We start from the raw sequence: 54200 nt of genomic DNA, 5'->3' as shown, positions 1-54200 counted from the left end.
GCAGTAGAAACGGCGGCGGTGGCGATTAGGGCAAGGGCGATGATTCGGCGCATGGCACAGAGATTGGCGGGTTGAGGCACCGCTTTCAAGTCATACGAGACAGGGCGCGGCCGAAAAAAGGAACTTTTGCCAGTCCCTGCAAAAGCCTCAACCTGGTCGGCACAGTATAGTCGCGCAGCTTGGAGAAACTGATCAGTTCGGCAGTATAAACAGTTTCGCCATGCTGATTGACAGCGGCGATCTGGTTGAACAGGACACCCCAACCCGGAATGGAGTTGGAACGTCTCTTGCTGGTAACGGTCAGCGAGAATGTGACGGTGTCACCCGGACGGACCGGTACCTTGAAGGTCATGGCGTTGACGCCGGGCGACGGGCCGGCAACGCCAGGCTCTTTACCGAGGGCGCGAAGGCGTTCTGCCTCGGCCGATAGGGCGTCGACCATTTTTCGTTGCCCGATGCAGACCGTGTGCCAGCCGCTGGCGACGAGGCCGCCGAAGTGACTATGGCGAGCCGCTTCGGGGTCGATGTGGAAATATTGCGGGTCGTACTCGGTAGCAAAGTCGATAATTTCGTCGACGGAGAATTGGTGGCTACCCAGATCGAACGCCTCATTGAGGGTGATATCTTCAAACCAGCGGGTCATTGGGCGCGCACCTCGACCAGATTTGCCAGACGCATGGTGAGAACCGGTAGATTTTTTGATTTCGAACATCGAAATCCAGTGTGACAATGCCCCATTGCTGGTGGCTATCAGAGCGTCGCAAATTTGTAATGGTGATGGTGCCACCTATGGTGTCTCCGACCATGACCGGGTTTTTCCATTTGAGATGGGAAAATCCCAGTCCGCCTGCAGATGCAATGTCGGCGAGGAAACTATCAACCAGGGCCCGCAGACTAAGCGCACCGGTTTGCCAGCCACTGGCGGCCAATCCGCCGAGCAGTGACGCCTTGGCGGCTGCTTCATCGAGATGAAACGGCAATGGATCGAACTGGCGCGCGAAACCGGTGACCATCTGTTTGTCGACTTTGGTCTTGGCGAGCGTGATGATTTCACCGACGGCCAGGTCTTCGTAATGTCGGCGAGTCGCGGTTACAGGATTGGTCATTTGGCTGCCCTTAACGTCAACGCGACATTGCACGATTTGTCCTTTTTGGGCAAGCATTGGCCGTGCTATCGATCACGAATCGGACTGGCCGCGCTGTGGAACGCGCGTCCAGTCCGATTCAGGCGGCTAGAGCCAGCCCAGCAATACGCCGACGCCACCCACGGCGACGGCGCCGCCAACGAGTTGCGCGATCAGCTTGCCGCGCGTTGCAAAAATCCGGTTGGTGCCGGCTGCGGCGACAATGCCGGTGGCGTGGAGAAGTGCCGTAGCGCCAACAAAACCGGCGGCGTAGAGTGCACCGGCGCTGTTTGCGGGCATTTCGGCGCCGTGAGCCTGACCGTGAAAAATTGCAAAACTGCCGACCAACGCCATCGCGCCTGCCAGTGGCATCGGGCGCCCGAGGGCGGCGGCGGCACCGATGATGATGCTGGAGGCCGCAATCGCCAGTTCGACCATCGGCAGGTCAACATCGGAAACACCGAATAGAAAGCCGACAAGCATCATGGCGACAAGGCTCAATGGCACCAAAATCAGGGCCCGGCCGCCCAGAACATAGGCGAAAACACCTACCGCCAGCATTGCCAGTACGTGATCCACGCCACCGAGCGGATGAACAAAGCCGTGCATCAACCCAAGCGTGCCTGTCGTGTCAGGATGGGCGAAAGCGGTTGCAGGAAAAAACAGGGCAAGGCCCAAAGCCAGAAGAATACGCATAATGCTCCTTAATGGGACCCACCGTCCCGTGCGTGTTGGTTGGAATGGTCGGTCTCCTGACTCCAGACCAATCCTTGCCCGCCTTCCCAGCGCAAACCAGTGGTTGGATGTTCCCATCCGTGGGCAAAGTGTCGTCTGTTACAGTCGCGGGGGCGGCGCCGGTATCTCACCGGCTTCCCGTTTCCATTCACAATTGGAGGTGTTACAGAATTTGCTCTAATATGAAAGCGGTGGCCGCAATATTAGCGCAAAATGACAGGTATTTCGTCACACTGCGAGGGTGAGTGCCAGTTTGGTCCATGTGACATCAGGCTTACCAAAGTTGCTGGCCTGATCGAGCAGGCAGAGCGTCGGCGTCATGCCACAGGTTGCCGCGAGCGCAATGGTCTCGGTTGCAGTAACATCAAACATGCGACGGCCAGACGGGACAGGTCCATGGCGTAAGGACAGGATTAGAGTCGCTGCGGGCTTAAGCAGGCGCGCAATGACAGGCATAGCGGTTTGGCGTTCAGCCAGATCCAGATGCATCCAGACCGCCGTCATCATGATGAGATCGAATTTATGGGCACGACCGACAATTGTGGCAAGCTGTGGCAGGCCATCGTCGATCCAGGTAATGGCTGGATCAGGATGGAGTCTCGCGGCGAGGAGGCGGAACGCGTCAACCGGTTCTACGGCAATCACTGTATGTCCTGCGGCGGCAAAGCCTGCCGCATCTCTACCAGTGCCCGCACCAATATCCAGAATCATGGCGGGCGCCTTGGGGAATAGGTGCGCCATATGACGGTGGACGTCTGCGAATTCACGGCTTTCATAGCTGGCAGCAAGCGCTTCGGCGGTTTCGGAGTAACCTTGAGTGCTTGGAGATTTCATCTCGGTCCCGTTGCGTCAGATTGGATCGGCGGGCCTCTTCCCGGCCATGCAACCATCGCCCTTATAGCCCTGAAACCACAAATTGCTAAGCTGGAGCGTTTTTTTGCGACGAGCGCTGGTTCAAGTATTAAACTTGAACAACATGACGTCGCCATCCTTGACGACATATTCCTTGCCCTCGTCGCGGGCTTTGCCCGCCTCCTTGGCGGGTTGCTCGCCGCCCAGGGTGACGTAATCGTCATAGGCGATAGTCTGGGCGCGGATGAAACCCCGTTCAAAATCGGTATGGATGACACCGGCCGCGGCCGGCGCCTTGTCACCCTTGTAAATGGTCCAGGCGCGGGCTTCCTTGGGGCCGACGGTGAAGTAGGTTTGCAGGCCCAAAAGACCGTAGGCTTCGCGGATCAGCCGGTTAAGGCCAGGCTCATGCAGGTCGAGGCTCTCGAGATATTCAGCCTGTTCCGCGTCGGGCAGTTGGGCGAGCTGGCTTTCGATTTCGGCGGAGATGACGACCGTGGCGGCGTTATGTTGTTTGGCATATTCGGCCACTTTTTCGGTCATGGCATTGCCGGTCGCGGCGGCGCCTTCATCGACATTGCATACATAAAGAGCGGGCTTTGAGGTCAGGAGTTGCAGTTCCTGAAAAGCTTTTTCCTCTTCATTGGAACGCTCGACATGACGGGCGGACTTGCCCTCCTGCAGCAACAGAAGCGAGCGATCTATCAGATCGAGTGCCAGTTTGGCTTCCTTGTCATTGCCCTTGGCCTTTTTCTCAACGCCGGTGCGACGGCGCTCAAGACTTTCAAGGTCAGCCAGCATCAGTTCGGTTTCCACCACTTCGGCATCGGCCAGCGGATCAACGCGGTTTGCGACATGAATGACATTGTCATCTTCAAAACAGCGCAGCACATAGGCGACGGCATCACATTCGCGGATGTTGGCCAGGAACTGGTTGCCAAGTCCTTCACCCCGGCTGGCCCCTTTTACGAGGCCCGCAATGTCAACAAAGCTCATGCGGGCCGGCAGTTTGGTCGCCGACTTGCCGATTGTTGCCAATTTGTCGAGGCGCTCGTCAGGCACCGACACTTCGCCGACATTGGGCTCAATGGTGCAAAATGGAAAGTTTGCGGCCTGCGCGGCGGCGGTGCGGGTGAGCGCGTTAAAAAGTGTCGACTTGCCAACGTTAGGCAGGCCAACAATGCCCATTTTGAAACCCATGGGAAACTCCTAGAAATGTTGCCCCTGACATCGTTCGGATAGCGCCATATGTCAATGCGCCATGGCGCCATTTGGACAGATGGCAATGTTTGCTATTCAGTTGGGCCGAAGGGCGGTTCGGCGAGGGGAGGGCCAAAGCTCAGCATCCAACATTAGTCGGATTTGAAGAGTTTTTGAGCATTGACGCCATCGGCCCCGTACTCGGTATGAGCGTAGTGGGTTTGGCGGCGCGAGCCTGGCGGATATGGGATTGGGCTTTGGGGGCTGGTTTTGGTGACGCGTCGGGTCTGGTGGCCACAGCAATCTTGTTCATAAATCCAGCATCGTCATCGCGCAGCAGCAGGCCGATATTTTCGGCAATGGCATCGAGCATGGGTTCAAGCCAGTCCTGGTCGGCCTTGGCGAAGTCGCCGAGAACATGGTGGGTGACAAACTCCTTGCCTGGATGACCGATACCGAGCCGAACGCGCTTATAATCAAGGCCGAGCTGGGGATCGATGGAGCGCAGGCCATTGTGGCCCCCATTGCCGCCACCGACCTTGACGCGAAGCTTGCCCGGGGTCAGGTCGAGGCTCATCATAAAGCACGATGACGTCTTGAGGGGCGATCTTGAAGAATTTGGCCGCTGCGACGACGCTGTCGCCCGAACGGTTCATGAAGGTTTGCGGTTTGAGCAACATGGTGCGCTGGCCATCGATTTCGCCATCGGCCAGCAGGCCCTTGTGCTTGGAACGAAATGGCGAAAAGCTATGGTGGCGCGCGATCTGGTCTGCCGCCATGAAGCCGATATTGTGACGATTATGACGATATTGATCGCCGGGATTGCCCAATCCAACCACGAGTTTCACACGCGCTCTCCAAAATGAACGAAGGCGACCCTTGGGCCGCCTTCAATGAGCAAACTACAGACGGATCGGAACTATTCCTTATCGTCTTCTTCTTCTTCGGTTTCTTCAGGCGCTGCCTCGGTCTCTTCGACCTCGTCATCGCCAGCAGACTTAAGCGCCGATGGTGCAACGATGGTAGCGATGGTCGCGTCGTCTTCGTGGCTATGATCAAGAACGCCCTTAGGCAGCGTGATCGAAGACATGTGGACACTGTCGCCAATGTCGAGACCGGTCAGGTCAACCGTGATCTCTTCGGGAATATTGTCAGCGCTGACGTTCAGATCAAGTGTATGGTGGACAATATTGAGCGTACCACCGCGCTTGAGGCCTGGGCTGGCTTCTTCGTTGATGAAATTCACATGCACCTGGACATTGAGCTTGGTGCCCTTGCCAATGCGCAGAAAATCAACGTGCATTGCAAAATCCTTGACCGGATCAAGTTGATAATCACGCGGGATCACCTGGTGCTTTTCACCATCAACATCAAGCGTGAGGATGTGAGAGAGAAAGCCGCCCGAATAGATGCTCTTCATTGCATCCTTGTAGGCGATCGAAATGGTGACGGGGGGCTTCTTGTTGCCGTAGATAACAGCAGGGATTTTACCCTGACGACGCAATTCACGAGCGGCCCCCTTGCCGACAAGCGAACGCGCCTGAGCCTTGAGCTCTTTAGTCGCAGCCATGGAACTATTCCATTCTGGTTGGTGTATGGGCCATTACAACACCATACGCGCCGTCCTCCAGGGGTGACGAGCGCTTCATGGGCGGGCTATAGCCCAAAGCGGAACACTGGGCAAGTGGATGGTGAGGTTCGGCGGGCTAGTCGTCCCGCAGGCCATGCAATTGTTGATGCAGATATTGTCGCACAGCGTCGTCGCTCGACAGGCCAATGGCCAGTGTCAGGGCTTCATAGGCATCATCTTTGCGACCCGCCCGCGCGGCCAACTGGCCACGCGTGGCCCAATAGGGTTGGTAGGTTGCCATGCGGGGGTCGCCGGCAAGAGCCACGATCCTGTCATGGGCGACTGGCGCTCCCTCGGTTTCGGCAAGCGCTGCTGCGTGGTTCAGCGCCACGACCGGAGAGGCGACAATGGTCTGCAGATGCCCGTAGAGCGCGACTATCGCGGGCCAACTGGCCTGACCTGAAAGGCGGCGGGCGACGTGGGCGGATTGGATTGCCGCCTCAATCTGGTAGCGCCCACTCGGTCCGCCCTGGTTAGCCACGTGCAGGAGCGTTTCGGCGCGATCAATACGCGGGACATCCCAAAGACCAGTGTTTTGCTGCTCAAGCGGGACAAATGCGCCACTGCCGTCGCGGCGGGCGGGTCGGCGCGCTTCAGCGTAATGTATCAGGGCCAGCATGCCCTTGGCCTCGGGTTGATCGGGCAAGAGTTGCACCGTTAGGCTCGCCAAGCCACAAGGCTTCGTCAACCAGTTTTGGGGTGCTGCCGGGTTCGATTTCGTCCCAGCCCCTTGCATAGGCGGCATAAACCGCTTCCAGCACTGCGTTAAGGCGGCCAGACAGTTCTTCGCTGGGTGGGATAGCAAAGGGTATTGCCATGGATTTGATCCGCGATTTGGCGCGGACCAGACGCTGACTCATCGTAGAGGGCGGGATCAAAAAAGCCGCGGCGATATCGTGAGCGGGTAGGCCCAAAATGGTTTGCAAGATCATCGGCGCCCGCATCGGCTGATCGATATCAGGATGGGCGCACGCGAACATCAAAGCCAGACGGCGGTCTGGAATGTCGCCCGACGCGGTGGTAGCTGCTTCAAGTTCTTCGGCCAAAAGGCCAAGGTGCTCCATGGCTCGCTCGCGCGTTTTGTATCGGCGAAGCGCATCGGTTTGGCGGCGGCGGGCGACCGTTAGCAACCAGGCATCGGGGTTATCAGGCACGCCGTCGCGGGGCCAAAGACGCAGGGCGGCTGCGAAGGCGTCTGCCAATGCATCCTCCGCCCCGGGCAGGTCGCGCGTTCGTGCGGCAAGAAAAGCCACAAGACGACCGTAGCTTTGCCGGGCGATTTGCTCGGCAATGCGATTTGCGCCAGTGTTTTCGTGGCTCGACATCAGCCGACTATTCGGCGCGAGATCGGCCAGATAGGTCGCACTTCGATGGTGCCATGGCGCGCTGCCGGGCACCTGGCTGCCCATTGGATGGCCTCGTCGATGTCGGGTACGTCAATCATATAATAGCCGCCCAACTGTTCGCGTGTTTCGGCATAGGGTCCGTCGAGAACTTGAGTGCCGTCGTCGTTTACACGCACGCTGGCGGCTTCGGCAGTGGGACGCAGGCGTTCCCCGCCGACCAATATGCCCGCCTTGGCCATGGCACTGTTGTAGGCGTGGTAGTCGGGGCTCATGCCGGTTTCATCGGCAACAGTGGCGGCGTTCATCTTCGATTCGTCGCCGTGGATCAGTAGTAGATATTTCATCATAGTCTCCTTGATGAGCACGAGGCGACAGGCCCCGATACTACAATGACGTGGCAGAGGCGGCAATTTCGACTCGGGCGATAATTTATTTGCGCCTCTGGCGCATGCGCCCGGCGCGGCCACTTAAAGTCAATGTGCGTAAGCCGAAGCAATCTTAACCAGCGATAGCCGATATTGGCTGGCGACTTCGCCGACAGATCAATCGAGCAGGCTGGAGACGCTTTGTTCGCTAGCAGTGCGGGCGATGGCCTCGCCGATCAGCGGGGCAATCGGGACGCGACGGATATTGGGCGCGTCAGCGGTTTGTTCGGTTTCCTCAATGGAATCGGTGATGACCAGTTCCTTGAGTTTTGATGTGGCGACGCGCTCAGCGGCACTGTTGGACAGCACACCATGGGTAATATAGGCGGAAACGTCGAGCGCCCCAGCCTTGAGCAGGGCCTCGGCGGCATTGATCAGCGTGCCGCCCGAATCGACGATATCGTCAATCAGGATGCAGTGCTGCCCCGATACATCGCCGATGATGTTCATGACTTCGGACACGCCAGCGCGGGGGCGCCGCTTGTCGACGATGGCCAGATCGGCGCCAATGCGCTGGGCAATGGCGCGGGCGCGGGCCACGCCCCCAACGTCAGGGGAGACGATCATCAGGTTCGAGGTGTCGTAATGGTCCCGAATGTCGCGCGTCATTACCGGGGCCGAATAGAGATTGTCGGCGGGTATGTCGAAAAAGCCCTGAATCTGAGCCGCGTGCAAATCAAGCGTGATCACGCGATTGACACCCGCTTCGGTAAGCAGATTGGCAACGAGCTTGGCGGAAATGGGCGTGCGGGACGCAGATTTCCTATCCTGCCGCGCATAGCCGAAATAGGGCATGACCGCGGTGATCCGGCGCGCCGACGAGCGGCGCAACGCATCGGTGATGATCAGCAGTTCCATCAGATTGTCGTTAGCCGGGAAGCTTGTTGACTGGAGAATGAAGACATCCTCGCCGCGCACATTCTCGTGCACTTCAACATAAATTTCCTTGTCGGCGAAGCGTTTGACGGTGCAATCGGTCAGTGGAATTTCAAGATAACTGGCGACAGCCTGAGCCAGGGCACGATTGGAATTGCCGGTCACCAGCTTCATTGCACGATCCTGTGATCAAGTCGGGCCGGGAAAGACGACCCCTCCAGTTTCGAGGCAAGGCTCTATATTGTGTGGGCTGTAACCGCAATGTCACAATTGGTCGAAGGCTAACTTTTTCCAACCCAATCAAGGCGATCTGCCGCCCGGTGGTTTGTCCTGCATGAGTTGCGAAGCGATGCGAAAAGTAGCGCTCGGGCGCGCCATAGGTACATAGCGCCAAATCCTGGATAGTGCCGACGCCGCAGGCTGACAGTTGGCTGGCAACAAAGCCGGGCAGGTCAAAATGCTCGCGGCCATTTCGAGGGGTAATGAAAAACTCTTCTCCGTCGGGGTGTAGCGCCAGAAAATCGGCCATGAATTGCGGTCCGACTTCGTAATTGGCCTGACTAATGGTGGGACCGATAGCGGCCACGATGCGGGCAGGGATGGCGCCAAGCGCAGCCATGGCGGCTACACTATTGGCGATAATGCCGTCGGTGGCGCCCTTCCAACCGGCGTGTGCGGCGCCAATAATTTTCGCGACCGGGTCGGTCAGCAGGACCGGGGTACAATCTGCGGTCAGGATGCCGAGCAACAGGCCGGGCACATTGGTAACCAGCGCATCCGCGGCTGGTCGTTCGCCCGCAGGCTGGGTTTTGGACAGCGTGATGACCCGGTTGGAATGGGTTTGGCGCAGGCTCGCCAGCTGCGAGGGTGCATATCCCAATGTTGCGGCGGCGCGAGTGCGGTTCTCCACCACATTTTCGCGGCCGTCTCCAGCAGTTTCTGACACATTGAGGCTGTCGAATGGGGTGGATGAGACGCCACCCTGTCGGCCAAAATAGCCATGGCGGATGCCGACAATTTCGGCGAGGGCGGGGCTGGTGTCGTACAGGCGTGTCATCAGTAAAAGCCCGGTGGTGTCAGGCCGGGACTGGCGACGCAAAAGGCCTTGAACAGGGTGCCCATCCGGTCGGTGTCGGTCAGACGCGCCCGCGCCAAATCCAGATCGGTTGCCGCATTGGGGTTGGCGAGACTGAGCGCCTTGGTACGATCTTTAAGGCCGAGTCGATCAAGGAACTCGGCCTGGGTCGCCAGCGGGTGTACGCTCAAACCGGCCTTGGTGGCCACATTGGCCAGGGCCTCGAAATCGACGTGGGCGGACAGATCGACGGCGCCAGGGTTGCTTAGCACATTTGCGAACGCATGTTTGGCAACCCCTTGCAGGGTCTCGCCGGTTTGCGTTTGGGCGTAGCCGTAGTCGATGGCCAGAAGGGCGCCGCCCTGGGTCGATATTGATCGCGCCAGACGGGCCATAACCTCGCCACCGGCCAAAGCCACCTCAAAGACGCTGTGCAGTTCGGCGTTCTGGACTATATCGGGTAGAGCGGTGTTTGGAATTGGTGTCGGCGACAGGCCAAACACCAGTTTGTCGCCGTCCAGTCCAACAACACGCTCGTGCCAGCCCTTGTCGCCGCGAACGAATTGACGGATTGGCAAGGCGTCAAAAAACTCGTTGGCAATGACCAATAGTGGGCCGTCGCTGACTTTATCGAGCGCGTCGACCCATTGGGGACCATAGGGTTCGAGCCGGGCATGTTGCTCGGCAATCAATGCGGGATTAGTTTCAAACAGGCGCAGGTCAAGGCCATCGCGAAAGCCCTCCGCGCGGCATGCCACGCGCAAAATGTCGGCCATCAGCGTACCCCGACCGGGCCCCAGTTCCATCAGCGTGAAAGCCTTGGGCGATCCCATTTGCTGCCACAAATTAACGATGTAGAAACCGATCAATTCGCCGAACATCTGGCTGATTTCAGGAGCGGTGGTGAAGTCACCAGCTGTGCCGAGTGGATCGGCGCCTTTATAATAGCCCATGGCTGGATGGGTAAGGCAAAGGCCCATGTAATTGGCCACCGACATCGGACCGTTGGCGCGAATTTGCGTGGCAATCAATTCGTGAAGGGTGGGCCTGGTTTCAGCGGCCATGGTTTTTCCTCATGGCAAACAGTACCATCCCTATGCCTGCAAGCAGCAGCGGCAGGGAGAGCACCATGCCCATGGTGAGCCAGCCACCATAGAGGTAGCCCAGTTGCACATCGGGCAAGCGGACAAATTCTACGCCGATGCGCGACAGTGAATAGCCAATGGCAAAGATCCCGGCAACTAGTCCGGGTCGACGCAGGCCATAGGCGATGTGGGTCACATAACGAATGACAAGAAACAACAACAGGCCCTCAAGCGCTGCTTCGTAGAGTTGGCTGGGGTGGCGCGGCACCTGCATGGGATCGGTTGGAAAGATCACACCCCAGGGCAGGCTAGTCGGAGCGCCATACAGTTCGGCATTAATGAAATTGGCGATGCGGCCAAGAAATATGCCGATGGTCGCGGCTGTGCCCAGCAGATCCAGTGATGACAAAAGGTTACCGCCTTTTGAGCGGGTAAATATCAATACGGCCAGGCAGATGCCTATCATGCCGCCATGGTAGGACATGCCCCCGTCCCAAAGGGCGAAGGCTTCGAGCGGATTGCCCATATAGTACGGCAAGTTGTAAAACAGCACGTAGCCAATGCGACCGCCAATAACGATGCCCAATACGGCCCAAAAAGCAAAATCAAACATGTCGTCGGGGGCGAAGGGTGGTGCGTTATTGGCCCACAATGATTTGCGCGCGAGCAAGAAACGGCCATAAAGCGCACCTAGACCCACCCCACCAAGATAGGCGAGCGCGTACCAACGAATGACTAAGGGGCCGATGGCCAGGGCGACAGGATCAATATTGGGAAAGGGCAAGATAGGCTCCGCTGAACTTGCCGGACCATTGCCGCTTCGCCTGCTCTGGTCAAGTCGGAGATGCTCGCCTACATATTCGACACGGCGTCTAGTGGCGCAATTTTACATACAAGGTGTGCGATGAGCCAGAACAACAAAGTATTTGACGGCCTGGGCCGCGTAATGAACGAGGCGGCCGGGGTTGCCGATGGTCTGCGCCGCGAAGTTGAAACGGCGGTAAAGTCGCAGGGACAACGTATTGTCGCCGACATGGACCTGGTCAAACGCGCTGATTTTGATGCGCTGCGCGAGCTCGTGCAGGTTCAAAGCGAGGAAATTGATCAGTTGCGCAAGGACGTTGCCGCGCTTGGCACTGCCAAAAAGGCCAAATAGGTTTGCGTTTCGCTGTAATTTCGGATGTGCACGGCAATGGGCTGGCGCTTGATGCCGTGCTGACGGACATTGCCGTTCAGGGCGTCGATGCGACCCTGTGTCTTGGGGATCATGTCAGCGGGCCGTTGGATCCGGGCGCCGTGGCCGAGCGCTTGATGGGGCTAGGCGGATCAATGATCCGCGGCAACCATGATCGCTGGGTGTGCGAGACCGAGCCCGAGGCGCTTGATCCGGTGGACGCCTTCGCCCGCGAAAAAATGGCACCACGCCATCAGCTGTGGTTGGCCGGACTGCCCGAGACGGCTGTGTTCAACGGCGAGGTGTTTATGTGTCATGGCACGCCGCAGAGCGACACCGATGTGTGGCTGGATAATTACTGGCAGGGTCGCCAAACGACGTTGCCGGATCCAGATGCGATCCTCGGCCATGCGGTCGGCCTGGATTATCCGATCATTTTGTGTGGACATACTCACATTGCCCGATCAGTGCGCCTGCCCGATGGCCGCCGCATCATCAATCCGGGTAGTGTGGGGCTACAATTGGTCCATGGCTCGCCCGATGCGCGTTATGCCATCATCGAACGCCGCGCTGGCCGATGGCTGACCAGCATCCGGGTCGTTGAATATGATTGCGCCGCTGCGGCCCGACAGGCCGTGGCGAACGGCTTCAAGCAATGGGCACCGGCGCTGGCCACCGGATGGGTGGGGCCCGAAGGGCTGTTCTAATGGTCACACCGACCTGTTGATCGCTATTGCGTTAACCAAGCGTTAACCATAGCGGTCCGATCATCCACAAGAGATTAGTGTTCTTTGCTGGGTCTGCGTCCCCTGAATCAGTGGCGCAGTGTAGGATCAAAAAAATCAGGACGATTCGTAGGCTCACGGGCGTGCGGGGCGTTCAATTAGTATCCCATGGTAGGCCATTGAAGATGATGGCCTCAAACACGAATTGCCAGGACGGGTGTCGTCAATGTCACTTCTGCAGATCGAGCCCGACCGAATCGTACATCCGGTTGATATCATCGAGCACATCGCAAATATCAACGACTGGACGTTCGAGCGTCAGGGCGCTGACGAAATCTCGATTTCCGTTCGTGGCGGCTGGAGCGACTATCATGTGTCGTTCAACTGGATGGAGGATCTTGAGTCTCTCCACATCGCCTGCGCCTTCGATCTCAAGGTACCTGATGGTAGGCGCGCCGAGATAAAGCAATTGATCGCGATGATAAACGAACAATTGTGGATCGGCCATTTCGACATCTGGAACAAGGAAGGTGTTGTCCTGTTCCGCAATTCCCATCTACTCACCGGCGGCGCTGAAGTGACGCCACAGCAGTGCGAAGCATTGTTGCGCTCGGCCAGCGATAGCTGTGATCTGTATTATCAGGCATTTCAGTTTGTTGTGTGGGCCGGAAAGAGTGCGCCCGATGCCTTGAGCCATGTCATGTTCGAGACAGTCGGGGAAGCATGAGCGCGGTCAGCCTTAGCGATGTCGGCCCCGTCGTGTTGCTGGGGGCTGGCAAGATGGGTATGGCGCTGGTGCGCGGCTGGCTCGATGCTGGCTTGCAGCCTGAAAATCTGATTCTGGTGTCGCCGCGTCCCAAGCCGGACCTGATTGCCTATGCCGCCGAACGAAACCTGCGGCTTGTCCCTGCCATGGATGCCATTGTGCCGCGTGTACTGGTGTTGGCGGTCAAACCACAAGTATTGCGCACGATATTGGGCGAAATTGCCCCGAAAATTGACGCCAGTTCGCTGGTGTTATCGGTCGCGGCGGGCATTTCGATGCAAGTTCTGACCGATGGGTTGCATACAAAGCGCGTTATCCGCACCATGCCCAATACGCCATCGCAGGTTGGCCGGGGCGTCACCGGTCTGGTGCCGGCCGAAATTGACGATGCTGATCGTGATATTGCCCAGGCGCTGTTTTCGGCGTCCGGTGCCGTGGTCTGGCTAAAAAATGAGGCGGAGCTGGATGCCTTGACGGGTGTCTCGGGCTCCGGTCCAGCCTATGTCTTTCACCTTGTGGAGGCCCTTAGCGAGGCAGCGCGGCGACATGGTTTGAGCGATGAGGTTGCCGACCTTCTGGGCCGCCAGACCGTTATCGGCGCGGCGGCGCTCATGGAGGCCGATCCATCGTCGGCGACGCAATTGCGCACCAATGTCACGTCGCCAAAAGGTACCACGGCCGCTGCATTGGCGATATTGATGGGTGAGGGCGGTTTCGTTGATCTGGTTGACAAGGCCGTGGCTGCCGCGCGGGCACGCAGTGCCGAAATCGGGCGTGAATAGGATCTTTTGGCCTACATGTTCCTTGTGAGGCCGAGACGATCAAGCCTTGGGTGATCACTCGGTTCGACCATGCTGGCCAGAAAGCCGCGCACAATCATGTCGGATCCGGTTGGCAAGGAGGCTATGGCCGCTTCAATCCGGCTTGCCTGACTTTTTGACAGTATGGCAAAGAAATCGCGCCCCTTGTCGGTGGCGAAGAGCAGGCGTTGGCGACGGTCAGCGGGCCCTGTTTGCTGCTCGATATAGCCGTTGTCGATGAGTTGACGCAGAACGCGCGCCAAGCTCTGTTTGGTGATCTTGAGAATTTCGAGCAGGTCGGCTACCGGCATGCCGGGTTTGAGATTGACGAAATAGAGCACGCGGTGGTGGGCACGGCCAAAGCCCTGACGCTCAAGCAATGCATCAGCGTCGCCAACAAAATCGCGATAGGCGAAAAAGAACAGGCCCATGATATCTAGCGGCAATGGGCTGTCGGGGCCATTGTTCGTATTTATGTCAGGTATGTTGACATTTATTTTGTTCGCTGCCATTGTTGCCCCATAGAGATGTCGAAGGTTCTTATCTCGCAGCCATAGTGGTTTGCCAAGGGTCAGGGCGTCGGGCATGATCTAAGCAACGGGTTTTGGTGGGAAGCCGGCCCAAAAATTTTGCAATGTGGGAGAGGATCATGGCGGGCCTGCCAATGGATCAGCGCGAGGGTTGGATTTGGTATGACGGCGCAATGGTGCCGTGGGGCGATGCCACCGTGCATGTGCTGACCCATGGTCTGCACTATGCCAGCAGCGTATTTGAAGGCGAACGCGCCTATGGTGGCGAAATTTTCAAGCTTCGTGAGCACACTGATCGCTTGATTTTTTCGGCTGACACGCTCGATTTCAATATCCCCTATTCGGCCGACGAGATTGACGAAGCCTGTCGTCAGGTGTTGGCGAAAAACAATCTGGTTGATGCCTATGTCCGCCCTGTGGCGTGGCGCGGCTCGGAAGAGCTTAGCGTGCCGGCGCGCAACAACAAGGTACATCTGGCGATTGCTGCCTGGGTTTGGCCGAGCTATTTTTCGCCTGAGGAAAAACTCAAGGGCATTCGCCTCGAGTGGAGCAAGTGGCGGCGGCCAGCGCCGGACACTATTCCATGTTCGGCCAAGGCGGCCGGGCTCTATATGATCTGCACACTGTCAAAGCATGCGGCCATGGATAATGGCTTTTCTGATGCGCTGATGCTGGATTATCGCGGCTATGTCGCAGAGGCGACGGGCGCAAACGTCTTTTTCGTCAAAGGCAAGGATATCACCACGCCAAAGCCGGACTGTTTCCTCAATGGCATAACGCGCCGCACGCTGATCGATCTGGCCAAGCGCAACGGCTATACAATTACCGAACGGCATATGAAACCCGAGGAACTGAAGCAGTTTGACGAGTGTTTTCTGACCGGCACTGCGGCGGAGGTAACACCTGTGTCGCTGGTTGGTGATGTCGCGTTCACCCCCGGCGATGCTTGTCGCACCTTGATGGCGGCCTATAGCGCCGAGGTGCAGCCAAAAAAGGCAGCGGCTGAATAGATTTGGCCACATGACGACTGAAAAGCCGGGATCAGGTTCCCGGCTTTTTGACTTTCAGCTACTCCCAGCGGGCCCTGGCCCGATCGTCCGACGATTTGGACTCGATCCATTTGGTGCCGGCCGGCCCGGTTTCTTTTTTCCAGAATGGCGCGTCGGTCTTGAGATAATCCATCAGGAACTGTGCGCCGTCGAACGCGTCCCCGCGGTGGGGCGCCAGTGTCATGACCTGAACGATGGGATTGCCGGGTTTCATGGTGCCATAGCGGTGGATTATTGTCGCGGCGAGCAGGTTGAAGCGCGTCAGCGCCTCTGAGCGAATGGCGTCGAGCTGATTGACGGCCAGTTCAGGATAGCATTCGAGGGTCAGTGTGGTGATGGGATCGCTCGGGCTTGAGCGAACCAGCCCGGTAAAAGTGACGGCCGCCCCGGCGCCATGATGATCCTTGACGAAGGCATTGATTTGCTCGCCGGGATCAAAATGTTGGCTGATCACCCTGACGGTCACGCCTATCCCCCGGTCATTGGTGGAAACAACGCAATGGTGTGGGCGTCCGCAAGTGAGGCGTCGTGGCTGACGATTTGAGCGTTGATCGCGGCGCGAATCAGGCTGCGTTTCTCAACTGCCAGAGCAAAGGCTTCATCATTTTCAGCCATCCAATTGATCAGATCCGCTACCGTTTTGACCTGTTCAGGCGGCTCAACCTGTTGCTCGCTGCGATCCAGCCGTTCCCTGAGCCACGCGAAATAAAGGACCCTCATTGGGTTTCGCCCGATAGATGTGGCCAACTGGCGCGGAAATACTGGATGCCGGTCCACAGCGTCAACAAGCCGGCGAGCCAGATCAATGCCGTGCCGATCAGGTCGAGCGCGGGGAGGGTGGTCACGAGCAGCAGAATGGCGATGGCAACCAGCTGGGTGGTCGTCTTCCACTTGGCCAGCTTCGAAACGGGCAAGACGATCTTGGTGTTGCCCAAAAACTCTCGTAGGCCAGAAATGAAAATTTCGCGAAACAAGATTGTACAGGCCGGAATCAGGTCCAAGGCGCTAAGAGTATGGTCATAGGCCAGAACAACGAGCATGACACCGACGAGCAACTTGTCGGCAATTGGATCTAGCATCCGCCCCAAAGGGGATATCTGGTTCCATTTACGGGCCAGATAGCCATCGATCCAGTCACTGGCCGCCGCCAATACAAAAAGGACCAGTGCCAACAGGCGCAGACCGGGATCGGCGAGGATCACCAACCAGGCGATCAAGGGTATTGCCACAATCCGGGCGATAGTGATCAGGTTCGGAATCGAGGTGATTTGAGACGTGCTTGCCATGAGCGGAGACAATAGGAAGCGTAGCGAGCGGTCAAGGCGCGATTTCGTTCCGTGACTTCGGATGATGATATTGGATATATGACTTGCTAATAGTTCGGCTGCGACAAGTTTGCCCGCGATATTGGTAACTTGAGCAGCGTCTGCCAAATGTGCTGGCAAACATGGATCAGCAATCGCATGGCACGGGTTGATACCGTGTTGCGCGCCCATTCAACCAAACCAAAGGCAACAAGATGCAACTTGCAATGATCGGACTAGGACGAATGGGTGCCAATATGGTGCGGCGTCTGATGAAAGATGGCCATGAGTGCGTGGTTTATGACCTTGATCCAAAAAATGTCGCCAGCCTCGTTGGTGAGGGCGCCGTCGGTGCCAAGTCCATGGACGAGGTGGTCGCCAAGGTCGGCAAGACTGGTGCTGTGTGGCTGATGTTACCCGCTGCGGTGGTGGGCGGAACGGTTGATAAACTGGCCGATATGATGGGCCCCGGCGGGATTATCATTGATGGTGGCAATTCGTTCTATCATGACGATATCGACCGCGGCGAAGTGTTGGCAGCCAAGGGGATCAACTATCTGGACGTGGGCACCAGTGGTGGCGTCTGGGGGCTTGAACGGGGCTTTTGCCTGATGATCGGGGGGCCGAAGGAGGCGGTCAAGCGTCTCGATACAGTCTTTGCGACGCTGGCACCCGGACTGGACACAGGCGCCGTAGCGCCCACCGACGCGCCAAGTACGGCCTATCTGGGCTATTTGCACTGTGGACCGACGGGGGCCGGGCACTATACAAAAATGGTGCATAATGGCATCGAGTATGGGGTGATGGCCGCCTATGCCGAAGGAATTAACATTCTAAAAGCCGCCAATGAAGGCAAGGGTACCCGCGAGGCAGACGCCGAAACGACACCCTTGCGGAATCCCAAATATTATCAATTCGACATTGATCTGTCAGAAGTCGCCGAAGTGTGGCGCCATGGCAGTGTGATCGGTTCATGGTTACTCGATTTGACCGCGCAGGCACTCAAAGCCGACGAAGGCCTGTCAGGTTTTGGCGGTCGTGTATCGGATTCCGGCGAGGGGCGCTGGACCTTGCAGGCGGCGATTGAAACCGGCGTTCCGGCGCCGGTCCTGTCGTCAGCCCTGTTTGGCCGGTTCAGGCTCACGCGGCGAATCCGAATTTGCTGATCGGTTGCTTTCGGCGATGCGCCTGGCGTTTGGCGGGCATTTGGAAAAGCCGGAAACCGAAGACTGAGCATATGATAGCCGGGCGTTTGCCGCGCCCGGCTGGATCGGTGCTGATCAGGCAACCGCTTTGGCGCAGGCCTTGCGTCGTGCGGTAATCGCGTCGGCAAGATTGTTCAGCGCGTTCACGGTGGTTTTCCAATCGATACAACCATCGGTAATGGATTGGCCATAGGTCAGCGGTTGGCCGGGTACAAGGTCCTGCCGGCCGGCCACCAGATTTGACTCGATCATGGTGCCGATGATGCGCTGTTCACCAGCAGCCAGTTGGGTGCCAACATTAGCGAGCACCAGTGGTTGGTTCTCGGGTTTTTTGTGACTGTTGGCATGGCTGGCATCTATCATGATCGCCGGGCGTACATTGGCTTTGGTCATCTCTGCACCAACGGCATCGACGCTTTGCGCATCATAATTGGGGGTCTTGCCGCCGCGCAGGATGATATGACAATCATCGTTCCCACTGGTGGAGGCAATTGCTGAGCGGCCATCTTTGGTTACAGCAAGGAAATGATGGGGTTGGCTGGCTGAGCGCACGGCGTCGAGCGCGATGCGCACATTGCCATCAGTACCATTCTTGAAGCCGATGGCACAGGAAGTGCCCGAGGCCAATTCGCGGTGGATCTGGCTTTCGGTAGTGCGCGCTCCAATGGCCGCCCAGGAGACGAGATCGGCCAGATATTGCGGCGTGGTCATGTCGAGAAACTCGCAGGCGGCGGGCAGGTCGAGATTGTTTATTTCGAGCAACAGATTGCGCGCCAGCCGCAGGCCCTGATCAATCTGGAAGCTGCCATCGAGGCTGGGGTCATTGATCAAACCTTTCCAACCCACCGTGGTGCGGGGTTTTTCGAAGTAGACGCGCATGATGATTTCGAGGCGGTCGCCGAGTGTTTGGCGCAGTATCGCCAGCTTGCGGGCGTATTCAAGGGCGGCTTCGGGATCATGAATTGAACAGGGTCCAACAATGACCGCGAGCCGGTCATCATGACCATGGAGAATGTTGTGGACGGCGTGGCGGGCGCTGAGCACGGTGCGGGTGGCGGCGTCGGTGCGCGGGAATTCGCGCATGACATCGAGCGGGGTACTTAGTTCGCGGATATCGCGGATACGAAGATCGTCGGTGGATTTCAACACGGCGGTAGGCTCCTGGTTGGGGACCGACCGGCGACAAAAAAAGCCGCCAGTTGGGCTGGCGGCGGCTTTTTGGGATTATTGTGTGACTTGGTTGGTTAGTTCAAGCGCGTCCCTGCCTCCGCCGGTATCGGATAGCTAAAATACCAAAACGAAAATGTGGCGGAACGGGTCATGTCGCCTTAATAACCCAGCAGGATCGGCTTGTCGACTACGACTTTTGATTGAAATGATCGTAGATTAATTGCGCCATCTGCTCGGAGATACCGGGAACCGCCATCAGGTCCTGCAGCGATGCGCGCGCGGCGGCCTTTGCAGAACCGAAATGATTGAGCAGGGCGCGCTTGCGCGTTGGACCGATGCCGTCGATTTCGTCCAAGGGGTTCTTGATCTGGTCTTTTTTACGCTTGGCGCGATGCGTGCCGATGGCGAAACGGTGCGCTTCGTCGCGCAAGCGCTGGACGTAGTAGAGCACCGGGTCGCGGTGCGGCAGCATGAAGGCGTCGCGGCCCTCCATGAAGAATTTTTCTCGGCCCGCGTCGCGCTCTTCGCCTTTGGCAATGCCGATAAACACGACCTCCTTGGGCAGATTCATTTCAGCGATAACGCCGCGAACTGCACTCATCTGTCCGGCGCCGCCGTCAATGAAAACCACATCGGGCCAATCCGGCATGCCCGTCGATTCGTCTTCGTCGACGTCCTCGCTCTCGTTGGCGAGCCGCGTGAAGCGGCGCGTCAGTACCTCACGCATCATGCCAAAATCATCGCCAGGGGTGATGTCTGTCGATTTGATATTGAAGGTGCGATAGTGCTTTTTGGAGAAGCCTTCCTCACCCGCGACCACCATGGCGCCAACGGCGTTGGTGCCTGAAATATGGGAGTTGTCGTATATTTCGATCCGCCGCGGTGCATCGTTCAGACCGAACAGTTCGGCCACCCCTTCAAGTAGGCTGCGGTTGGTGGCGCTTTCCGCCAACTGTCGTCCGAGCGCCTCGCGCGCATTATTGATCGCGTGATTGACCAAGTCTCGCTTTTCGCCGCGTCGTGGCGTTTGCACGTAAACGCGTGAGCCGGCGCGGCTGGAGAGTGCCTCCTCCAACAGTTCGGTTTCGCTAAGCTGGTGACTGAGCAGGAGTAATTTTGGCGGGGTTCGGCTTTCGTAGAATTGGCTGATGAAGGCTTCGAGTACTTCGGTCTCGCTCAGGTCAGCATCGGCGCGCGGCCGAAAAGCATGGTTGCCCCAGTTCTGGAAGGCACGGAAGAAAAACACCTGAACGCAAAACTGCCCGCCGTCCTGATGAATGGCAAATATGTCGGCTTCCTCAACTGACTTTGCCGTGGCGTCGCCCTGGCTCTGGATCAGTGCCAGTGCCCCCAGGCGATCACGCAGAAGGGCGGCCCGTTCGAAATCGAGATTTTCGGCAGCGGTATTCATTTCGCTTTGCATATGATCGCGTACGCCCTTGGAGCGCCCACTCAAAAATTCACGCGCTTCGCTGACCAGTTCTCCATAGCCTTCAATCGATATTTCGCCGGTGCAGGGGGCGGCGCAACGCTTGATTTGATGCTGAAGGCAGGGCCGGGTGCGCGCGGCATAAAAACTGTCCGAACAATTGCGCAGTAAAAACGCCTTTTGCAGGCTGGCGATGGTGCGGTTGACGGCGGTGACGGAGGCGAATGGTCCGAAATAGTGACCTTTGCGCCGGCGGGTGCCGCGATGCTTCATCAATTCGGGCGCTTGGTGATCAGTGGCGATCAGTATGTAGGGAAAGCTTTTGTCGTCGCGCAGCAGCACATTGTAACGCGGTTTGAGGCGCTTGATGAGGTTGGCCTCAAGCAATAGCGCTTCGGACTCGGTTTCGGTGCGCACAAACTCCATATTCGCCGTAGCTGCGATCATGCGCTGGATGCGGGTCGGCAATCCTTCGGGTCGGGTGTAATTGGTAACGCGCGATTTGAGGCTGCGTGCCTTGCCGACATAAACCACGGTACCGTGGGCATCGATCATTCGATAGACGCCGGGCGCCGCAGGCAGGGTGCGCACGAAAGCCTTGATGATTTCGGGGCCGGTCGGAGGCGTTGGCTCAGTCATCGGCGAGGCGTCGGCGCTGCACGGGTAGGAAATTCGAGATGCTCGCCACCATCGAGCGCGAGCATCTGTCCGGTCAATGAGCCGGTTTTGAGCAACAGCAACACCCCGTCGGCGATGTCGTGTGGGCTCGCGTGGCGCTTGAGAGGCAGTTGGTCGACGGAATGGTCAAACTCGGTTTGACTTTGGCGGCTATGCGGCAGCACCGGTCCGGGGCCGATGGCATTGACGCGAATATTCGGTGCCAAGGACTGGGCCAGCGTCCGGGTCGCGGTCCAGAGCACCGATTTGGACAGGGTATAGCTGAAATAGGCCGGAGAGAGATTGAGCACTCGTTCATCGATCATATTGACGATATTGCCTTCGGCGCCGTCGGGCAATTGGGCCGCGAAATCGCGGGCCAAAAACATTGGCGCTTCGGCGTGAATTGCAAAATGCTTGTCCCAAACTGCTTCGTCCAGATCAAGAGCGCTGTCTGGATCGAAAACAGATGCGTTGTTGATCAACACTGTTAGCGGGCCAAATGGGGCTGCTGCTTCGGCGATCAGCGATGCGCGTTCGGTCCTATTGGTCAGGTCGGCGCCAATGGTCGCGGCGTGGCCACCTGACTTGCAAATGGCGGACTTGACCTCATCGGCTCCGGCGGGATCAGAGCGATAGTGAACAATAACGCTATAGCCACTGGTGCCAAGTTGGCTGGCGATTGCGGCGCCGATGCGGTCGCTGGCGCCGGTGACGAGGGCTACCGGTGGGTGAGAAGTTGGGGACATTGAGTGATGATTCGACTGGCCGTGACAAATTGGTTTGGCGGACGATACTGCGATTTGCTGCCTATCAGCAATGTTTGCGCCGTGAGGCGACGTGCCGACCGTGTGCGGTTGGGCAGCGCTATTGCCCTATTGTTGGCGTTCGATCGGGATTAGGCTTTGCTGGTGAGGGCAATCGCCGTGTTGGCGATTCGAAAAGGGGGACTAAATGGAAGCGTTATTACCACTGATCGTGCAATTGATCGGCGGCGGTGCGGGCGGCAATATTATCGCTCAAGTCGTCAAAAAAGTGGATTTGGGACCAGCAGGCAACAGTATTGTCGGGGCTGTTGGAGGGATCGCCGGCACTTGGCTGGCCGGTCAAATCCCCGGTCTTGACGGGCTGGTAGGCAATGTGGTCGCAACTGCCGACGCGACAGGTGCCACTACTGGCGGGCTGGATATTGGCGCTCTGGCTGGACAAGGCATTACGGGTCTTGTCAGTGGCGGGATATTGACCGCGATTGCCGGTCTGATCAAATCCAGCATGGCAAAGGCCTAATATTGGTATATAGCACGGGCATGGCTCCGGACTGAGGGTGTTCGGGGCCTTTGGCTTGTCTATAAGGAAGCTGTCACCATGGATACGCCAGTCATAAACGCCCTGCGTGGCGACAACTACACGCGTGCCATATTGCTGACCATTATCACGGTGATGATTTTCGGCTTGCAGGATGCTGTGGCCAAGGTTTTGGTCCAAACCTATTCTCCGTTCCAGATCACCATGATGCGATATTGGGCGTTTGCCGCCTTTTCGCTGTTTCTGGTGTCGCGGCGAGCACCGTTGCGCCACGCGCTGCGCTCTCGAGTGCCGCTCTGGCAGGTCCTTAGAGGCGTATTGCTCATGGCTGACATCTGGCTGTTTGCGCTGGCCCTGCAAACGGTGCCGCTGGGTGAGTTGCAGTCGATCAGTTTGATTTATCCTTTGCTGGTTACACTTTTTGCCATCCCGATCCTGGGTGAGAAAGTCGGAATATTTCGTATTGTGGCCATTGGCGTTGGCTTCATGGGCGCCTTGTTCATCGTGCGCCCGGGGGGATTGGCGATGAATATTGGCGTTGTTTACGCTGTTGCCTCGGCAGGTTTTTATGCGCTCTATATCGTCTTTACTCGCAAGGTTGGGCAGCACGACAGTGCACGGACCAGCATGGTTTATGTCAGCGTCATAGGTCTGGTGCTATCGGGGATTGTCGGGGTATTTCATTGGCAGCCAATGGGCTGGGGCGATATTTTGCTGGTCGTGTTCATCATGGGCACAACGACGGCCGCTCATGGCTTGATGATGGTGGCGCTTTCGATGGCGCCCGCGAGCGTGGTGCAGCCGTTCAACTATTTTTCCCTACCCTGGGCAATCGTTTTGAGTTTTGTGATCTTTGGCCATCTGATTGATTTATTATCGCTGGTTGGTGCGGCAATCATTGTGGCAGCAGGCCTTGTTGTAATGGCGCGCGAACGCATGCGCCGGGTTCAGCGCGGACAGCCGACTCCGCCGCACTAGATCACAATCAGTCGGGTGAACCAGACACCTGCTGCGGCGCTGAGTGCGGTTAATGCTGTGCCCCAGGCCATGTCGATGGCGGCAATTGTTGGTGTGAATCCCTTGAGCGTCGACAGGTTGGTCAAATCATAGGTGCCGTAGGCGACAAATCCCAGCAATGCGCCGGTGAGTAGTGCCTTCATGACGTCTCCCTCAGCGGGCGCGGCGACCAGTACGACGACGCCAACCAGATAGAGCAGATAAAAGCCTGCCGCGACGGCAAGATTGGGATTGGGCAGGAGAATGGAGCCGATCTCGCGCTGATAGGTCGATTTGGCAATGGTCGTGAGCCACATGAAGTCGAGCGCAAAAAAGACAATTGTACAGGCCGCATAAAGGATCAGATATTTGCTCATCAATGTTGCGCTCCGCTATAATGTCTATGCGATACGCAACATGACGCCGAGAGGATCACTGTCGACTCCAGGTGCCTGACCTTTGACAGTGGTGTCGATGAGACACGCCGCCCGGATCGGGCAGCGTGTCAGGGCGATCAGTTACCGAAACAGAAATAGCCGTTGGAACTGCCAAAGCATGCCTGCGAGCGATGACGCGGAAGATGACGGCGCGGGAAATGACGGCGGGGTTGTGCCCATCCATTGTCGAAGTCGTAATAGTCGCCCCAACTGGGTACCGGAACCCGGCGAGGACGGTGTACTGGTGGGCGACCGCGGTTGAGGTAATTTGAGGCAACCCAACCGTCGCGACCGACCTTTTGAACGAAGCACCAACTACCACGACAATATTGAACATCAACGCGTTCACCGCGATACAGGGTGTCGACGGCGCGATATTGGGTGCTCGGGCCGGAGCGGACATTGACATTTGTGGTGGCATAGGCGGTGGCCGCAAATGCACCGGCGGTGCTGGCGATCAGGGCTAGCGCGGTCAAACCGCCGATTACCAGCTTGTTTTTTATGGCCATGGTATGAACTCCCATTGGGTATTGTGACAACTTGTATGATGACACCAAAGCACTTTTAGTCTGAACCGGACCTGAACGCCCGACCGAGTCTAAAGTCTCAAAAGGGCGCTGAATCTTTTCAGCGTTTCGCCGAGTGATTTTCGCTGCTTCTTCTTGAGTTCGCCCATCAATGCCTTTTCGAGTTCGGCCCAGTTTTCGGCGAGCCGATTGCGGATGCGCACGCCGCGCTCGGTCAGCGCAAGTCCGGGCGTCAGCAAGGGCCCAACGGCCTGGCGGGTCACGAGATCGCGCTCGATAAGTCGTGATATGCGTGGCGTCAGGGTTTCAATCTCAATATCGAGCTCTCGGGCGAGGTCGGCATCATCGGTGCCATGGCGGGCAAGAATGAAAAGCACGGCATCGTCACCCGGCTCCAGCCCCCGTTCGCGCAACGGCACCAGCACCGCCTGATGGGCAAGCTGGCCGGCCTCGATCAGGCGATACAGGTTCGAATGGGCTGATGGTCTGGACATAAGAGGGAAAATAGTCCGAACTCCCGGTGCGCGTCGATCCACAGTCTACCCTATCGTTAATCGAGCAACGGCCAAGTGGGTTTATTGTTCACCCTCTGCAGATGGGTTATGTACCGAGGTAGGCGTTTTTGAGGAGTAGCAAATGGCTCTGTATTTTGCCGAAGAGCTGACTGCTCCCGAATATTCAGCATTGGTGACCAGGCAGATCATCGGGATATTGCCTGTTGCGGCAATTGAACCGCATGGACCACATTTGCCGCTGTCGACAGATTGCGACATCGCGCGCGGGCATCTGGTTGCGCTTTCAAAATTTCTGCCCGACACAATCGATTCTATTGTACTGCCATTGCAGACTATAGGACATAGTATCGAGCACAGTAATTTCGCCGGTACATTCAGCCACACGGCGGAAGCGCTCTTGGTCAGCTGGTGGGACGTTGCCCAGGGTTTTTATGCCGCGGGGGGGCGCAAGCTGATTATTGTATCAAGCCATGGCGGTAACTCGGGGATCGTGAGTCTTTTGTCGACGCGCCTCCGAGTCGAACTGGGCATGTTGTCGGTAAGCGCGTCATGGCTGCGTTTTGGCCAGCCACCGGGATTGTTTGCCGACAGGGAAATTGCCTATGGCATTCATGGCGGCGACATTGAAACCTCGCTGATGCTGCATTATTGGCCCGAGAAGGTGCGTCGGGACCAGCTGGCAGATTTTTCCTCAAATGGGGAAGCGTGGGACGCAGAGACGGTTGCGCTAAAGGTTCATGGCATGGTGCAGATGGGCTGGATGTCACAGGATTTGAACGATGCGGGCGTTGTTGGCAACGCACTGGCGGCGAGTGCTGAGAAAGGCGCTGCCAGTGCGCGCCATGCATTGACCGGTTTTGGCGGGTTGCTGGCAGATGTCGACAAATTTGATCTTGAGCGATTGGGCAGCAGATGACGCAGGACCTGGCCCGCATCCGAGCGTTTGTTCAGGTATTTGATAGTGGCGGCTTTTCCGCAGCAGCACGCCAGCACGGGCGGTCAAAGGCGCTGCTGTCGAAATATGTCACTGATCTCGAAAATTATCTCGGCGTTCGGTTGATGAACCGAACAACGCGCAAACTGGGATTGACCGAGGCCGGTGAGGTCTACTATCGCGAGGCCAGCGCCTTGCTGCAGCAGTTGGACGATCTGGACGCGAGCATAACCGATCAGACATCGGAGCCGCGGGGGCTGCTGCGGGTTTCAGCGCCCCGCAACTTTGGCGAGAGAACGCTGGCGCCGGTCATATTCGGCTTTTTGACCAAGTACCCCAAGGTCAGTCTCGATCTGCGTCTGGAAGATCGCTATGTCGACCTTGTCGATGAGGGGATCGATGTGGCGCTGCGGATCAGCACCCTGGCCGACAGTTCGCTGATTGCCCGCAAAATCGCTGATATGCAGATTGTGGCGGCGGGATCGCCGGCGTTGCTGGAGCGCCTCGGCACGCCCCGGCATCCCGAGGATTTGCGCACGATGCCCTGCGTGATCGATACCAATTTGCAGGGGCAATCAAACTGGCGGTTTAACGATAACGGCAAGACCGTTTCAGTGCCGGTCACTGGCCCAGTGCGGGTTAATTCGCCCCTGGCGGCACGTCAGGCGGCGGTCGAGGGCCTGGGGTTTGCGGTGATGCCTTCCTATCTGGCTGATCCGGCAATTGCCGATGGCAGCCTTGTGGCGATATTGGAAGATTTCATGCCTACCGGGCAGACATTGCAGGCGGTATATCCGCACCGGCGCCATCTGGCGGGCAAAGTTCGAGCGCTTATTGATCATCTGGTCGACTGGTTTTCAGCCCATCCCATTTGAGGTCGATGAAAGGTTTTTTCGTGCGATTTATTGGGAGGCGTCTGGTGGCGCTGGTGGTTGCCGCCTTATGTGCCGTCATGCCCGCAATTGCCCACCCCCATATTTTCATTGATGCCAAACTGGTGGTAATTTTCAGCGATGCCGGGGCGGTCAGCCAGTTGCGGCATATCTGGACCTTTGACGAAGCCTTTTCCGCGTGGGCCGTGCAGGGGTTGGACACCAATGGCGATGGTGATGTTTCGCCCGAGGAGCCTGCAAGCGCTGGCCGACGACAATATCAAGGGTTTGAGTGAATATGGGTTCTATACGCTCGCCGGTGATGCTGGTGAGACAGTCAGGTTTGCCGCTGTTGGCGATCAACGCATGTCCTATGACAATGGGCGGACGACACTGACCTATTCAATCGCGGCAGAACCGGCAATTGATACGGCTAAGCCACTGACATTGGGGATCAGCGATCCTGAATATTATGTGGCGATCACTTTTGCCGACCCGGCTGAAATCAGTATGGACAACGCCCCACCAGGCTGTGCGGTTCAGATGGTTCCGCCCAAGGACCTGAGCGACGAATTGACCAATAAGCTCTATGCTTTGGGGCCGGATGTGGTGCAATTGCCGCCAGATCTGGCGGCCGCCATGCGCGATACTCAGGGGCTCATCACAATAAGCTGTCCGCAAAAAACCGGTGCAGCGACGGCACCGACTTCGGCGCTCGATGCTGTGAACGCGTTGGGCAATATCAAGGCTGCGCCCTTTGGCGGGCCACCGGTAGAGGTGGGTCTACCAACGCCGCAAGGTGGTGTGTTCACAATATTAAAGAACCTTCAGCGGCAATTTTATGCGGCGCTGACCGATGCGTTGGGCACCCTGAAAAGTGATTTTACCGCGTTCTGGGTGCTGGGGGGATTAAGTTTTCTCTATGGCGTGGTGCATGCGGCAGGGCCGGGGCACGGCAAGGTCGTCGTTTCCTCCTATATGCTGGCCAATGAAAGCCAGGTGCGGCGCGGCATCACGCTGAGTATCTTGTCGGCGCTAATGCAGTCGGTTGTGGCGGTTGGGTTTGTGCTGGTGGCAGCGGGCGTTCTGGGCATAACAAGCCTTGCGATGAGCGATGCGGCGCGCTGGATTGTGCTGGTCTCCTACGCGATGGTGGTTCTGTTGGGGCTGTGGCTTATCGGGCGGAAATTGTTTGGCTGGGGGCATCACCATCACCACGGCGAGCATCACGAGCATGGCGAATGTGAGCATGGACATGTGGTGACACCGATGGCTGTTGGTGGGGCGTGGCGGGAGCAGTTGGGCGTTGTCCTGTCGGTGGGGTTGCGGCCCTGTTCAGGCGCGCTGGTGGTGCTGGTATTCGCATTGTCGCAAGGCGTGTTGGCGGCGGGGATCGTGGCGGTGTTTCTGATGGGCGCCGGGACGGCGATAACGGTGGCGGTATTGGCGACGCTGGCGGTGTCGGCCAAGGGCATGGCACAGCGAATCGGTGGTGTGGATAATGCGGGGACGGCGGCGCTTGTCTGGTGGGTTGAACTGGCAGGGGCGATGGCGGTTCTGGGATTTGGCGTCCTGTTGCTGGTGGCCAATTTTTAAGCGCGACCCATAGCCGCCTTGTGTGACACAGCGGAAATTGTATGGTGCGGCGGTTTTTTACCGAACGGATCGCTGCGACCATGACCGAGAATTTGCCGCCGGGGCATCCGCCTGTAAATGACCCGAAGATCGGGGTTCTGCTGCTGAACCTTGGCACGCCCGAGGCGACGGATTATTGGAGCGTGCGACGCTATCTCAAGGAATTCCTGTCTGATCCCAGGGTGATTGAAACCCCTAAATGGCTGTGGTGGCCGATTCTCAACCTGGTTATCCTTTCGGTGCGCCCGCAAAAGAGCGGGCATGCCTATGCCCAGATATGGGACAAGGAAACCAATGAAAGCCCGCTAAAGGTCATCACGCGCAATCAGGCGCTTAATCTAGCACAGCGCATGAGTGGCGAGGGTAAAGTGGTTGTCGATTTTGCCATGCGCTATGGCGAGCCGTCGACGGCGGCGAAGCTGGAAGCGATGCAGAAGGCCGGGTGCCAGAAAATCCTTTTGGTGCCGCTCTATCCCCAATATTCGGCGACAACGACCGCAACGGCGAATGACAAGGCTTTTGCGGCGCTGGGCAAGATGCGGTGGCAACCGGCGGTGCGCACGATGCCGGCCTATTTTGAAGATCCAAAATATATCGAAACGCTGGCGGCGAGTATAAAGAATGGCGTGGAGAAACTCGATTTCGAGCCGGATCTGGTGATTACCAGTTATCACGGCATGCCGGTGGAATATCTGGAGCGGGGCGATCCGTATCATTGCCAGTGTTACAAGACGACCCGGCTGGTGCGCGAGCACCTTGGCTGGGCTAACGACAAGATCATGGTGACGTTTCAATCGCGGTTCGGGCCGACGAAATGGCTGGAGCCCTATACTGATGTGACGCTGGGCGCGCTGCCGGGCAAGGGCGTCAAGAAGGTGGCGATTTTGGCACCGGCGTTTTCGGCCGATTGTATCGAGACGCTGGAAGAAATTTCGATCCAGGCGCGCGAGACCTTTCTGGCCGCCGGGGGCACCGATTTTGCCTATATTCCCTGCCTCAATGATAGTGTTGAGGGCATGGACATGATCGAAAACATGGTGCGGCGGGAATTGTCGGGCTGGCTCTGACCCCAATAGCGGCAACGGGTTTGGCCGCACGGTTGAACAACCTGCGGGGAACACGGTGTGGGGTGGCTTGCGCCCTAGTTGGTCGTGGTAAAGGAGGCGAAAGCCACCCCACACGGTCGGGATTTTTTGCGCACGCCGCAAGCAGCCGCCCTTTCGGGTTGAACGATCCAGCCAAATTTTCCGGCACCGATTGAGCACCCAAAAAACCCGGCCAGCGTTCGGCTGGTCCTAAGCATCCACGCATGGGACTGGGCGACCCCATTCCCCCCGTCTTCCCGCCCGGCGCTTCGTCGGCGCCGCGTGTGTGGCGGGAACGGAAGCAGTATGGCACGGGGCGATCCGGCGGGGATATCTTTTCGGTTTTTCTACTCGTCGGCCAGCCATCTTTCCTGTTCGGGGTCGTAATGGGCGTGATGAAAGGCATCGAGCGCCAGGCTCAGCCTCGCGCAATATGTCGAGCAATGCCGCATTGGTTGGTGGCGGGGCATCAAGCGACAGGTGGGGCAGGGCGTTGGAAAAGGGTTCTCGCGAGGTGAGACGGTAGGTCTGAGCCAATAGATCGGCCACGAGCCGGGTCATGAGCGGCGCGGCGGGGGCGTTGGGGGCGGTTTGGGTGCGGGTGCTGAGGGTTTGCAGCAGATCGGCAAAGCGCGGGGCGAGGTCGAGATAGGCCAGCACCAGTTTATGGGAAATGATTGTGTCGTAATCGGTCATTTTTTCGGCCTCCTTTGGGGAGGCGGTATTATGAGCGGTGTCGGCGGGGTGGGGATTTGTTTGGGTTTTGGCGGCGGAGTTGCGGCCAGCACGGGGAGGCTGGTGGGGTTGGCGCCTTTGACATTTTTGGGGGCGCTTGACGGGCGGTTTGTGATGGTGGAGCGATCTCAGGATGGATTCCGGCCTGCGCCGGAATGACACCGGGTAATTGTTGCAATTCGGACCTATTTGCAAGTGTGGGTGGCGGGGGAGGTTTGTCTTTTTTTGGTAGGGAATGGGAGGGTTGGTGGGCTTGGGCAGGGGGGAGATTTTTTGGGGAGATGGGGCGGTTTGCTCAGGTGGGGCGTTTTTGGATTTTGGCTGCGCTGTTGTTGTTCCGGGCACGGCGTCACCCCGGCGGAGGCCGGGGTCCATCCTGAGATGTTGGCGGGGTTGCGCTGAATAGGCGGTTTGGGGGTGGGGGGAGATGTCACGATGGGTCCCGGGTCAAGCCCGGGATGACGTCCGGCGTGGTAGAAGGGCTAGAGAATATTTTGGGGAGGGGGAGGAAGGTTATCCGGCCAAGGCTGGGGCGGCCCGAAATGTTGGCGGGGGTGTTGGACAGGCGGTTTGTGGTGGTGGAGGGATCTCGGGATGGATTCCGGCCTGCGCCGGAATGACATTGTGGGCGCTTGTTGCAAGTGGGAATTATTTGCAAATGGGTGTGGCGGGGGCGGTTTGTGTTTACTGATGAAGGCAGGCGTAAAGCCCGCTTTCATCAGTGGTTGAATGACGATGGCCGTAACATGCTCATTCACCAAATCGGTCGTGTGCAAGGCCTCATGGAAATGTGCGCTGACATTGACCACTTCAAGCTTACTGCCGAGCGCCAAAAAACGGTATCTATAGCACCGTACTTGTTCGACGATATGAACCGGATCATTGATCCTACGCCCTAGCTTCAGGCATCAAATGGGGCACCAGCCTATAGAAAGATGGCCCGGTTATTCTTCGTCTGATGATTTGTCTTTCTCATTAGGTGCATTTCGCATCCCCCACGCCAACAAATCCTCTAAAGGCTTCCGGACTTGCGGGAAATCCCAATGAAAAGCTAACGAAATCAGAAGAATAACCGTAAGTAGGAATATAGCGGTAAACGCATACCAAGGGATCGACGTTGAGGCGAAACACAGACCGGCAATCGCCACGACAAAGCTTACGATGAACTTGCTATTATCAGTCTTTCGCTTCAGATACTCTAGTTCGTTTTCAAGCCTTGCGGCTTTGTCATCTACCTTTGGCCTAGGCGGCAATAACGCTCCGCCACTCGTCGGCGTACTCAGACCGGTTTCTGGCTTCTTCGATGATGTCTGTTTGGCGGATCGGGATACTTCTGATTCCTGGTTCATACCGCTGCGCCCATCCTCCTCGATCCCAGTGGGTAACTTCGATCAACTCACCGGGGGCAACGTCACCGAAATCCGACCAGACCGTAGCCAGACTTTCATGAGAGTCGCTCTCCTGCTTTAGAGTAAGCGCATCCCTGAATACATCTTCAACACGACCAGCGCCGAACATCTTTAACCGCCCGTAGAGTTTAGGAATCACAGGCCCGTAATCCCATGCTTGAAATTTATCACCAACCAACTCGGCTCCATTGCACCTAGCCGCGTGTTCGACCTGCGCCAAATACAGCAACTTTTGCAATTGTAGGTTTGAAATACTCCAGCCGCTTTGCTCGCACAGAAAACGAGCAGCGGTATCAAGTCGAATTGTCATCACTCCCACCTCATTTTGCTGCGCTGCTCCCGAAATCGGGCGCCGTGATATTGGCAACCATCAAGGCCACCTATTGAGTCAAAAACTATATAGTATTCTTGCACACGTTACCACAACATGGTTACAACGTGTTACCAGCGCAAGCCCTATGGGTCACACACGTATATAGGTCCCATTTCACGCAGCCGCTTCACCTCATCGCGCAGGCGGGCTCGGCCATTCGGGCGTAGCCCTCATGGCCTTCTCACCTAAAATCGCTCCACTGGAGCGATTTTGCCGCCAGAGTCGGCCGGTTCGAAGTCTCGAAAATTCGGGAAAGCCGCTAAGAGACCTCTCCCGATAAGGTATCGAGCTCCATTTCGCGCAAGCGTTTGACCTCGTCGCGTAGTCTTGCAGCCTTTTCGAATTCGAGATTGGTGGCGGCTTCGCGCATTTGGGATTCCATGTCCTTGATGACGGCGGCGAGGTTGGCGCCGACCTGGACTTGTTCCTTGCCGTCCTTGCCTTTGCCAATGGAAATTGTGACGTGGTCGCGTTCGGCGACGCTATCGACGATGTTGTGAATGTTGGATTTGACCGATTGCGGGGTGATGCCGTGTTCGGTGTTGTAGGCGATCTGTTTTTCGCGGCGGCGGTTGGTTTCGGCGATGGCGCGTTCCATTGAGCCGGTGATGCGGTCGGCATAGAGCACGACCTTGCCATCGACGTTGCGCGCGGCGCGGCCAATGGTTTGAATAAGCGAGGTTTCGGAGCGCAAAAAGCCTTCCTTATCGGCATCCAGAATGGCCACGAGGCCGCATTCGGGAATGTCCAGACCTTCGCGCAGCAAGTTGATGCCGACCAGCACGTCAAAGGCACCCAAGCGCAGATCGCGAATGATTTCAATGCGTTCGATGGTATCGACATCGGAGTGCATATAGCGGACGCGAATGCCCTGTTCGTGCAAATATTCGGTGAGGTCTTCGGCCATTTTCTTGGTCAAGACCGTCAACAGGGTGCGGTAGCCCGCCTTATTGGTCTGGCGGATTTCATCGACCACATCATCGACCTGGGCGGTCGCGGGGCGGATTTCAACCGGGGGATCAATCAGGCCGGTGGGGCGAATGACCTGTTCGGCAAAGACGCCGCCGGTCTGTTCCATTTCCCACGAACCGGGGGTGGCCGAGACATAGACGGACTGGGGCCGCATGGCGTTCCATTCCTCAAAGCGCAGCGGGCGATTATCCATGCAGCTTGGCAGGCGGAAGCCATATTCGGCCAATGTTGCCTTGCGGCGCAGGTCGCCGCGATACATGGCACCCAGCTGGCCGATGGTGACGTGGCTTTCGTCAACAAACACCAGCGCATTATCGGGGAGATATTCAAACAGGGTTGGCGGTGGCTCGCCGGGTTTGCGGCCGGAAAAGTAGCGCGAGTAATTTTCAATGCCGGCGCAGGAGCCGGTGGCTTCCATCATTTCGAGATCAAACAGGGTGCGTTGTTCGAGCCGCTGGGCTTCAAGAAAGCGCCCGGCGCCGTTGAGTTCCTGCAGGCGGGCATTGAGTTCGGCGCGGATCAGTTTGATCGCCTGATTCATGGTGGCGCGCGGGGTGACGTGGTGGGAATTGGCGTAGACGCGCACAAAGGTCAGGTCGGCGGATTTCTTGCCGGTCAGCGGATCGAACTCGGCGATGGATTCGATTTCATTGCCAAAGAGGGTAATGCGCCAGGCGGCGGCTTCATAGTGGGCCGGGAAGATTTCGACGGTATCGCCGCGCACCCGGAACGTGCCGCGGACAAAGCCGGTGTCGCCGCGCTTATATTGCAGGGCGACGAGTTTTGCCAACAATTCGCGCTGGTCGATCTTGTGGCCCTTGGCGAGATCGACGGTCATGGCGGTGTAGTCTTCGACCGAGCCGATGCCGTAAATGCAGGAGACGGACGAGACGATGATCACGTCATTACGTTCGAGAATCGAGCGGGTGGCGGCGTGGCGCATCCGGTCGATCTGTTCGTTGATGGTGGATTCCTTTTCGATATAGGTATCGGTGCGCGGGACATAGGCCTCGGGCTGATAGTAATCATAGTAGGAAACGAAATATTCGACCGCATTGTCGGGGAAGAAGCTCTTGAACTCGCCATAAAGCTGGGCGGCGAGGGTTTTGTTGGGGGCGAGAATGAGCGCGGGGCGGTTGGTCTGGGCGATGATTTGGGCGGCGGTAAAGGTTTTGCCGGAGCCGGTGACGCCGAGCAGGACCTGATCGGTTTCGCCATTGTTGACGCCCTCGATCAGGCTCGGCAATGGCGGTGGGCTGGTCGCCAGCGGGGGTGTATTCGGTTTGCAGGCGGAAGCGGCGCGAGGGATCGCGGACCGGGCGTTCGGGGCGGTGGGGCGCCCAGGGCGAGGAGCCTTCAACTTCCTTGCGGCCATGCAGAATGATCTGTTCGAGCGCCTTGACGGTGGCGGTGACGCCGACCGTTGCGGCATTGCCTAAGGATTTGCCGTCGCCGCCGGAGAGTTTTGATTTCCGCGCGGGTTTGACGCTGGCGGGTTCGTGGCCAAAACCGGCCTGTTCGGCTTCGCCAAAACCATCCAGATTGGTGGGGCGTTCGACCGAGTTCGCCTTGGATTTTGGCGCGCGCGGCGACATGCCGGTGACGGTATCGTGGCTGGATTTGGTGGTGCGGCGCTTTTCCAGCGCAGTTTTTTTGATAGCGGCTTTGGCCTCGGCGGCTTTTTTTGCGTCGGCCTCGGCGGCGGCTTTCTGGTCGGCGCGGTCGAGGGCGCGCTTGTTGCGCATGCGTTCGGCATAGAGCGGCTTGGACGCGACAATGTCCTCGGCCTTTTCAATCTCGCCGATGAAATCGTCGATATTGAATTCAGTTTTGCCCGGACGGGCGGATTTCTTGTCGGAGGCCATGAGCACCCTGCGTGAAATGAGAACCATCAAGATGGGGAATGTTGCGCCGATTGCAACGTTCCGTGCATCCTAGCACCGCAGGAACGGAGACGGAACGGGGGCGGTGTCAGTTTCTGGCAGCAGTGTGGGTGGCGGGGGACTAATTTGGGTGCTTTGGGTGGCGTGTGCTCGGAAAATAGGTTCTGCTGGCGCAGAAATGCGGGAGTGGTTCAAATGAGTGCAGCGATGTCGGGTGACGTGGCGGGGGTGCTTGAGGGCTTTCCGGGGCCGGTGCGGACGCGCCTGATGCAGGTCAGGGCGATGATATTTTCAGTAGCGGCGGAGACGCCGGGCGTCGGGGCGTTGACGGAAACGCTGAAATGGGGGGAGCCGGCCTATCTGACAGCAGCGACAAAAAGCGGGAGCACGATCCGGTTGGGATGGCCCAAGGATCGACCGGACTGCGTGGCGGTCTATTTCATCTGCACCACCAATCTGGTGGCGACGTTTCGGGATATTTTTGCCACGGAACTGGAATACGCCGGTGAGAGAGCGGTGCTCTTGCCGATCAAGGGGGTATGGGCTGAAGGGGCGTTGCGGCACTGTATCGGGATGGCGTTGACCTATCACAAGGCCAAAGCGGGGGCGGGCCGTACGGTCGTTCAAGCCTGACATTGATTTTCAAGGTTACAGACCGTGGCCGCCCCAGCGCCAATACATTCCCACAACCTGCTATGGTGGTTTTTTGAAAGGCAGCGCAAGTTATGTCCGTTGAAGCTCTATTACCTACCGCACGTTCCAGACTGGTCACGCTTGCCGATAGTGCTCCCCTCATTCGAGCGGCGGAACTTCTCCGCTCCGGAACTGATATTCTTGTCGTGTGCAACGACGACGGCGTGTTGCTGGGCGTCATCACCAAAACCGATGTCGTGAGCCAGATCAGCCAATGCCAAGGCAGCGGCTGCGTTAAGCCAGTATCCCTGGCAATGAAGTGCGATGTGATTTCGTGCCGGTCGGGCGACTCCTTGGCGGATTTGTGGGTCCGGATGAACGAGCGCGGTCTAAAAAACGTTCCCATTGTAGACGAAAACCTGCGACCGCTGGGCATTATCAATGCCCGAGACCTGCTTCAGGAATTGCTCAAGGAATCAACGGATGAAGAAGCCATGATGCGAGATTACGTGATGGGTGTTGGGTACCGTTAAGTCAAACCTCCCATACGGCACGCCAATGAGATGTTTCACAAGTCAGTAAACCGAAAATTTGACATTGATCGCGCCAGATTGAGTGGTAGTTGGTATGAATCCAGGGGTCGTGGAGATTGGCGCCCGTGGCTGACATCCCAACCTGTTTCATAGGCAAGTACGATGAAGCTGTTTTACTCGACCAACATCAATCCACGGGTCGCGGTTGCTACCGCCCGATTCCTCAAATCGCCGGTCGATCTTATTCAGCCGGACCGCGCCGATGCCGCGCAAATGGCGGATATCAAGCGGCTCAACCCGAATGGCCTCTATCCCATTCTGGTGGAGGATGACGGTTCGAGCCTGTGGGAGACGGACGCTATTGCGTGCCGATTGTCGGCGCTTGCGGGCTCCGATTTCTGGCGCACGGGCGTGGAAATGCCCAATATGATCCGCTGGGTTTCGTGGGCGAATATACATTTGAACCGCGCGGCGGACATGGTGATGTGGGAACGCGTGACAAAGCAACGCTACAATATGGGCGCCGTCGACCAAGGTGGTGTCGAGGAGGGACTCGCGGGGTTTCACGCGCACATGCCGGTGTTGGACGGTGCGCTGGCACGCCAGGCGTGGCTTTGCGGCGACCATATCTCGTTTGCCGATTTCCGCGTTGGCACGGTTTTGCGCTATCATGAGGAAGCCGGTTTGCCGTTGGCAGATTATCCCCATGTGAGCGCATGGCACGAACGGCTCATGCAGATTCCGGCATGGTCAGATACGTTTTCCGGACTCGCGTAGAGGCAATCAGTCCACGCGCCATTCAGCCACGGCCCCCAAGGCGATTAAATGAAGCGGCCTTCGGTGGGGGGCTGGCGGCGGGTGGGGGCACTGTCCATTGTGCCCTTGGCGGCGTCGAGTCGCTGGGCGGCGATGGAGAGGCGTTGTGGCCGGGCGACGAAAATGTGGGGATCGCCATAGTCATTGTCCCACTCATCTCCGGCGCAGCAGTTCCAATAAAGAATGACAAAGGCACCAAAAGGGATGAAGTTGAGAAAATACCACCAGCCTGATTTTCCGATATCATGCAGGCGGCGCACCGTTATCGAGATGCTGGGGATCGCGTGGAACAGCGCGACAATGGTGTAGAGCGAACCCAGACTGCTGACGCGGCTGAATGACCCGGTCAATTTCAGTTCGATAAAGAACACGCTGCTGATGATCAATAGCGCGACCAGCTGATAGATCCAGAACTGGGCACGCCCGGTACGGCCCGAAAACTCGAAATAGCAGATCATGGCATCAAAATAGGAACGCATGGCGAGCAATCCTAGGATTGGCGATTCTGCCACGATAGCGCGCAAGACTGATTTTGATGTGTAGGAATTTGGTAAAATTTTAGATTTTTTGGGGTGGGAGGAGGCGATTCAATAGCGCGAGTTACACAGATTCAACCATTGATGTATCGCGTTACTTTTATGTACTTTGCCCATGGTGGTCATTTGCATTCGGAGTTTGTCGTGGATGCACAAAAAGCTATTATTCAGGACGAACTCTTGTTTGCGGCGGTCGGGCGGCTCGCCGTTTCTTGGGCACATCTGGAGTTTGGGTTGGACTCTATGATTCTGATCATTCACAACGGGATGAACAATTCAGCATACGAAAAAAGTCTACCAAAGGTCCTTAGCGCAAAAATTCAGTATTTGCGTGATGCCTTTAACCGACTCGGTATACCCGATGCTGCCCGTCCTCAATACGAATCGTTTCTAGAGGAAGTTAGTTCTTTGTCGGATACGCGGCATGACATTATTCACGGGTTCCCAATTTTCCACCCATCTGACTCCGGTGAAGCCAAACTAATACGGCTTAAAATTCAAAAATCGGGATGGGCACACAAGGAAGTAATAATCGACATTAACTCAGTCAACCAAGCATCCCGCGAATCCATGGTGCTTGCCAACAGGGCTACCAAATGGGCCGTTACTATGTTTGATGCCTACAGGGCGTATATTGAAGGCAAGAAATAGCAGGCTCGACCCACTAGGACATGTCGCCCGGCGCTACCTTGATGGCGAAAGAAGGGTTGTGGCGGTGGCATTGTTAAAGATATTGCCACGAGCGCTAGAAGAGCGACAGTCAGTCGTCCTGCAGGCCGATTTTGGGTTCGGTGCGGTCCTTCAGGTTCGGCGCGGCGGTGGCTAATTGGCAGTGCAGGCCAGTGGGGGCGAAATCCATGGTGAGCCTGACTGTTGAAGTCAGCCTTGAGGACGCGCTCGATGAGTTTGGAGCCAAAACCGCGACGGTTGGGTTTGGCAACGGCGGGGCCGCCATGTTCGCGCCAGTCCATGGTGAAAATGTCATCATCGCCTGCCTCGGACAGTTGCCAGTGCAAGGTCACGCGACCGGACTGGTTGGAGAGGGCGCCATATTTGATGGCGTTGGTCATCAATTCATGAATGGCCAGGGCGAGTGATATGGCCTGTTTGGAGCCCAGTGTGACCTCGGGACCCGCGGTGGTCACGCGTCCGGCATAGGCAGGGTGGGAATCGAGTGCGGTTTTGATAACATCGGTGATTTCGGCCGTGGCCCAGGTGGTGGTGGTCAAAATGTCGTGGGCGCTGCCGAAAATTGAGAGGCGGCGGCGGAATATGTCGAGTGGACCATCCTGTCCGGTGCCGCTGAGCGTTTGAGTGGCGATGGCGCTGACCATGGCCAGCGTGTTCTTGACGCGATGTTTGAGTTCGGCATTGATCAGGCGCAGATGCTCTTCAGCCTGAACGTGGTCGGTTACGTCGCTGCCTTCGACAAATATGCCGGTGACATTGTTGTAGGCATCCAGAATGGGCTGGTAGACGAAATCGAGAAAGGATTGACGCGGCGCTGTTTCAGAATCGTCCTGAAAATAAATCGGGACACGACGCCCAACATACGCCTTGCCGGAGGTGTAGACATTGTCGAGTAACTCAATAAATCCCTGACCCTCGACTTCTGGCAGTGCTTCGCGCACCGGTTTGCCGAGATATTGCCGCCCGCCAATCAATTTACGATAGGCGGCGTTGGTCAGTTCGAAGATGTGATCCGGGCCGCGCAGGACGGCCATGAAACCGGGGGACTGCTCGAACATGTCCATGAGGTGTTGCGAGTGGTTAGCCAGCCGATCCTTGATCAAATGCTGTTCGGTCACGTCGTTGCACACCACCAGCACCCCACCGACACCACCTTCGATGTCGATGGGGCTGTAGCTATAAGTCCACCAAACCTGTTCGAGCTTGCCGTGGCGGGTGACGGGAACGAGGCGATCCTCGTCCCAGGTTGAACCGCGACCGGCCATGACCTGTTCGATCTGGGGGCCAATAATGGGCCAGATTTCCTGCCAGCAATCGCGACCGCACTGGCCGAGGGCCGAAGGGTGGCGTTCGGGGCCCATGGTGAGCCTGTAGGCGTCGTTATAAAACTGGATGAGGTCGGGACCCCACCAGATAAACATGGGATGGCGGGTATTGAGAATGAGCCGGATGGTCAGACGCAGGCTTTGCGGCCAGTTTTCGGGCGGGCCGAGGGGCGAGTTGGCCCAGTCGTGGGCGCGCATCAGCTGTCCCATTTCGCCGCCATCGGCCATGAAGTCGAGGGATTTTTCGGGTTTGGTCATGGCGGTTCCGTGACGTTGAGGGGCACTGCGGAATCAAGATTATCGGAAAGGCTGCGTAGCGGCGAGGGGTTGGTCTGAATCAGTCCGAGGGCGCTCGCCTGGCAGGTTTGAAAGGGGTCATGCCGTCGTTGGCGAGTTGGTCGGCGCGTTCGTTAAGGTCGTGCCCGGCGTGGCCCTTGACCCATTTCCACGTTATGGTGTGGCGCTTGGTGGCTTCGTCCAGTGCCTGCCAGAGTTCGAGGTTCTTGACAGGCTTCCTGTCAGCGGTGCGCCAGCCGTTCTTCTTCCAGCCATGCATCCAGGCTCTGGATGCCGTTTTTGACATATTGGCTATCGGTATGTAGCTCGACCGTGCAGGGGCGTTTGAGGGCGTTGAGTGCCTCGATGGCGGCGGTCAGTTCCATCTTGTTGTTGGTGGTCAGCTGCGCGCCACCCTTCAACTCGCGGGTCTTGTCGCCATATTGCAGTATGGCACCCCAGCCGCCGGGCCCGGGATTGCCCGAGCAGGCACCGTCAGTATGGATGATGACAGTGTCGGTCATGGCGCGGGTCGATGCAGGATGTGAAACTGGGCGGTAATGCCCTGATAGGTGTCGATATGGGTTTTTTCCATGCCGATACCCGTCAGAATGGCAAGGGACGGGGCGTTGCGCACGTCGGCAAAGCCGATGAAATGGTCCCAGTCGGTATTTTGAAAAATCCAGTCTCGCAGCCCAATGGCGGCCTCAGTGGCATAGCCCATGCCGCGATATTGGGGCAGCAGGGCATAGCCGATTTCGGGTTCGCCGGTGGGCGGGTGCAGGCCAAATCCGGCGCGGCCGACGAAGGCGCCATCGGATTTGCGGATCAGGCGCAGTTTGCCCATGCGGTGGGTCGCAAAGATCTCAATCCAGAGCGCCAGGCTCTTGGCCGCTTCGGCCTCGGTCCAGGCGTGGCCGTCGGCCGAGAGATAGCGGGCGGTGGCTGGATCGCCATGCAGCGCCATCAGGTCCGGCAGTTGGCCGGCGTGCCAGCCAGATAGCGAGAGACGCTCGGTTTCAAACAGTTTCAGATCGTTCATCGGGCGGACTGGACTTCCATGGAGCGCAGTTCGCGCGGAATGTTGAAGGCGATATTTTCGCGAGCGGTGACGCGGGCCTCGACCTTGATGTCGTAGCGCTGGGCGAATGCTTCGATGACTTCATCGACCAATTGTTCGGGGGCGGAGGCGCCCGCTGATACGCCGAGGCGCTTGATACCTTCAAAGCGCGACCAATCAATATCGGAGGCACGATCAACCAGCATGGCGCGTTTGCAGCCGGAGCGTTCGGCCACTTCGACAAGGCGCAGGGAATTTGAAGAATTGGGCGAGCCGACCACGATCATGGCGTCCACCTCGGGCGCGACGGATTTGATGGCTTCCTGACGATTGGTGGTGGCGTAGCAAATGTCTTCCTTGTGCGGGCCATTGATGGCCGGGAAGCGCGACTGGAGGGCGGTCACGATCTCGCGGGTGTCATCAACCGACAAGGTGGTCTGGGTAACAAAAGCCAGCGTATCGGGGTTTTTCGGGGAAAAGGCCATGGCGTCGGCAACGGTTTCGACCAACGATATGGCGCCGGGGGGCAGTTGACCCATGGTGCCCACCACTTCGGGGTGGCCCTTGTGGCCGATCAGGACGATTTCGTGGCCTTCGGCAAAGTGGCGCTGGGCTTCGACATGCACCTTGGACACCAGCGGGCAAGTGGCATCGAGAAAGAACATGTTGCGGGTTTTGGCGTCAGCGGGCACGCTTTTGGGCACGCCGTGAGCCGAGAAAACCACCGGGGCTTCGGTGTCGGGGATTTCGTCGAGTTCTTCGACGAAAATGGCGCCTTTGTCACGCAGACCATCAACGACATATTTGTTATGCACGATGGCGTGGCGGACATAGACCGGGGCGCCGTATTTTTCGAGCGCCAGTTCAACGATCTGGATGGCGCGATCGACCCCGGCGCAAAAACCGCGCGGGGCACAGAGTAGAATGTCGAGATGTGGCCGTGTTTGCATAGCAGTTCAGATGCTTTCCCGGGACGGACAAGTCAAGTGTTGTTGCTCCCAAGGGCATGGATAGGCAATATGGCGGCAATAGACAACCAAAGGACAACCCGGTGAGCCTTGGCCCAGGAAATGTTTGCGATCGCTCCGGCGACGGGCAAGGCAAACCTGTCCGCAACCCAACTCAAATTGTTGGCGGGCAAGTCGCGCTGGATCTATCGCGTCGGCGAAGCGGGGTTTCCAACCGTGCCGACGGTTGCCATTACCCGCACCGCCTGGGAGGCATTGCAGGCCGAACGGGTGCGCAAGGATGACAAGCTGCGGGTGCATTGGGTGGCATGCCTGGTGCGGCTGGTGGGGGCGAGCGGCAAGCCGCCGATGCTGGTGGTGCGCACTTCGGCCAGCGTTCACAATGGCGGGTTGATGCCGGCCAAGACGGCCATTCCGGCGCCAACCAGCGAGGCTGATTCTGTTGATCCGACGCGACCATTGGCGCGGGCGATCAAGAATGCCTTTGACAGTTATGGGGTTTCCGGCGGGCACTGGGGCCGTCCGCGCTCGGACGATGAACGGGCACGGCAGATCGTTCTGGTCCAGGCCGAGGCTGAGGGCGAAGCCGAGCGCTTTTTGACCCGCAACCGGCAGACCGGGGCGCTGGGGCCGGCGGCTGCGGGACCGGGCGGGTTGCCGAAATTGCCCGACAGCATTGAGGCGCTGGTCACCCTGCTTGACGCCAAGGCGGGGCGGCACTTGGAGTGTCTGGTTGCAGTCAAGCGCGGGCAGGTGCAGTTCCTGTCGGCGCGCCCGATACGGGCCAGTGCGGCGGCAGAGCCTGGAGGCGGCGGTTGATCGGGTCAAGGCCAAGGTGTGGACCAAGCAAACGGCGGTGTCGCGGGTGGATGCCGGGCGGTTGTCGCTATTGCTGCATCCCAGCCTTAAATCGAGTGAAGGGGCCAGCCCGATTGCCACCGGCCTCGGCGTAGCGCCGGGGGCGGCCAGCGGGCTTGTGACTTTTACCGCCGAGGACGCGGCGCGGCTGCGCGCGCGGGGTAAACATTGCATTTTGGTGGTGACCGAAACCGGACCAGCCGACATTGAAGGCATGAAAGCGGCGACGGGGATATTGACGGCGCGCGGCGGCATGACAAGCCATGCCGGGGTGATTGCGCGCATTACCGGCAAACCGTGTGTGGCCGGGGTGCGCACGCTGACCGTCGATCTGGCGGAAATGAGTTGTCGGATCGGGGATCGCGAGTTTCACGCCGGGGATCGACTGACCATCGATGGCAGCGATGGCTGCGTTTATGCGGGCATGCTGGCACTGGCCCAACCCCATATTGGCGGGGCGATGGGCACGGTGCTCGGGTGGTCGGATGCCAGCCGCAAAGCGGCGGTGCGCACCAATGTGGAAACGGTTGAATCAGCAAAGACAGCACTGAGTTTTGGCGCAGAGGGCATCGGGCTGGCGCGCTCGGAGCATATGTTTTTTTCGCCAGAGCGCATGTTGGCACTGCGGCGGATGATCCTGAGCGAAGACGAGGAAGATCGAAGCCGGGCGATTGGCGGGCTGGTGGATTTCCAGACCGGGGATTATTCGGCGCTGTTTTCGACCATGGCCGGCATGCCGGTCAATGTGCGGCTGTTCGATCCGCCGCTGCATGAATTTTTGCCGCGTGGCGAGGAGGAAATTGACGATACCGCCGCCTCGCTGGGATTGGCGGTGCGGGCACTGCGGCTGCGCCTTGAGCGGTTGGCCGAGATCAATCCGATGCTGGGGCATCGCGGCGTGCGGCTGGCGATCACCTATCCCGAAATCCTGCAAATGCAGATGCAGGCGGTGCTGGCGGGCGCGCGTGCGGCGAGCGAAACCCAGAGCGAGCCGGTATTGGTCGAGGTGATGGTGCCGTTTGTTTCGACGGCGACCGAGGTGGCGTTCGTGCGCGAACGGGTCGACGCGATGGTCGCCAACTCGGGATTGTTGCGGTCGGACCGGGTGCAGTTTTCTTTTGGTACGATGATCGAGTTGCCGCGCGCCTGCCTTCGGGCAGGTGATATTGCACAAATGGTTGATTTCTTCTCGTTTGGTACCAATGATTTGACGCAAACGACCTTTGGCATTTCGCGCGACGACGCGCCGACTTTTCTGGCCGCCTATCAGCGCAAGGGCATTTATGACAGTGATCCGTTTGTCAGCGTCGACGAAAAAGGGGTTGGCGAACTGATCGCCATGGCGATCGAGCGGGGGCGGGCGGCCAACCCTCGGCTCAAGATCGGCATTTGCGGGGAAAATGCCGGTGACCCGGCCTCGCTGCGCTTCTTTGCCGGTTTGGGCGTGGATTATGTCAGCTGCTCACCCTATCGTGTGCCGGTAGCGCGGTTGACGCTGGCGCAGTCGCGTGGCTAGGTCACTTAAATCGCAATCAAAAATTCCCATATGAGGGGAATGATTTTGGGGTGGAGCGCATCGGCATAGTGAAAATCTGGATCGGACTGGCACTGGTGCCAATGATGACAGCGGGCGTTTCCGTAGCGAGCGCCCAGGAGAATGGAGCGAGCCTGCGCCGCCATTAGTGACGCGAGCGGGCGGTTGGCGTGCTACGACGCGATTTTTCGGCCCAACGCGCCGGCTGAAGGTTCGGTATCGGTAGTTTTTACCTCCGAGCAATCGATTCCAGCGCGGCCCAGCGGGCGCGGGCAGGCAACGATGACGGTGAGCTGCGACGCGGGCAAACTTAGCGTGGCGTTTGCATTTGCCGGACACGCATTGTCTGGCACCAGCCGGGATTCGGGGATTACGCTGCAGCCGGACCTGCAGCCGGCGCGGACCCGGACCCTACCGGCATCAGCTGACAACCGTTCGCTGCTGATCGACAATACGCAGGAGGCGGTGACGTTTCTGGAGCAGCTGGAAGGGGCCACCAATTTGAGCGTGCGCACCACGCCGTTTAATTATCGTTCGCTTTCGGTGCGGTTTCGCATCGATAATGCCACCGATCTATTGGCGCCGGTTCGCGCCGCCTGCGAGTAAAAGATGGACGCCCCCAGACCCAAGCTGATTGTTGTGCTGGCATTCGATCCGGGTGACGACGGCATGTTGGGGCCGGCCATGGAGCCGATGCAGTTTGAAACCGAGGACCGAGCCAAGCGCTTTGCCCGAGACCTTGCCGACAAGCATGCCGGGGTGATCGCCTGGTCGCGCACCGCCGACCCCGATCTGGGCGAATTCGGCGATCCGGTGGAACTGGTGCGCTATGGCGACGTGCCCGATCTGGAATAGATTTGGTCCGGTTCAGTCCATAACCGCGGCAGGCTTTATTGAATATTCGTCGTTTGGCTGTGTTTGTTTGGGTTAGTTCAACTGGCGAAATTGAGCGCAGCGCGTAAACTCTTCTTTGACCCGTTGTATTGTAAATTACAGCTCAAATTTGGCTGAAATTGAGTTACACGTCAGGAACGAGTTGATGAAACTGCGTAATCTGCTATTTGCAACCACCGCGTTTGCGACACTTGTTGGGCATGGTGTGGCGCTGGGTGACGACTGGACCGCCGACCGGCTGCGGGGCATCGTGATGCAACTGGATGGTACCGATTGGCGACCCGTGGTGCGCGGTGAGGTCATTTCCGATGATCGCCATATCAGAACGCTGGCCAGCGGACGCGTCGAGTTTGTGCGCGGGGCCGAACGCATTTCGGTGGGCGGCGATACCGACATTCAGATTTCGGACGCTACCGGGCGGCGCATGACCACGGTCAAGCAGCTGATCGGCACCGTTTCGATTGAAGCCGAGCACAAGAATGTCCAACATTTTTCAGTGTTGACACCCTATCTTGCGGCGATCGTCAAGGGTACCAGATTCACCGTTCGCATTCGGGACGGCGCCACGCGGGTAAATGTCGATCGCGGTGTGGTCGAGGTGCACGACCGGGTCCATGAGGTTTCCGCCAATGTGGGCCGCGGGCAGGCGGCGTCAGTATCCGATTACGAGGTGCTTGAAGTGTCGGGCCCCGGTGCCAGCACGGTAATGACGACAGACGATGGCAAATTTGTCGAACGCAAGACCGTTGTTGCGCATTTCGACAATCTGGCGAACGAGCAAAGTGGCGACGACGACAATGAGGATGGCCACAAAGGTGGCAACAAGGACAAGGATAAAGACAAAGGCGGCGGTCACGGAAATAGTGGCGGCAAGGGCTATGGCAATGGCGGTGGCGGCGGCCACGGCAATGGTAATGGCGGCGGTAATGGCAATGGCCACGGCTGGGGCAACAGCGGCGGCAACGGTCATGGCAACAGTGGCAACAGTGGTGGCGGTAGCCACGGCGGTGGCGGCAATGGCAATGGCAACAGTGGCAACAGCGGTGGCGGCGGCAATGGCAATGGCAACGGTGGCAACAGTGGCGGCGGCGGCCACGGCAATGGTAATGGCGGCGGTAATGGTGGCAACAACGGCAAGGGCGGCGGCAGGCACTAGCCGGTTACGCGGCGCTCTCAGCCAGGAGCGCTGCCATTTCTTCAGATTTGATGGGGCGGGAAAACAGATAGCCCTGTCCCAACACACAGCCCATGTCGCGCAGGGCGATAGCATGATGTTCGTGCTCTATCCCTTCCGCGACGGTGTTTTTTCCTAGACTATTGGCGAGGTCGACAATGGTCTTGACCAAAGTCATGCCGGTTTCGTCTTGATCCATGTTCCGCACAAAGCTCTGGTCGACTTTGAGGGTTTCGAATGGCAAGTCCTTGAGATAGCTCAGGGACGAATAGCCGGTGCCGAAATCATCGAGGGCCACCCCAACCCCCATATCGGCGAGTGTTGCGAATATCTCGAGTGTTCGTGCGGCGGCGCTGGCCATGCTGCTTTCAGTGATTTCGAGCTTCAAGCGGTTGGCGGGCAGGTTTGATGCTTTGAGCGCCGCGTCCACGATCCGGGGCAGGTCGGTCAACGCCATCTGAACGGCCGAGACATTGACCGAAATGCGACCCTGCCAATCCCAACTGTTGGCAGTGGTGCAGGCCTGATGGAGAACCCAGGAACCCAATTCGACAATCAGGCCGGTTTCCTCGGCCAGCGGTATGAACTGATCGGGCGGGATATTGCCAAATTCGGGATGCTGCCAGCGCAGCAGGGCTTCGGCGCCGACAATCCGGCGTGACCTCAAATCCACCAATGGCTGATAAGCGACCCAAAGCTGGCCATTGTCCAGCGCCTGACGCAGGGCCAAATCCAGGGTACGGCGTCGATCCAGCGCCGCCTTGTCGGTGGCGATAAAGGCGCCGATGCTGGAGGGGGCGGATGCAGCCTTGATCAGGGCAATTTCAGCATGGTTCATGAGGGTCGCCGGATCGTCGGCGCCTGCCGCGTACGCGCAGGCGACATCGACATGCACATTCTGTTGCTCAACCAGATAGGTTCGCGACAAAGCGCTGGAGAGCCGCTGGCAAAGCGTCTGGGCGCTGCTATTGCCATCTGTTGGCGCGGTGAGCGCAAAGGTATCCGGCGCGACATAGCCAATTGGTCCCAGATCGAACTTTTTGAGGTCCTGGGCGATGGCAACCAACGTCTGGTTGGCCACCCGATGGCCGACAGAGGCGCGCAGAATGTCCATTCGATTGATGTGGACCAGCACAATGGTGGCCAATGTTGGCGCATTGTCGAGTTCGGCGAGAAAACCACGGCGCGTCAAGGTGCCGGTGGTGACATCATTGGTGGCCAGATAGGCCAGCCGCTGCAGCGCCTGTTGGCGACCTTGATATTGAAACAATGCCTCGTTGGCGACCGCCAGCCCCATAAAGATGAGCATGGCGAGGTGAAACACGCTGGAATCGAGCATAATCGCGCAATAGCGATATGACAGGAAGGCGGCAAGTTCCCAGCCGAGCATCAGCGTCAGCGCCAATAAAGCGAGCATGGTAATCGACAGTCGCGAGCGCAACGCCACCGCCAAAAGCGCAAAAAACAAGGCGGCAAGTGCTGCGGGAACAGCGCCGGGATAGGACACGGTACGACCGGCGCGGAGGGTTTCGACGCCCAGCGCTTGGAGCAGGGGGCCGGAGACGATGCCAAAACGGGGTATCTGGAAAAAATCGCGCAATTCGATGGCGCTGCCGCCAACGATAATTTGCCGACCCTGAATATTTACCGGGTCGACGCGCCCGTTCAGCGCGTCAACAAAGGAGACGCGCTCAATGCTATCGGCGTCTATGCCAAAATCGATATTGATCAGGTCTGGCCTCGATAGCGGGACTTGCGTGAACTTTGCCGGCAGGGACGGGATCGTCGCCTCGGGGGTGACGGCATAGGATGGAAAGGCCAGGGCCTGACCGTTCTGATCCAGAACGACGTTGACGAGGACCGGATCGGCCTGACGGCGAAAATCGGGTTGTGGCATGGTCAGGGTCAGACCGCTGCCGGCACTATCGAATTGCTGAAAGGCGGCGAGAAAAGCATAGCCGCCGGCCCGTTCCAGCGCGGCGGCGAAGGCCTTGTCCTCATCGGGCGCACTGGGATTGGAAAAATCAATATCGAAGGCCACCTCGTCGGCGCCGTCGGCCATCAGGCGATCCAACAGATCAGCGTAGAGGTGGCGCGGCCAGGGCCACACGCCGACATCGGCCAGGCTTTTGCTGTCAATTTCAACGACCAGCGTCTTTTGGCTGGCATGGGCGTTGGACGAAGCGAACCGCATGTCGGCCATGATGCGGTCGAACGAGCGGAAGGCGCCGAACTGAGCGAGCGCAAACAACACGATGACAGTCGCGGTCACAGCGAACAGGCGAACGGCGCTATGCATACAAGCCCCCAAATTGGATGCCGATTGTGGCAGCGCAAACCTGATACCGGGTTAATGTTTTTGGGGTGCGGGCAGGCCGGAGGCGACAATTTTAGGCGCCGGATCGGGTGACCGCGAGATGGTCACAACCTGACCATGATGATGCCATGTCCGGCCCGGTTTGCCGCCTGAATCGGCGTTTACGTGGTGCTAACCCTAATAGGACACAATCATAATCGTCGGCATTTTAGTCTCACTTTGCCGATTGAGTGATTTTGTTGCGTTGAGTTGAGTAGCATTCATGGTCCATCCACACCCACCGGTGGCGCGCAGGCGCGTCGGTAGAGCGGCACGCCGGAAGTCCAATTTCGGCAGAAACCTGATGATGGGCCTGGTTGCCGTGGCAACCTATGCAAGCCTGACCGGGGCGGCAGTCGGGCCGAACCCGGACCCTGCCAGCCAGACAATGGCGGTGGCACAAACCCCAAGCCAGCCGAGCCTTCATTATGTCGGCACGGATCCGGTCATTACCGGTTCGGTGAGCAATCTGTTCAGTTCGGGTGGTTTTGCCGGTCCCAATCGGGCCAACAAGACTGACAGGGTACGCCCTCAAGTTGATGTGTTGTCGGTGGCGCGCAGTTTTGAGCAGACCAGACTGCGGCTGGCGGCACTCCGCCTCGGCCCTGCTGATCCCAAGATTTTGGGGCAGAACCGCGTGGCTGACGCCGGGCGCGGCAAGCTCGTGGAGCCTGAGGGGCCGCGCATTTCGGTAGCCTCGATTGACCCAACCAGTAGCGGCGCGCTGGACGCCATTGCGGCGTTGGCGCCGACTGAGAACGCGCCATCGCCCGCCTCGGCATCGGCAAAACTGGCCTATGCGCGGGCGAGTGCGCCGGTGACAGGTGATTTTACAACCACAGACAAAGTGACGGTTTCGGACAAGCAATTATGGTGCTTGTCGACGGCGATCTATTTTGAGGCCCGGGGCGAAAGCTATCGCGGGCAGGTGGCGGTCGCCCAAGTGGTGATGAACCGCACCAAGACCGATCTTTATCCGAGCACCATTTGCGGGGTGGTGTTCCAGAACCAGTCGCGCCGCAATGCCTGCCAGTTCTCATTTGCCTGCGACGGCATTCCCGAGCGGATTACCGAGGCCAAGGCCTGGAGCCAGGCGCAGGATATTGCTCGCAAGGTTGTTGATGGCGAATTGTATCTGACCGAAGTGGCGGACGCGACGCACTATCACGCCACCTATGTCCGCCCCGACTGGGCCCGCCGCATGCAGCGGGTAACCCAGGTGGGCATGCATGTGTTTTATAAATTCAAGCACGGTTGGCTGTTCGGGTAGGCGTGGGAAGCAGTATGTTTGAGGGGCTGATCCTACCCCTGTGGAATGGCCGCATATGACTCCGTTGAAAACAATGCCGATCATTGGACAATCCGCCGAATATTGCCATGGTAGAGCAAGCTAACGATGGTTTGTGTCCGAGTATGGAAATCAGAAAGGCGATACACGCAGATGCGGTAGCGGGCACTCGCGTGTTGCGACGCTCTATTTCCGAACTATGCACGGCAGACCACGGTGGAGACAAGGAGGCGATAGCTGCCTGGTGCGCAAACAAGACGCCCGAAATGTGGATGTTGTGGATTGATCAGGAAGCGACCGAACCCTATGTCGCTGTAGATGCGGGCAGCATCGTAGGCGTCGGAATGCTCGGACGAACTGGAGAGATAATGCTGAACTATGTCTCACCCGACTCCCGGTGGCGCGGGGTCAGCAAAGCGATGCTGACACATATGGAGACCGAGGCTCGGACTAAACATCTGTGGCAATGCACCTTGGCAAGCACCAAGACAGCCCGCGCCTTCTATAATGCTGCCGGTTATGTCCCCACTGGAATCGGCGATGAACTAGTCAAGAAATTCATCACCTAAGTGACGGCGTTCTAGCCGTCTCGCCCGAAAGCCACCAGACTGAAACTACCCCCTTTCCGGCGTTTGCTGTTGTTTGGTCCCGGATACCGAGCATCGGAAATGTTGTCCATTGCATGGACTGTGACCGCCCATTGGCGCAGAGTTTAGGCTAGTTTGAGCGCCAATCTATTTCGGGGAGCCGCTTGCGATGGCTGTTACCAGAATTATTGCCAATCTCACCGCGCCGGACCCGGCGGCATTGGCGAAATTTTACCAGAGGGTTTTCGGGCTCGACCAGGATTTTTTTTGATATGGGGTGGATTGCTTTTTTGAGCCTGGAGGTGACTCAGAAAATTGAACTGCACACCGCGTCTGAAGGCGGCTCGGGCACCGAATTGCCGGTGATTTCAATCGGCGTGGACAATCTCGATGCAACCGAGGCCGCAGTTCGCGCGGCGGGGGGAATGGTGGTTTACGGGCCGGTCACGGAAAGCTGGGGACTGCGCCGGTTCCATTTCCGCGATCCGGCGGGCAATCTGGTCAATGTCGTCGACAGCTAGACGCTGTCAGCTGGTGCCAAGGGGATGCGTTAGAAGGCCCGGCTGACGTGCAGCCCCGTGGCGCCGGACGTCAGGGGGCGGTGCGGGGTGGTGTCAGTGCGCCCGCTTCGCGCATACCTATCCGCTTGGCCGCATAGGCCAGAACGACAGACGCGAGGATGCACCAGGCGGCCATCCATAGCATCTGATGTGGCAGGGAAATGTTCAGCATCTATCAACGCCCCGGTGATACCTGGCCCCAGTGCAGAAGCCAGCACGCCGCCCGAAACGACGATGGCGCGAATGCCGCCAAGATTGGCGAGACCATAGACTTCGGGCCAGAGGGCACCCAGCAGTGTTGAGGTGAAACCGTTGCTCACCCCCAAAAGCAGCATGAAGGCATAAACGCCCCACACCGGCTCGACCAGCCCGACAGCCAGAGAGGCAACAGCAAGTGGCAGAAGAACAATCGGCAGCAGCTTGAGCGACCCGAACCGGTCAACCAGATGGCCGCAAACCAAACCGAAAACAACCGTGGTTACGGACATGATGGGAAAGCCGATGGCGAACGCCAATGGATCATAGCCGCGAAGGGCGACCAGATAGCCTTGGTGAAACAGGATAGAGGTGCCGATGAATGCAGGCGCCAACGTGCCTGAAAGCAGCAGATAGAGCATAGGATCGCGGAGCACTTCGCTTCGTGTCCAGTCTCGTGCGGTGCGCTCTGGCAGGACCTTCGGATCGGTCGATCTTGGTGTGCGTTCCACCCGAATGAGTGTGATGATAACCGGCAGACCAACCAGTAACACCAGCGCCGCTGACAGGTACCAACTGATCCGCCAGTCGCCGGTCATCACCGCTGCCAGCACGACGAGCGCTGGTAGCAGCGCCGAGCCAGCCTGCTGACCAATGACGACCAGCGCCATGGCCCGACCGCGGTTGGCAACGAACCAGCGCCCGGTCTCGGTAAAGGCGGTCTCAGTCATCATTCCCTGCCCGAATAGACGCAGCAGATAAAGTGCGGCGGTCAACAGCAACAGGTTCGGCGCTATCGCGAGCAAAACGCAGGCAAACGCCAATGCCGGCATGGTAAACCGCACGACCTTCCAGCCGGGCATCACATCGAGCGAGCGACCGAGCCAAGGCAGTGTTGCCGCACTGGCCAGCGTGGCAAGCATATAGATGCCGCCAAACGCGCCACCCGAAAGCCCGAAGGTGTCGCGCAGATCATTGCCCGACAGGCCAATAAAGAAGGTTTGTCCGAAGGACGAAAACAGGGTGAGAAGAAAACCGCCGCTGATCCAGCGGGCGTTTTCGCGATAAAAATGGACATTGCTACGAAGGAAATCAAACATGTTTCTGCTGTAAACGGTTTGGGACGCAACCGGAACCCGGCAGCGGACGACATTGGTATGGTTTGCTGAATTGCGCGGCGATGTCTGCCGTCATTGACCCCGGGGGCGAGACACCCGTCTCGAACGCCAGCAGATGTCAGTGTGCTTCGCGCTCTGCTATCCGTTCAGCCGCTTCCGAAAGAAGACGACGCGTTGGGTTTCCTCGAAGCCAAGAGACAGGTGAAGCTGTTGGCTGGCGTGGTTGTCCAGCGAGGTATCCGACGCAAATTCGGGGCAGCCTAACTGTCGCCCCCAGTCTTCTACAGTGTTGCAGAGCGCTTTGGCTACTCCCTGCCGGCGAACGGCGGGGGCAACGTATATCCCTTCCAGAAAAGCCACTGGCGATGATTCGCACCCGTTAACGTAGTCACGACGCACGCTTGCTTCGGCGAACCCAACCACCTCACCCTCAACGATCGCCATAAAGGCGATGGCAGCCTGGGTGCCATGGAGAAAGATGCGTTCAATGTCGCGCTGATGTTCCGCGGGCTCCGCACTCGGCCATAAGGCGGTTCGCAACCGTGACCATGAACTAACATGGTCTAAGCTGGCAGGTTCGATGATCATGGCATCTTCCACACGTCGTGCATAAATCAGATTTATGCGCCAGAAACGTCAGCGGGCAAGCCCAATAGCTTGCACAGTGCAAATTCAGGTGCGCATCGGCGCACCGATCAGGTCTGATATACAATTGGGTAAGGCTGGCGACGGCTGCTTTCTACCAATTGTGACCAATAGCCGCCCGTCCTACTCGAATGGCGGCGGATACGTTGGAAATTTTCTGGCGCGGGTCAGCAGGTGGTGGCGTTGGCGGTGAAGATGCAGGTCAGGCCTGAATTGGCGCTGATGATCTTGCCGGCGGCGGTATTGAGATAGGTAATTGAATTGCCTTGGGCGAGGGGCAGGCTGAGCCAGCCGTTGCTGCCGCTCCAGGTGAAAAGCGTTGCCTGTGCGGCAGTGTTGACGCGGTCAACCTTGATGCCGGGATATTTCACATGGGGCGACAGCAACGCTTCGCTGGAATAGGTGCCCGACGACGTGGTGGAAATATCGACATAGCTCACCCGGCCATATTCGACCTTTTTGATCCGGACCTGCTTTTGCGGCTCTGTCGAGACGCTGTCGTCATAGTGGACTGAATAGTCGCGCCCGTCGACATGGAGCAGTTTGGATGTGTCGATGCCGCTGGCGAAGCCGTCGGCGAGGGCGGTTGAGATGAAACCCGGGCCAATGGCGGACAATGCCGTGGTGCAGATGGCACCAAGGGTGAGGCCGAGCAGCAGATGACGCGTGGGCATTGACATGGTGATTGTCCCGAAATGGCGCAAAGGGCGACAAAGTCTTAAGGCTTTATCAACCATGATTGTTGCGCGCGGGGCAAAGTTTACCTGATGTTAAGGTTAATGTTCACAGGGCGTCCAGTTTGGCGCTGAGGCTATCGAAAGTGGTGACGAACCGGTCATGGGCCTCGCGCGTCGGGCAGGGGCGGATCAGGCGATCAAACTGGTCGAGATCAAATTCGGGCACACTGGGGGTGCCGAACAGGCGCCGCGCCTCGGGCGGTTCGAACCCGGCAAGATGGACCGCTTCGAAATAGGCCGCTTCCCGATCGGCTTTCTTGATCTGTTTGACCAGCGTGGCCGGGGGCACAGCGGAAAGCGAAAAACGAACATGAATGGCGCCGAGCAGGCGGTTTTCCACTTCCTTGTAATTGCCGCCCATCGCCGCTTTGAAGGGGGAAATGATGTCGCCCATGACATATTCGGGCGCATCGTGGAGCAAGGCATGTAGCGCGCCGGCGGCGGTGGCGAAAGGATTGTGGTTCTGGAACAGGTCGAGCACCAGGATGGAGTGCTGGGCCACCGAATAGGGATAATCGCCCTGTGTCTGGCCGTTCCAGCGGGCGACACGGGCCAAGCCATGGGCAATATCGCTGAGTTCAA

At 58.1% G+C, this 54200-nt stretch carries 60 protein-coding genes, 5 pseudogenes and 1 riboswitch (2 of these 66 only partly in view); of the genes and pseudogenes, 27 read left to right on the top strand and 38 right to left on the bottom strand.

The window, feature by feature from the left end; all coding sequences use genetic code 11:
- The 15 genes and pseudogenes from PSQ19_RS08815 to lgt form a co-directional block, all read right to left on the bottom strand.
- Positions 1-80 carry the beginning of a hypothetical protein gene (locus PSQ19_RS08815; RefSeq protein WP_282220473.1) on the bottom strand. Its footprint begins 289 nt before the window's first position, so 80 of the gene's 369 nt are visible here — the first part of the coding sequence; it begins with the start codon at positions 78-80; its stop codon lies off the left edge, out of view.
- Between the two features lie 5 nt (positions 81-85).
- Complete coding sequence (locus PSQ19_RS08810) at positions 86-643, bottom strand: MaoC family dehydratase (RefSeq protein WP_282220472.1); 558 nt, start codon at positions 641-643, stop codon at positions 86-88.
- Positions 627-1106: a MaoC/PaaZ C-terminal domain-containing protein gene (locus PSQ19_RS08805; RefSeq protein ID WP_282220471.1), complete on the bottom strand. Its 480-nt coding sequence runs from the start codon at positions 1104-1106 to the stop codon at positions 627-629. The genes PSQ19_RS08810 and PSQ19_RS08805 overlap by 17 nt, the downstream gene beginning before the upstream one ends.
- A 126-nt stretch (positions 1107-1232) precedes the next feature.
- Positions 1233-1820, bottom strand: coding sequence for a HupE/UreJ family protein (locus tag PSQ19_RS08800; RefSeq protein WP_282220470.1), 588 nt, complete (start codon positions 1818-1820; stop codon positions 1233-1235).
- 31 nt (positions 1821-1851) lie between these two features.
- Positions 1852-2045, bottom strand: a riboswitch (cobalamin riboswitch).
- A gap of 42 nt (positions 2046-2087) precedes the next feature.
- Positions 2088-2693, bottom strand: a complete 606-nt coding sequence (locus PSQ19_RS08795; protein ID WP_282220469.1) for a class I SAM-dependent methyltransferase — start codon at positions 2691-2693, stop codon at positions 2088-2090.
- A 120-nt stretch (positions 2694-2813) separates the two neighbouring features.
- Positions 2814-3911, bottom strand: a complete 1098-nt coding sequence (gene ychF / locus PSQ19_RS08790; RefSeq protein ID WP_282220468.1) for a redox-regulated ATPase YchF — start codon at positions 3909-3911, stop codon at positions 2814-2816.
- A gap of 139 nt (positions 3912-4050) precedes the next feature.
- A pseudogene (pth, locus tag PSQ19_RS08785) lies at positions 4051-4759 on the bottom strand (aminoacyl-tRNA hydrolase).
- A gap of 71 nt (positions 4760-4830) precedes the next feature.
- Complete coding sequence (locus tag PSQ19_RS08780) at positions 4831-5481, bottom strand: 50S ribosomal protein L25/general stress protein Ctc (RefSeq protein WP_282220467.1); 651 nt, start codon at positions 5479-5481, stop codon at positions 4831-4833.
- Positions 5482-5617: 136 nt separating this feature from the next.
- Entirely contained in the window at positions 5618-6196 is a 579-nt protein-coding gene (locus tag PSQ19_RS19365) for a DUF6596 domain-containing protein (RefSeq protein ID WP_328517753.1), read from the bottom strand.
- Positions 6135-6866, bottom strand: coding sequence for a sigma factor (locus tag PSQ19_RS19360; protein ID WP_328517752.1), 732 nt, complete (start codon positions 6864-6866; stop codon positions 6135-6137). Before PSQ19_RS19360 ends, PSQ19_RS19365 begins: the two co-directional genes overlap by 62 nt.
- Positions 6866-7234 carry a YciI family protein gene (locus PSQ19_RS08770; protein ID WP_328517751.1) on the bottom strand — a complete coding sequence of 123 codons (369 nt, stop codon included), beginning with the start codon at positions 7232-7234 and terminating at the stop codon, positions 6866-6868. The genes PSQ19_RS19360 and PSQ19_RS08770 overlap by 1 nt, the downstream gene beginning before the upstream one ends.
- A 195-nt stretch (positions 7235-7429) precedes the next feature.
- Complete coding sequence (locus PSQ19_RS08765) at positions 7430-8362, bottom strand: ribose-phosphate pyrophosphokinase (protein ID WP_282220466.1); 933 nt, start codon at positions 8360-8362, stop codon at positions 7430-7432.
- Entirely contained in the window at positions 8301-9245 is a 945-nt protein-coding gene (pgeF, locus tag PSQ19_RS08760; protein WP_282220465.1) for a peptidoglycan editing factor PgeF, read from the bottom strand. Before pgeF ends, PSQ19_RS08765 begins: the two co-directional genes overlap by 62 nt.
- Positions 9245-10327, bottom strand: a complete 1083-nt coding sequence (locus PSQ19_RS08755; protein WP_282220464.1) for a class I SAM-dependent methyltransferase — start codon at positions 10325-10327, stop codon at positions 9245-9247. Before PSQ19_RS08755 ends, pgeF begins: the two co-directional genes overlap by 1 nt.
- Positions 10317-11135, bottom strand: coding sequence for a prolipoprotein diacylglyceryl transferase (gene lgt / locus PSQ19_RS08750; protein WP_282220652.1), 819 nt, complete (start codon positions 11133-11135; stop codon positions 10317-10319). The genes PSQ19_RS08755 and lgt overlap by 11 nt, the downstream gene beginning before the upstream one ends.
- A 117-nt stretch (positions 11136-11252) precedes the next feature.
- Between lgt and PSQ19_RS08745 the strand changes: the two genes are divergently transcribed.
- From PSQ19_RS08745 to proC, 4 genes are all read left to right on the top strand, one after another.
- Positions 11253-11504 carry an accessory factor UbiK family protein gene (locus tag PSQ19_RS08745; protein WP_282220463.1) on the top strand — a complete coding sequence of 84 codons (252 nt, stop codon included), beginning with the start codon at positions 11253-11255 and terminating at the stop codon, positions 11502-11504.
- Positions 11505-11506: 2 nt separating this feature from the next.
- Positions 11507-12229: a metallophosphoesterase family protein gene (locus PSQ19_RS08740; RefSeq protein WP_282220462.1), complete on the top strand. Its 723-nt coding sequence runs from the start codon at positions 11507-11509 to the stop codon at positions 12227-12229.
- Positions 12230-12473: 244 nt separating this feature from the next.
- Complete coding sequence (locus tag PSQ19_RS08735; protein WP_282220461.1) at positions 12474-12974, top strand: type III secretion system chaperone family protein; 501 nt, start codon at positions 12474-12476, stop codon at positions 12972-12974.
- Positions 12971-13795 carry a pyrroline-5-carboxylate reductase gene (gene proC / locus PSQ19_RS08730; RefSeq protein ID WP_282220460.1) on the top strand — a complete coding sequence of 275 codons (825 nt, stop codon included), beginning with the start codon at positions 12971-12973 and terminating at the stop codon, positions 13793-13795. The genes PSQ19_RS08735 and proC overlap by 4 nt, the downstream gene beginning before the upstream one ends.
- Before the next feature lie 11 nt (positions 13796-13806).
- Here proC and PSQ19_RS08725 read toward each other — a convergent pair whose 3' ends face one another.
- Complete coding sequence (locus PSQ19_RS08725) at positions 13807-14244, bottom strand: MarR family winged helix-turn-helix transcriptional regulator (RefSeq protein ID WP_282220651.1); 438 nt, start codon at positions 14242-14244, stop codon at positions 13807-13809.
- 218 nt (positions 14245-14462) lie between these two features.
- Here PSQ19_RS08725 and PSQ19_RS08720 point away from each other — a divergent pair, with 218 nt between their 5' ends.
- Positions 14463-15353 (top strand): branched-chain amino acid aminotransferase, encoded by an 891-nt coding sequence (locus PSQ19_RS08720; protein WP_282220459.1) that lies wholly within the window; start codon positions 14463-14465, stop codon positions 15351-15353.
- Positions 15354-15411: 58 nt separating this feature from the next.
- Here the strand turns inward: PSQ19_RS08720 and PSQ19_RS08715 are convergent, their stop codons facing one another.
- Genes PSQ19_RS08715 through pgsA form a run of 3 tightly spaced genes read right to left on the bottom strand, consistent with a single transcriptional unit; the run spans position 15412 to position 16678 of the window.
- Positions 15412-15858, bottom strand: coding sequence for a molybdenum cofactor biosynthesis protein MoaE (locus tag PSQ19_RS08715; RefSeq protein WP_282220458.1), 447 nt, complete (start codon positions 15856-15858; stop codon positions 15412-15414).
- A gap of 2 nt (positions 15859-15860) precedes the next feature.
- Complete coding sequence (gene moaD / locus PSQ19_RS08710; protein ID WP_282220457.1) at positions 15861-16112, bottom strand: molybdopterin converting factor subunit 1; 252 nt, start codon at positions 16110-16112, stop codon at positions 15861-15863.
- Positions 16109-16678, bottom strand: coding sequence for a CDP-diacylglycerol--glycerol-3-phosphate 3-phosphatidyltransferase (pgsA, locus tag PSQ19_RS08705; RefSeq protein ID WP_282220456.1), 570 nt, complete (start codon positions 16676-16678; stop codon positions 16109-16111). The genes moaD and pgsA overlap by 4 nt, the downstream gene beginning before the upstream one ends.
- Before the next feature lie 233 nt (positions 16679-16911).
- Here pgsA and gnd point away from each other — a divergent pair.
- Positions 16912-17929: pseudogene (gene gnd, locus PSQ19_RS08700) on the top strand (phosphogluconate dehydrogenase (NAD(+)-dependent, decarboxylating)).
- A gap of 47 nt (positions 17930-17976) precedes the next feature.
- Here gnd and PSQ19_RS08695 read toward each other — a convergent pair.
- The 3 genes from PSQ19_RS08695 to PSQ19_RS08685 form a co-directional block, all read right to left on the bottom strand.
- The gene (locus PSQ19_RS08695; protein ID WP_282220455.1) at positions 17977-19050 is read right to left on the bottom strand and encodes a 3-deoxy-7-phosphoheptulonate synthase; all 1074 of its coding nucleotides are present in this window, start codon (positions 19048-19050) and stop codon (positions 17977-17979) included.
- A gap of 208 nt (positions 19051-19258) precedes the next feature.
- Positions 19259-21139: an excinuclease ABC subunit UvrC gene (gene uvrC, locus PSQ19_RS08690; RefSeq protein WP_282220454.1), complete on the bottom strand. Its 1881-nt coding sequence runs from the start codon at positions 21137-21139 to the stop codon at positions 19259-19261.
- Positions 21136-21906, bottom strand: a complete 771-nt coding sequence (locus tag PSQ19_RS08685) for an SDR family oxidoreductase (RefSeq protein ID WP_282220453.1) — start codon at positions 21904-21906, stop codon at positions 21136-21138. Before PSQ19_RS08685 ends, uvrC begins: the two co-directional genes overlap by 4 nt.
- Before the next feature lie 205 nt (positions 21907-22111).
- On the opposite strand from PSQ19_RS08685, the gene PSQ19_RS08680 reads away from it, so the two are divergent.
- Entirely contained in the window at positions 22112-22444 is a 333-nt protein-coding gene (locus PSQ19_RS08680; RefSeq protein WP_282220452.1) for a hypothetical protein, read from the top strand.
- A 78-nt stretch (positions 22445-22522) separates the two neighbouring features.
- Positions 22523-23440: a DMT family transporter gene (locus tag PSQ19_RS08675; protein WP_282220451.1), complete on the top strand. Its 918-nt coding sequence runs from the start codon at positions 22523-22525 to the stop codon at positions 23438-23440.
- Here the strand turns inward: PSQ19_RS08675 and PSQ19_RS08670 are convergent.
- The 3 genes from PSQ19_RS08670 to PSQ19_RS08660 form a co-directional block, all read right to left on the bottom strand.
- The gene (locus PSQ19_RS08670) at positions 23437-23835 is read right to left on the bottom strand and encodes a DUF2177 family protein (RefSeq protein ID WP_282220450.1); all 399 of its coding nucleotides are present in this window, start codon (positions 23833-23835) and stop codon (positions 23437-23439) included. The genes PSQ19_RS08675 and PSQ19_RS08670 overlap by 4 nt on opposite strands.
- Positions 23836-23972: 137 nt before the next feature.
- Positions 23973-24404, bottom strand: coding sequence for an SH3 domain-containing protein (locus PSQ19_RS08665; RefSeq protein ID WP_282220449.1), 432 nt, complete (start codon positions 24402-24404; stop codon positions 23973-23975).
- Between the two features lie 89 nt (positions 24405-24493).
- A complete protein-coding gene (locus PSQ19_RS08660; RefSeq protein WP_282220448.1) occupies positions 24494-24916 on the bottom strand; it encodes a helix-turn-helix domain-containing protein in 423 nt (140 codons plus the stop codon).
- A 142-nt stretch (positions 24917-25058) separates the two neighbouring features.
- Here PSQ19_RS08660 and PSQ19_RS08655 point away from each other — a divergent pair, with 142 nt between their 5' ends.
- From PSQ19_RS08655 to hemH, 5 genes are read left to right on the top strand one after another with little or no spacing between them, the layout of a single operon-like run.
- Positions 25059-25853 (top strand): creatininase family protein, encoded by a 795-nt coding sequence (locus tag PSQ19_RS08655; RefSeq protein ID WP_282220447.1) that lies wholly within the window; start codon positions 25059-25061, stop codon positions 25851-25853.
- The gene (locus PSQ19_RS08650) at positions 25850-26746 is read left to right on the top strand and encodes a LysR family transcriptional regulator (protein WP_282220446.1); all 897 of its coding nucleotides are present in this window, start codon (positions 25850-25852) and stop codon (positions 26744-26746) included. Before PSQ19_RS08655 ends, PSQ19_RS08650 begins: the two co-directional genes overlap by 4 nt.
- 44 nt (positions 26747-26790) lie before the next feature.
- On the top strand, positions 26791-27039 hold the full coding sequence (locus PSQ19_RS08645; protein ID WP_282220445.1) for a DUF1007 family protein: 249 nt from the start codon (positions 26791-26793) through the stop codon (positions 27037-27039).
- Positions 26981-28339, top strand: a complete 1359-nt coding sequence (locus tag PSQ19_RS08640) for a HoxN/HupN/NixA family nickel/cobalt transporter (RefSeq protein ID WP_282220444.1) — start codon at positions 26981-26983, stop codon at positions 28337-28339. Before PSQ19_RS08645 ends, PSQ19_RS08640 begins: the two co-directional genes overlap by 59 nt.
- 41 nt (positions 28340-28380) lie before the next feature.
- Positions 28381-29445 carry a ferrochelatase gene (hemH, locus tag PSQ19_RS08635; protein ID WP_282220443.1) on the top strand — a complete coding sequence of 355 codons (1065 nt, stop codon included), beginning with the start codon at positions 28381-28383 and terminating at the stop codon, positions 29443-29445.
- Positions 29446-29673: 228 nt separating this feature from the next.
- Here hemH and PSQ19_RS08630 read toward each other — a convergent pair whose 3' ends face one another.
- From PSQ19_RS08630 to uvrB, 3 genes and pseudogenes are all read right to left on the bottom strand, one after another.
- A complete protein-coding gene (locus PSQ19_RS08630) occupies positions 29674-30159 on the bottom strand; it encodes a hypothetical protein (protein WP_282220442.1) in 486 nt (161 codons plus the stop codon).
- 1281 nt (positions 30160-31440) lie between these two features.
- Entirely contained in the window at positions 31441-31917 is a 477-nt protein-coding gene (locus PSQ19_RS08625; RefSeq protein ID WP_282220441.1) for a Panacea domain-containing protein, read from the bottom strand.
- A gap of 322 nt (positions 31918-32239) precedes the next feature.
- Positions 32240-34697 (bottom strand): annotated as a pseudogene (uvrB, locus tag PSQ19_RS08620) (excinuclease ABC subunit UvrB).
- 333 nt (positions 34698-35030) lie between these two features.
- On the opposite strand from uvrB, the gene PSQ19_RS08615 reads away from it, so the two are divergent.
- From PSQ19_RS08615 to PSQ19_RS08605, 3 genes are all read left to right on the top strand, one after another.
- Positions 35031-35468, top strand: a complete 438-nt coding sequence (locus PSQ19_RS08615) for a DUF1801 domain-containing protein (RefSeq protein WP_282220440.1) — start codon at positions 35031-35033, stop codon at positions 35466-35468.
- A gap of 92 nt (positions 35469-35560) precedes the next feature.
- Entirely contained in the window at positions 35561-36001 is a 441-nt protein-coding gene (locus tag PSQ19_RS08610; protein WP_282220439.1) for a CBS domain-containing protein, read from the top strand.
- Between the two features lie 162 nt (positions 36002-36163).
- Positions 36164-36778, top strand: a complete 615-nt coding sequence (locus tag PSQ19_RS08605) for a glutathione S-transferase family protein (RefSeq protein WP_282220438.1) — start codon at positions 36164-36166, stop codon at positions 36776-36778.
- A 44-nt stretch (positions 36779-36822) separates the two neighbouring features.
- Here the strand turns inward: PSQ19_RS08605 and PSQ19_RS08600 are convergent, their stop codons facing one another.
- Positions 36823-37296 (bottom strand): DUF805 domain-containing protein, encoded by a 474-nt coding sequence (locus PSQ19_RS08600; RefSeq protein WP_282220437.1) that lies wholly within the window; start codon positions 37294-37296, stop codon positions 36823-36825.
- Between the two features lie 138 nt (positions 37297-37434).
- Between PSQ19_RS08600 and PSQ19_RS08595 the strand changes: the two genes are divergently transcribed.
- Positions 37435-38004 (top strand): hypothetical protein, encoded by a 570-nt coding sequence (locus PSQ19_RS08595; protein WP_282220436.1) that lies wholly within the window; start codon positions 37435-37437, stop codon positions 38002-38004.
- Here the strand turns inward: PSQ19_RS08595 and PSQ19_RS08590 are convergent.
- The 4 genes and pseudogenes from PSQ19_RS08590 to ispH form a co-directional block, all read right to left on the bottom strand.
- Entirely contained in the window at positions 37974-39626 is a 1653-nt protein-coding gene (locus tag PSQ19_RS08590; protein WP_282220435.1) for a sensor histidine kinase, read from the bottom strand. The two genes, PSQ19_RS08595 and PSQ19_RS08590, sit on opposite strands and share 31 nt — an antisense overlap.
- A 79-nt stretch (positions 39627-39705) precedes the next feature.
- A pseudogene (rnhA, locus tag PSQ19_RS08585) lies at positions 39706-40168 on the bottom strand (ribonuclease HI).
- On the bottom strand, positions 40165-40686 hold the full coding sequence (locus PSQ19_RS08580; RefSeq protein WP_282220434.1) for a GNAT family N-acetyltransferase: 522 nt from the start codon (positions 40684-40686) through the stop codon (positions 40165-40167). Before PSQ19_RS08580 ends, rnhA begins: the two are co-directional and overlap by 4 nt.
- Positions 40683-41654, bottom strand: a complete 972-nt coding sequence (gene ispH / locus PSQ19_RS08575) for a 4-hydroxy-3-methylbut-2-enyl diphosphate reductase (RefSeq protein ID WP_282220433.1) — start codon at positions 41652-41654, stop codon at positions 40683-40685. Before ispH ends, PSQ19_RS08580 begins: the two co-directional genes overlap by 4 nt.
- 120 nt (positions 41655-41774) lie before the next feature.
- Here ispH and PSQ19_RS08570 point away from each other — a divergent pair, with 120 nt between their 5' ends.
- From PSQ19_RS08570 to PSQ19_RS08550, 6 genes and pseudogenes are all read left to right on the top strand, one after another.
- Positions 41775-42491 carry a hypothetical protein gene (locus PSQ19_RS08570; RefSeq protein ID WP_282220432.1) on the top strand — a complete coding sequence of 239 codons (717 nt, stop codon included), beginning with the start codon at positions 41775-41777 and terminating at the stop codon, positions 42489-42491.
- Positions 42460-42927 (top strand): annotated as a pseudogene (locus PSQ19_RS20120) (PEP-utilizing enzyme); the annotation flags it as partial. The gene PSQ19_RS08570 and the pseudogene PSQ19_RS20120, both read left to right, overlap by 32 nt.
- A gap of 27 nt (positions 42928-42954) precedes the next feature.
- Entirely contained in the window at positions 42955-44046 is a 1092-nt protein-coding gene (locus PSQ19_RS08565) for a putative PEP-binding protein (RefSeq protein WP_456077518.1), read from the top strand.
- Positions 44047-44229: 183 nt separating this feature from the next.
- Positions 44230-44670 carry a hypothetical protein gene (locus PSQ19_RS08560; protein ID WP_282220430.1) on the top strand — a complete coding sequence of 147 codons (441 nt, stop codon included), beginning with the start codon at positions 44230-44232 and terminating at the stop codon, positions 44668-44670.
- Positions 44671-44673: 3 nt separating this feature from the next.
- A complete protein-coding gene (locus PSQ19_RS08555) occupies positions 44674-44919 on the top strand; it encodes a hypothetical protein (RefSeq protein WP_282220429.1) in 246 nt (81 codons plus the stop codon).
- A 184-nt stretch (positions 44920-45103) separates the two neighbouring features.
- Positions 45104-46114, top strand: coding sequence for a FecR family protein (locus PSQ19_RS08550; RefSeq protein ID WP_282220428.1), 1011 nt, complete (start codon positions 45104-45106; stop codon positions 46112-46114).
- 4 nt (positions 46115-46118) lie between these two features.
- Here the strand turns inward: PSQ19_RS08550 and PSQ19_RS08545 are convergent, their stop codons facing one another.
- Positions 46119-48431, bottom strand: a complete 2313-nt coding sequence (locus PSQ19_RS08545; RefSeq protein ID WP_282220427.1) for a putative bifunctional diguanylate cyclase/phosphodiesterase — start codon at positions 48429-48431, stop codon at positions 46119-46121.
- A 361-nt stretch (positions 48432-48792) separates the two neighbouring features.
- Between PSQ19_RS08545 and PSQ19_RS08540 the strand changes: the two genes are divergently transcribed.
- The 4 genes from PSQ19_RS08540 to PSQ19_RS08530 all read left to right on the top strand — a co-directional run bounded on the left by PSQ19_RS08540 (position 48793) and on the right by PSQ19_RS08530 (position 50884).
- Positions 48793-49758: a cell wall hydrolase gene (locus PSQ19_RS08540; protein WP_282220426.1), complete on the top strand. Its 966-nt coding sequence runs from the start codon at positions 48793-48795 to the stop codon at positions 49756-49758.
- A 143-nt stretch (positions 49759-49901) separates the two neighbouring features.
- Complete coding sequence (locus tag PSQ19_RS08535; RefSeq protein ID WP_282220425.1) at positions 49902-50345, top strand: GNAT family N-acetyltransferase; 444 nt, start codon at positions 49902-49904, stop codon at positions 50343-50345.
- 187 nt (positions 50346-50532) lie between these two features.
- The gene (locus tag PSQ19_RS19805; RefSeq protein WP_407649121.1) at positions 50533-50634 is read left to right on the top strand and encodes a VOC family protein; all 102 of its coding nucleotides are present in this window, start codon (positions 50533-50535) and stop codon (positions 50632-50634) included.
- A gap of 31 nt (positions 50635-50665) precedes the next feature.
- Positions 50666-50884, top strand: a complete 219-nt coding sequence (locus PSQ19_RS08530; protein ID WP_282220424.1) for a VOC family protein — start codon at positions 50666-50668, stop codon at positions 50882-50884.
- A gap of 29 nt (positions 50885-50913) precedes the next feature.
- Here the strand turns inward: PSQ19_RS08530 and PSQ19_RS08525 are convergent, their stop codons facing one another.
- The 4 genes from PSQ19_RS08525 to PSQ19_RS08510 form a co-directional block, all read right to left on the bottom strand.
- A complete protein-coding gene (locus PSQ19_RS08525; protein ID WP_328517750.1) occupies positions 50914-52218 on the bottom strand; it encodes an MFS transporter in 1305 nt (434 codons plus the stop codon).
- Positions 52219-52374: 156 nt separating this feature from the next.
- Positions 52375-52821 (bottom strand): aminoglycoside 6'-N-acetyltransferase, encoded by a 447-nt coding sequence (aac(6'), locus tag PSQ19_RS08520; RefSeq protein WP_407649147.1) that lies wholly within the window; start codon positions 52819-52821, stop codon positions 52375-52377.
- A 227-nt stretch (positions 52822-53048) separates the two neighbouring features.
- Entirely contained in the window at positions 53049-53561 is a 513-nt protein-coding gene (locus PSQ19_RS08515) for a hypothetical protein (protein ID WP_282220422.1), read from the bottom strand.
- A 103-nt stretch (positions 53562-53664) separates the two neighbouring features.
- Positions 53665-54200, bottom strand: partial view of an HD family hydrolase gene (locus tag PSQ19_RS08510; RefSeq protein WP_282220650.1) — the 3' portion only. The gene runs 49 nt beyond the window's last position; 536 of the gene's 585 nt are visible here — the last part of the coding sequence; its start codon lies off the right edge, out of view — the gene reads right to left on this strand; it ends in the stop codon at positions 53665-53667.

This window comes from Devosia algicola (genome assembly GCF_028816455.1).
GTDB lineage: Bacteria > Pseudomonadota > Alphaproteobacteria > Rhizobiales > Devosiaceae > Devosia > Devosia algicola.
The sequence above is the reverse complement of the archived record's forward strand: the minus strand, read 5'-3'. Positions and strand labels throughout refer to the sequence as shown.

Bases quoted from the DNA above. Each gene is read 5' to 3' on its own strand.
- PSQ19_RS08545 (WP_282220427.1), bottom strand. From the start codon at position 48,431: ATGCATAGCGCCGTTCGCCTGTTCGCTGTGACCGCGACTGTCATCGTG.
- PSQ19_RS08665 (WP_282220449.1), bottom strand. From the start codon at position 24,404: ATGGCCATAAAAAACAAGCTGGTAATCGGCGGTTTGACCGCGCTAGCC.
- PSQ19_RS08745 (WP_282220463.1), top strand. From the start codon at position 11,253: ATGAGCCAGAACAACAAAGTATTTGACGGCCTGGGCCGCGTAATGAAC.
- PSQ19_RS08640 (WP_282220444.1), top strand. From the start codon at position 26,981: ATGTTTCGCCCGAGGAGCCTGCAAGCGCTGGCCGACGACAATATCAAG.
- PSQ19_RS08810 (WP_282220472.1), bottom strand. From the start codon at position 643: ATGACCCGCTGGTTTGAAGATATCACCCTCAATGAGGCGTTCGATCTG.
- PSQ19_RS08795 (WP_282220469.1), bottom strand. From the start codon at position 2,693: ATGAAATCTCCAAGCACTCAAGGTTACTCCGAAACCGCCGAAGCGCTT.
- PSQ19_RS08555 (WP_282220429.1), top strand. From the start codon at position 44,674: ATGGACGCCCCCAGACCCAAGCTGATTGTTGTGCTGGCATTCGATCCG.
- ychF (WP_282220468.1), bottom strand. From the start codon at position 3,911: ATGGGTTTCAAAATGGGCATTGTTGGCCTGCCTAACGTTGGCAAGTCG.
- PSQ19_RS08515 (WP_282220422.1), bottom strand. From the start codon at position 53,561: ATGTCAATGCCCACGCGTCATCTGCTGCTCGGCCTCACCCTTGGTGCC.
- PSQ19_RS08630 (WP_282220442.1), bottom strand. From the start codon at position 30,159: ATGACCGATTACGACACAATCATTTCCCATAAACTGGTGCTGGCCTAT.
- moaD (WP_282220457.1), bottom strand. From the start codon at position 16,112: ATGAGGGTCCTTTATTTCGCGTGGCTCAGGGAACGGCTGGATCGCAGC.
- PSQ19_RS08735 (WP_282220461.1), top strand. From the start codon at position 12,474: ATGTCACTTCTGCAGATCGAGCCCGACCGAATCGTACATCCGGTTGAT.
- PSQ19_RS08770 (WP_328517751.1), bottom strand. From the start codon at position 7,234: ATGATGAAATATCTACTACTGATCCACGGCGACGAATCGAAGATGAAC.
- PSQ19_RS08780 (WP_282220467.1), bottom strand. From the start codon at position 5,481: ATGGCTGCGACTAAAGAGCTCAAGGCTCAGGCGCGTTCGCTTGTCGGC.
- PSQ19_RS08755 (WP_282220464.1), bottom strand. From the start codon at position 10,327: ATGGCCGCTGAAACCAGGCCCACCCTTCACGAATTGATTGCCACGCAA.
- proC (WP_282220460.1), top strand. From the start codon at position 12,971: ATGAGCGCGGTCAGCCTTAGCGATGTCGGCCCCGTCGTGTTGCTGGGG.
- hemH (WP_282220443.1), top strand. From the start codon at position 28,381: ATGGTGCGGCGGTTTTTTACCGAACGGATCGCTGCGACCATGACCGAG.
- PSQ19_RS08680 (WP_282220452.1), top strand. From the start codon at position 22,112: ATGGAAGCGTTATTACCACTGATCGTGCAATTGATCGGCGGCGGTGCG.
- PSQ19_RS08535 (WP_282220425.1), top strand. From the start codon at position 49,902: ATGGAAATCAGAAAGGCGATACACGCAGATGCGGTAGCGGGCACTCGC.
- PSQ19_RS08625 (WP_282220441.1), bottom strand. From the start codon at position 31,917: ATGACAATTCGACTTGATACCGCTGCTCGTTTTCTGTGCGAGCAAAGC.
- PSQ19_RS08670 (WP_282220450.1), bottom strand. From the start codon at position 23,835: ATGAGCAAATATCTGATCCTTTATGCGGCCTGTACAATTGTCTTTTTT.
- PSQ19_RS08525 (WP_328517750.1), bottom strand. From the start codon at position 52,218: ATGTTTGATTTCCTTCGTAGCAATGTCCATTTTTATCGCGAAAACGCC.
- PSQ19_RS08675 (WP_282220451.1), top strand. From the start codon at position 22,523: ATGGATACGCCAGTCATAAACGCCCTGCGTGGCGACAACTACACGCGT.
- PSQ19_RS19805 (WP_407649121.1), top strand. From the start codon at position 50,533: ATGGCTGTTACCAGAATTATTGCCAATCTCACCGCGCCGGACCCGGCG.
- PSQ19_RS08800 (WP_282220470.1), bottom strand. From the start codon at position 1,820: ATGCGTATTCTTCTGGCTTTGGGCCTTGCCCTGTTTTTTCCTGCAACC.
- PSQ19_RS08540 (WP_282220426.1), top strand. From the start codon at position 48,793: ATGATGGGCCTGGTTGCCGTGGCAACCTATGCAAGCCTGACCGGGGCG.
- PSQ19_RS08610 (WP_282220439.1), top strand. From the start codon at position 35,561: ATGTCCGTTGAAGCTCTATTACCTACCGCACGTTCCAGACTGGTCACG.
- PSQ19_RS08765 (WP_282220466.1), bottom strand. From the start codon at position 8,362: ATGAAGCTGGTGACCGGCAATTCCAATCGTGCCCTGGCTCAGGCTGTC.
- PSQ19_RS08605 (WP_282220438.1), top strand. From the start codon at position 36,164: ATGAAGCTGTTTTACTCGACCAACATCAATCCACGGGTCGCGGTTGCT.
- PSQ19_RS08655 (WP_282220447.1), top strand. From the start codon at position 25,059: ATGGCTCTGTATTTTGCCGAAGAGCTGACTGCTCCCGAATATTCAGCA.
- PSQ19_RS08580 (WP_282220434.1), bottom strand. From the start codon at position 40,686: ATGAACGATCTGAAACTGTTTGAAACCGAGCGTCTCTCGCTATCTGGC.
- uvrC (WP_282220454.1), bottom strand. From the start codon at position 21,139: ATGACTGAGCCAACGCCTCCGACCGGCCCCGAAATCATCAAGGCTTTC.
- PSQ19_RS08600 (WP_282220437.1), bottom strand. From the start codon at position 37,296: ATGCGTTCCTATTTTGATGCCATGATCTGCTATTTCGAGTTTTCGGGC.
- PSQ19_RS08590 (WP_282220435.1), bottom strand. From the start codon at position 39,626: ATGACCAAACCCGAAAAATCCCTCGACTTCATGGCCGATGGCGGCGAA.
- PSQ19_RS08720 (WP_282220459.1), top strand. From the start codon at position 14,463: ATGGCGGGCCTGCCAATGGATCAGCGCGAGGGTTGGATTTGGTATGAC.
- PSQ19_RS08565 (WP_456077518.1), top strand. From the start codon at position 42,955: ATGCTGGCACTGGCCCAACCCCATATTGGCGGGGCGATGGGCACGGTG.
- PSQ19_RS08550 (WP_282220428.1), top strand. From the start codon at position 45,104: ATGAAACTGCGTAATCTGCTATTTGCAACCACCGCGTTTGCGACACTT.
- pgsA (WP_282220456.1), bottom strand. From the start codon at position 16,678: ATGGCAAGCACGTCTCAAATCACCTCGATTCCGAACCTGATCACTATC.
- PSQ19_RS08805 (WP_282220471.1), bottom strand. From the start codon at position 1,106: ATGACCAATCCTGTAACCGCGACTCGCCGACATTACGAAGACCTGGCC.
- pgeF (WP_282220465.1), bottom strand. From the start codon at position 9,245: ATGACACGCCTGTACGACACCAGCCCCGCCCTCGCCGAAATTGTCGGC.
- PSQ19_RS08650 (WP_282220446.1), top strand. From the start codon at position 25,850: ATGACGCAGGACCTGGCCCGCATCCGAGCGTTTGTTCAGGTATTTGAT.
- PSQ19_RS08615 (WP_282220440.1), top strand. From the start codon at position 35,031: ATGAGTGCAGCGATGTCGGGTGACGTGGCGGGGGTGCTTGAGGGCTTT.
- PSQ19_RS08570 (WP_282220432.1), top strand. From the start codon at position 41,775: ATGTTTGCGATCGCTCCGGCGACGGGCAAGGCAAACCTGTCCGCAACC.
- PSQ19_RS08660 (WP_282220448.1), bottom strand. From the start codon at position 24,916: ATGTCCAGACCATCAGCCCATTCGAACCTGTATCGCCTGATCGAGGCC.
- PSQ19_RS08685 (WP_282220453.1), bottom strand. From the start codon at position 21,906: ATGTCCCCAACTTCTCACCCACCGGTAGCCCTCGTCACCGGCGCCAGC.
- ispH (WP_282220433.1), bottom strand. From the start codon at position 41,654: ATGCAAACACGGCCACATCTCGACATTCTACTCTGTGCCCCGCGCGGT.
- PSQ19_RS08725 (WP_282220651.1), bottom strand. From the start codon at position 14,244: ATGGGCCTGTTCTTTTTCGCCTATCGCGATTTTGTTGGCGACGCTGAT.
- PSQ19_RS19360 (WP_328517752.1), bottom strand. From the start codon at position 6,866: ATGTCGAGCCACGAAAACACTGGCGCAAATCGCATTGCCGAGCAAATC.